This is a genomic window from Dactylosporangium sp. CA-233914 (assembly GCF_050942935.1).
In the GTDB taxonomy this organism is placed as follows: domain Bacteria; phylum Actinomycetota; class Actinomycetes; order Mycobacteriales; family Micromonosporaceae; genus Dactylosporangium.
The window spans coordinates 10,666,779-10,724,449 of the sequence record NZ_CP192030.1 but is presented as its reverse complement, the minus strand read 5'-3'; the positions used below and the strand labels follow the sequence as shown (position 1 = coordinate 10,724,449).

The 57,671-nt window shown below is 69.6% G+C and carries 55 protein-coding genes and 3 pseudogenes (2 of these 58 cut by a window edge); 36 read left to right on the top strand and 22 right to left on the bottom strand.

Annotation, left to right across the window (positions count from 1 at the left end):
- Positions 1–565, top strand: partial view of a hypothetical protein gene (locus tag ACQPY0_RS47655; protein WP_432995689.1) — the final stretch only. 722 nt of this gene lie to the left of the window's left edge; only the last 565 of its 1,287 coding nucleotides appear in the window; its start codon lies beyond the left edge, outside the window; its stop codon occupies positions 563–565.
- A complete protein-coding gene (locus ACQPY0_RS47650; protein WP_432976688.1) occupies positions 562–1,506 on the top strand; it encodes a phosphotransferase in 945 nt (314 codons plus the stop codon). The genes ACQPY0_RS47655 and ACQPY0_RS47650 overlap by 4 nt, the downstream gene beginning before the upstream one ends.
- A gap of 80 nt (positions 1,507–1,586) precedes the next feature.
- On the opposite strand, the gene ACQPY0_RS47645 is transcribed toward ACQPY0_RS47650, so the two are convergent.
- Positions 1,587–1,979, bottom strand: coding sequence for an NUDIX hydrolase (locus tag ACQPY0_RS47645; protein WP_432976685.1), 393 nt, complete (start codon positions 1,977–1,979; stop codon positions 1,587–1,589).
- A complete protein-coding gene (locus ACQPY0_RS47640; protein ID WP_432995687.1) occupies positions 1,900–2,175 on the bottom strand; it encodes a hypothetical protein in 276 nt (91 codons plus the stop codon). Before ACQPY0_RS47640 ends, ACQPY0_RS47645 begins: the two co-directional genes overlap by 80 nt.
- 907 nt (positions 2,176–3,082) lie before the next feature.
- Between ACQPY0_RS47640 and ACQPY0_RS47635 the strand changes: the two genes are divergently transcribed.
- From ACQPY0_RS47635 to ACQPY0_RS47590, 10 genes are all read left to right on the top strand, one after another.
- Positions 3,083–5,320, top strand: coding sequence for a nitrate- and nitrite sensing domain-containing protein (locus ACQPY0_RS47635; RefSeq protein ID WP_432976682.1), 2,238 nt, complete (start codon positions 3,083–3,085; stop codon positions 5,318–5,320).
- Complete coding sequence (locus tag ACQPY0_RS47630; protein WP_432995685.1) at positions 5,320–5,820, top strand: roadblock/LC7 domain-containing protein; 501 nt, start codon at positions 5,320–5,322, stop codon at positions 5,818–5,820. Before ACQPY0_RS47635 ends, ACQPY0_RS47630 begins: the two co-directional genes overlap by 1 nt.
- Before the next feature lie 46 nt (positions 5,821–5,866).
- Entirely contained in the window at positions 5,867–7,066 is a 1,200-nt protein-coding gene (locus ACQPY0_RS47625; RefSeq protein WP_432976679.1) for an ABC transporter substrate-binding protein, read from the top strand.
- Positions 7,067–7,164: 98 nt separating this feature from the next.
- Positions 7,165–7,980, top strand: coding sequence for a class I SAM-dependent methyltransferase (locus ACQPY0_RS47620; protein ID WP_432976676.1), 816 nt, complete (start codon positions 7,165–7,167; stop codon positions 7,978–7,980).
- 141 nt (positions 7,981–8,121) lie between these two features.
- Positions 8,122–9,012, top strand: a complete 891-nt coding sequence (locus ACQPY0_RS47615) for a branched-chain amino acid ABC transporter permease (RefSeq protein ID WP_432976673.1) — start codon at positions 8,122–8,124, stop codon at positions 9,010–9,012.
- Positions 9,009–10,136 carry a branched-chain amino acid ABC transporter permease gene (locus ACQPY0_RS47610; RefSeq protein ID WP_432976670.1) on the top strand — a complete coding sequence of 376 codons (1,128 nt, stop codon included), beginning with the start codon at positions 9,009–9,011 and terminating at the stop codon, positions 10,134–10,136. The genes ACQPY0_RS47615 and ACQPY0_RS47610 overlap by 4 nt, the downstream gene beginning before the upstream one ends.
- Positions 10,133–10,915, top strand: a complete 783-nt coding sequence (locus tag ACQPY0_RS47605) for an ABC transporter ATP-binding protein (protein ID WP_432976667.1) — start codon at positions 10,133–10,135, stop codon at positions 10,913–10,915. Before ACQPY0_RS47610 ends, ACQPY0_RS47605 begins: the two co-directional genes overlap by 4 nt.
- The gene (locus ACQPY0_RS47600) at positions 10,909–11,568 is read left to right on the top strand and encodes an ABC transporter ATP-binding protein (protein WP_432976664.1); all 660 of its coding nucleotides are present in this window, start codon (positions 10,909–10,911) and stop codon (positions 11,566–11,568) included. Before ACQPY0_RS47605 ends, ACQPY0_RS47600 begins: the two co-directional genes overlap by 7 nt.
- Positions 11,569–11,904: 336 nt before the next feature.
- Positions 11,905–12,153 carry a helix-turn-helix domain-containing protein gene (locus ACQPY0_RS47595; RefSeq protein ID WP_432976661.1) on the top strand — a complete coding sequence of 83 codons (249 nt, stop codon included), beginning with the start codon at positions 11,905–11,907 and terminating at the stop codon, positions 12,151–12,153.
- A complete protein-coding gene (locus ACQPY0_RS47590) occupies positions 12,146–12,988 on the top strand; it encodes a hypothetical protein (protein WP_432976658.1) in 843 nt (280 codons plus the stop codon). Before ACQPY0_RS47595 ends, ACQPY0_RS47590 begins: the two co-directional genes overlap by 8 nt.
- Positions 12,989–13,376: 388 nt before the next feature.
- On the opposite strand, the gene ACQPY0_RS47585 is transcribed toward ACQPY0_RS47590, so the two are convergent.
- The gene (locus ACQPY0_RS47585) at positions 13,377–13,544 is read right to left on the bottom strand and encodes a hypothetical protein (protein ID WP_432976655.1); all 168 of its coding nucleotides are present in this window, start codon (positions 13,542–13,544) and stop codon (positions 13,377–13,379) included.
- A 381-nt stretch (positions 13,545–13,925) separates the two neighbouring features.
- On the opposite strand from ACQPY0_RS47585, the gene ACQPY0_RS47580 reads away from it, so the two are divergent.
- From ACQPY0_RS47580 to ACQPY0_RS47550, 7 genes and pseudogenes are all read left to right on the top strand, one after another.
- Entirely contained in the window at positions 13,926–15,086 is a 1,161-nt protein-coding gene (locus ACQPY0_RS47580; RefSeq protein WP_432976652.1) for an SAM-dependent methyltransferase, read from the top strand.
- Positions 15,087–15,917, top strand: coding sequence for a hypothetical protein (locus ACQPY0_RS47575; protein ID WP_432976649.1), 831 nt, complete (start codon positions 15,087–15,089; stop codon positions 15,915–15,917). It begins immediately after the preceding gene.
- Positions 15,914–16,252, top strand: a pseudogene (locus ACQPY0_RS47570) (SAM-dependent methyltransferase); the annotation flags it as partial. The gene ACQPY0_RS47575 and the pseudogene ACQPY0_RS47570, both read left to right, overlap by 4 nt.
- 71 nt (positions 16,253–16,323) lie before the next feature.
- Complete coding sequence (locus ACQPY0_RS47565; protein ID WP_432995683.1) at positions 16,324–16,779, top strand: SAM-dependent methyltransferase; 456 nt, start codon at positions 16,324–16,326, stop codon at positions 16,777–16,779.
- Positions 16,780–17,027: 248 nt separating this feature from the next.
- On the top strand, positions 17,028–17,240 hold the full coding sequence (locus ACQPY0_RS47560) for a hypothetical protein (protein ID WP_432976647.1): 213 nt from the start codon (positions 17,028–17,030) through the stop codon (positions 17,238–17,240).
- Positions 17,241–17,426: 186 nt separating this feature from the next.
- Complete coding sequence (locus ACQPY0_RS47555) at positions 17,427–18,806, top strand: hypothetical protein (RefSeq protein ID WP_432976644.1); 1,380 nt, start codon at positions 17,427–17,429, stop codon at positions 18,804–18,806.
- A complete protein-coding gene (locus ACQPY0_RS47550) occupies positions 18,803–19,321 on the top strand; it encodes a 2'-5' RNA ligase family protein (protein ID WP_432976641.1) in 519 nt (172 codons plus the stop codon). The genes ACQPY0_RS47555 and ACQPY0_RS47550 overlap by 4 nt, the downstream gene beginning before the upstream one ends.
- A 105-nt stretch (positions 19,322–19,426) precedes the next feature.
- Here the strand turns inward: ACQPY0_RS47550 and ACQPY0_RS47545 are convergent, their stop codons facing one another.
- The 4 genes from ACQPY0_RS47545 to ACQPY0_RS47530 all read right to left on the bottom strand — a co-directional run bounded on the left by ACQPY0_RS47545 (position 19,427) and on the right by ACQPY0_RS47530 (position 22,353).
- Positions 19,427–20,824, bottom strand: a complete 1,398-nt coding sequence (locus tag ACQPY0_RS47545) for an IS1380 family transposase (RefSeq protein ID WP_432976613.1) — start codon at positions 20,822–20,824, stop codon at positions 19,427–19,429.
- A 97-nt stretch (positions 20,825–20,921) separates the two neighbouring features.
- Positions 20,922–21,245, bottom strand: a complete 324-nt coding sequence (locus tag ACQPY0_RS47540) for a hypothetical protein (RefSeq protein ID WP_432976639.1) — start codon at positions 21,243–21,245, stop codon at positions 20,922–20,924.
- Between the two features lie 183 nt (positions 21,246–21,428).
- Complete coding sequence (locus ACQPY0_RS47535) at positions 21,429–21,833, bottom strand: hypothetical protein (protein ID WP_432976637.1); 405 nt, start codon at positions 21,831–21,833, stop codon at positions 21,429–21,431.
- A complete protein-coding gene (locus ACQPY0_RS47530) occupies positions 21,823–22,353 on the bottom strand; it encodes a hypothetical protein (protein WP_432976634.1) in 531 nt (176 codons plus the stop codon). The genes ACQPY0_RS47535 and ACQPY0_RS47530 overlap by 11 nt, the downstream gene beginning before the upstream one ends.
- 143 nt (positions 22,354–22,496) lie before the next feature.
- On the opposite strand from ACQPY0_RS47530, the gene ACQPY0_RS47525 reads away from it, so the two are divergent.
- On the top strand, positions 22,497–23,957 hold the full coding sequence (locus tag ACQPY0_RS47525) for a hypothetical protein (protein WP_432976631.1): 1,461 nt from the start codon (positions 22,497–22,499) through the stop codon (positions 23,955–23,957).
- Between the two features lie 303 nt (positions 23,958–24,260).
- On the opposite strand, the gene ACQPY0_RS47520 is transcribed toward ACQPY0_RS47525, so the two are convergent.
- Positions 24,261–24,593, bottom strand: a complete 333-nt coding sequence (locus tag ACQPY0_RS47520) for a hypothetical protein (RefSeq protein WP_432976628.1) — start codon at positions 24,591–24,593, stop codon at positions 24,261–24,263.
- A 100-nt stretch (positions 24,594–24,693) separates the two neighbouring features.
- Here ACQPY0_RS47520 and ACQPY0_RS47515 point away from each other — a divergent pair, with 100 nt between their 5' ends.
- On the top strand, positions 24,694–25,377 hold the full coding sequence (locus ACQPY0_RS47515) for a hypothetical protein (protein ID WP_432976625.1): 684 nt from the start codon (positions 24,694–24,696) through the stop codon (positions 25,375–25,377).
- Positions 25,378–25,391: 14 nt separating this feature from the next.
- Here the strand turns inward: ACQPY0_RS47515 and ACQPY0_RS47510 are convergent, their stop codons facing one another.
- From ACQPY0_RS47510 to ACQPY0_RS47490, 5 genes and pseudogenes are all read right to left on the bottom strand, one after another.
- The gene (locus ACQPY0_RS47510; RefSeq protein ID WP_432976622.1) at positions 25,392–25,655 is read right to left on the bottom strand and encodes a hypothetical protein; all 264 of its coding nucleotides are present in this window, start codon (positions 25,653–25,655) and stop codon (positions 25,392–25,394) included.
- A gap of 818 nt (positions 25,656–26,473) precedes the next feature.
- On the bottom strand, positions 26,474–27,796 hold the full coding sequence (locus ACQPY0_RS47505; RefSeq protein WP_432976619.1) for a hypothetical protein: 1,323 nt from the start codon (positions 27,794–27,796) through the stop codon (positions 26,474–26,476).
- A 213-nt stretch (positions 27,797–28,009) separates the two neighbouring features.
- The gene (locus ACQPY0_RS47500; RefSeq protein ID WP_432976616.1) at positions 28,010–29,698 is read right to left on the bottom strand and encodes an IS1634 family transposase; all 1,689 of its coding nucleotides are present in this window, start codon (positions 29,696–29,698) and stop codon (positions 28,010–28,012) included.
- Between the two features lie 90 nt (positions 29,699–29,788).
- Positions 29,789–30,589 (bottom strand): annotated as a pseudogene (locus ACQPY0_RS47495) (IS110 family transposase); the annotation flags it as partial.
- Positions 30,590–31,028: 439 nt separating this feature from the next.
- Positions 31,029–31,766, bottom strand: a pseudogene (locus tag ACQPY0_RS47490) (site-specific integrase); the annotation flags it as partial.
- 138 nt (positions 31,767–31,904) lie between these two features.
- Here ACQPY0_RS47490 and ACQPY0_RS47485 point away from each other — a divergent pair.
- Positions 31,905–33,302: an IS1380 family transposase gene (locus ACQPY0_RS47485; RefSeq protein WP_432976613.1), complete on the top strand. Its 1,398-nt coding sequence runs from the start codon at positions 31,905–31,907 to the stop codon at positions 33,300–33,302.
- A 382-nt stretch (positions 33,303–33,684) separates the two neighbouring features.
- A complete protein-coding gene (locus ACQPY0_RS47480) occupies positions 33,685–34,380 on the top strand; it encodes a hypothetical protein (protein ID WP_432976610.1) in 696 nt (231 codons plus the stop codon).
- Between the two features lie 675 nt (positions 34,381–35,055).
- On the opposite strand, the gene ACQPY0_RS47475 is transcribed toward ACQPY0_RS47480, so the two are convergent.
- Positions 35,056–35,565: a hypothetical protein gene (locus tag ACQPY0_RS47475; RefSeq protein WP_432976607.1), complete on the bottom strand. Its 510-nt coding sequence runs from the start codon at positions 35,563–35,565 to the stop codon at positions 35,056–35,058.
- 554 nt (positions 35,566–36,119) lie between these two features.
- Here ACQPY0_RS47475 and ACQPY0_RS47470 point away from each other — a divergent pair.
- The 4 genes from ACQPY0_RS47470 to ACQPY0_RS47455 all read left to right on the top strand — a co-directional run bounded on the left by ACQPY0_RS47470 (position 36,120) and on the right by ACQPY0_RS47455 (position 38,970).
- A complete protein-coding gene (locus ACQPY0_RS47470; RefSeq protein WP_432976604.1) occupies positions 36,120–37,202 on the top strand; it encodes a polymorphic toxin-type HINT domain-containing protein in 1,083 nt (360 codons plus the stop codon).
- A gap of 3 nt (positions 37,203–37,205) precedes the next feature.
- Complete coding sequence (locus ACQPY0_RS47465; protein ID WP_432976601.1) at positions 37,206–37,445, top strand: hypothetical protein; 240 nt, start codon at positions 37,206–37,208, stop codon at positions 37,443–37,445.
- Between the two features lie 325 nt (positions 37,446–37,770).
- Complete coding sequence (locus ACQPY0_RS47460; protein ID WP_432976598.1) at positions 37,771–38,235, top strand: winged helix-turn-helix domain-containing protein; 465 nt, start codon at positions 37,771–37,773, stop codon at positions 38,233–38,235.
- A 549-nt stretch (positions 38,236–38,784) separates the two neighbouring features.
- A complete protein-coding gene (locus ACQPY0_RS47455) occupies positions 38,785–38,970 on the top strand; it encodes an ATP-binding protein (RefSeq protein ID WP_432995681.1) in 186 nt (61 codons plus the stop codon).
- Between the two features lie 491 nt (positions 38,971–39,461).
- Here the strand turns inward: ACQPY0_RS47455 and ACQPY0_RS47450 are convergent, their stop codons facing one another.
- Complete coding sequence (locus tag ACQPY0_RS47450) at positions 39,462–40,070, bottom strand: hypothetical protein (RefSeq protein WP_432976595.1); 609 nt, start codon at positions 40,068–40,070, stop codon at positions 39,462–39,464.
- 9 nt (positions 40,071–40,079) lie between these two features.
- Entirely contained in the window at positions 40,080–40,637 is a 558-nt protein-coding gene (locus tag ACQPY0_RS47445) for a TetR/AcrR family transcriptional regulator (protein ID WP_432976592.1), read from the bottom strand.
- Between the two features lie 237 nt (positions 40,638–40,874).
- Here ACQPY0_RS47445 and ACQPY0_RS47440 point away from each other — a divergent pair, with 237 nt between their 5' ends.
- From ACQPY0_RS47440 to ACQPY0_RS47420, 5 genes are all read left to right on the top strand, one after another.
- Complete coding sequence (locus ACQPY0_RS47440) at positions 40,875–41,006, top strand: hypothetical protein (protein WP_432976589.1); 132 nt, start codon at positions 40,875–40,877, stop codon at positions 41,004–41,006.
- 1,139 nt (positions 41,007–42,145) lie between these two features.
- The gene (locus ACQPY0_RS47435) at positions 42,146–42,571 is read left to right on the top strand and encodes a hypothetical protein (protein ID WP_432976586.1); all 426 of its coding nucleotides are present in this window, start codon (positions 42,146–42,148) and stop codon (positions 42,569–42,571) included.
- A gap of 50 nt (positions 42,572–42,621) precedes the next feature.
- Positions 42,622–43,227 (top strand): hypothetical protein, encoded by a 606-nt coding sequence (locus ACQPY0_RS47430; protein WP_432976583.1) that lies wholly within the window; start codon positions 42,622–42,624, stop codon positions 43,225–43,227.
- Positions 43,224–43,667, top strand: a complete 444-nt coding sequence (locus ACQPY0_RS47425; RefSeq protein WP_432976580.1) for a roadblock/LC7 domain-containing protein — start codon at positions 43,224–43,226, stop codon at positions 43,665–43,667. The genes ACQPY0_RS47430 and ACQPY0_RS47425 overlap by 4 nt, the downstream gene beginning before the upstream one ends.
- A 625-nt stretch (positions 43,668–44,292) precedes the next feature.
- The gene (locus ACQPY0_RS47420; protein WP_432976577.1) at positions 44,293–44,652 is read left to right on the top strand and encodes a cupin domain-containing protein; all 360 of its coding nucleotides are present in this window, start codon (positions 44,293–44,295) and stop codon (positions 44,650–44,652) included.
- Between the two features lie 506 nt (positions 44,653–45,158).
- Here the strand turns inward: ACQPY0_RS47420 and ACQPY0_RS47415 are convergent.
- Positions 45,159–46,619 carry a protein kinase domain-containing protein gene (locus tag ACQPY0_RS47415; protein WP_432995679.1) on the bottom strand — a complete coding sequence of 487 codons (1,461 nt, stop codon included), beginning with the start codon at positions 46,617–46,619 and terminating at the stop codon, positions 45,159–45,161.
- Between the two features lie 907 nt (positions 46,620–47,526).
- On the opposite strand from ACQPY0_RS47415, the gene ACQPY0_RS47410 reads away from it, so the two are divergent.
- Positions 47,527–48,234 (top strand): hypothetical protein, encoded by a 708-nt coding sequence (locus ACQPY0_RS47410; protein ID WP_432976574.1) that lies wholly within the window; start codon positions 47,527–47,529, stop codon positions 48,232–48,234.
- Positions 48,235–48,281: 47 nt separating this feature from the next.
- A complete protein-coding gene (locus tag ACQPY0_RS47405; RefSeq protein ID WP_432976571.1) occupies positions 48,282–48,575 on the top strand; it encodes a thiamine pyrophosphate-binding protein in 294 nt (97 codons plus the stop codon).
- Positions 48,576–48,832: 257 nt separating this feature from the next.
- Here ACQPY0_RS47405 and ACQPY0_RS47400 read toward each other — a convergent pair whose 3' ends face one another.
- A complete protein-coding gene (locus ACQPY0_RS47400) occupies positions 48,833–49,870 on the bottom strand; it encodes a hypothetical protein (protein ID WP_432976568.1) in 1,038 nt (345 codons plus the stop codon).
- Positions 49,867–50,202, bottom strand: a complete 336-nt coding sequence (locus ACQPY0_RS47395; protein WP_432976565.1) for a PadR family transcriptional regulator — start codon at positions 50,200–50,202, stop codon at positions 49,867–49,869. The genes ACQPY0_RS47400 and ACQPY0_RS47395 overlap by 4 nt, the downstream gene beginning before the upstream one ends.
- A 207-nt stretch (positions 50,203–50,409) precedes the next feature.
- Here ACQPY0_RS47395 and ACQPY0_RS47390 point away from each other — a divergent pair, with 207 nt between their 5' ends.
- Together ACQPY0_RS47390 and ACQPY0_RS47385 are read left to right on the top strand one after the other, a co-directional pair.
- Entirely contained in the window at positions 50,410–51,501 is a 1,092-nt protein-coding gene (locus tag ACQPY0_RS47390) for an IS630 family transposase (protein ID WP_432995677.1), read from the top strand.
- An 823-nt stretch (positions 51,502–52,324) separates the two neighbouring features.
- Entirely contained in the window at positions 52,325–53,176 is an 852-nt protein-coding gene (locus tag ACQPY0_RS47385) for a PxKF domain-containing protein (protein ID WP_432976562.1), read from the top strand.
- Between the two features lie 927 nt (positions 53,177–54,103).
- Here ACQPY0_RS47385 and ACQPY0_RS47380 read toward each other — a convergent pair.
- The 3 genes from ACQPY0_RS47380 to proS form a co-directional block, all read right to left on the bottom strand.
- The gene (locus tag ACQPY0_RS47380) at positions 54,104–54,781 is read right to left on the bottom strand and encodes a Clp protease N-terminal domain-containing protein (protein WP_432976559.1); all 678 of its coding nucleotides are present in this window, start codon (positions 54,779–54,781) and stop codon (positions 54,104–54,106) included.
- A gap of 1,092 nt (positions 54,782–55,873) precedes the next feature.
- Complete coding sequence (locus ACQPY0_RS47375; RefSeq protein ID WP_432976556.1) at positions 55,874–56,146, bottom strand: hypothetical protein; 273 nt, start codon at positions 56,144–56,146, stop codon at positions 55,874–55,876.
- 702 nt (positions 56,147–56,848) lie between these two features.
- On the bottom strand, positions 56,849–57,671 hold the 3' portion of the coding sequence (gene proS / locus ACQPY0_RS47370; RefSeq protein WP_432976553.1) for a proline--tRNA ligase. 587 nt of this gene lie beyond the right edge of the window; the window shows 823 of its 1,410 coding nt (coding positions 588–1,410); its start codon lies beyond the right edge, outside the window — the gene reads right to left on this strand; the stop codon is at positions 56,849–56,851.

Sequence of the window (57,671 nt, the reverse complement as noted above, 5' to 3'; positions counted from 1 at the left end):
CGCTCTAGACATCCTTCGACTCGCCCGCACGCAACTCGCCGAGCACACCACCCCAGCTCTCCTGGCCATGCTGCTAGGCGCCGAGGCCGCCTCCCTGGCCGCACTTGGCGACGATCCGACCGCAACGACCACCCTCCAACAGGCGGCGGCTGCATTTGAGCGCATCGAACCGGATCGGGAACCGGACTGGATGCGTTTCTACGATCGCGGTGAACTGCTTGCCCAGTACGGCCGGGCCTATCGTGACCTCGCGCGCCGGGCCCCCAACCACGCCGAGGCAGCCGTCACATGGACCCAGTCCGCCATCAACGCATTTGGCCGCCAGAACGTCCGCAGCACTGTGCTCAACGAGGTCGGCCTGTGCAGCTCGCTCGTTCTGGCGGGCGAACCCGACCACGCCATCACGGTTGGCACGAGCGTCATTCAACATGGCCGCGGCCTGACGTCGGCACGTATCCAGGACCGCATCCGCAACCTGACCCGCGACATCCCGGCCAACACCCGCCACAGCGGCCTGGCGGACTTCCGGCACACCGTCGCCCATCTCGAATTGGCAGCCGCATGACCAGCAACCGTGCCGACGCCGGCGAGCAGTCCGGGCGCTTCACTGAAGAGGCCATGCGCCGCACGGCAACCGAGATCGCCGCCCAGCTCGGCGCCAGCGGCGACCTCGTGCTGCTGCGCCTGACCAACAACGCGGTGTTCGCCATACCCGAGGCTGGCATCGTCATCCGAGTCAGCCGCTCCCACGGCCTACGGGCACGTGCCGCGAAAGTTGCCGCACTCGGCGGGTGGTTCGCTGAGATCGACGCACCGACCATCCGGTTGACTCCAGGCATCGAGCAGCCGCTCGAGGTCGACCACCTGCTGGCCACCGTCTGGACCTACGTTCCACCCCGTCCGCCAACCCCCGGCGTGACGGACCTTGGCCACGTCCTGGGCGCCTTCCACCGGCTCGGGACGCCACCGCTGCTGCTGCCGACCTGGAATCCGGTCGACGATGCCCGAACCCGCCTCGCAGATGCCGAAGCCCTCGCCGAATCCGACCGTCGCTTCCTGACGGACTGGTGCGACCGGCTGGAACCCCAGCTCGACGAACTCAGACAACAGCAGCCCCCCGGCCTCGTCCATGGCGACGCCCACGCCGGCAACCTCCTACGCCACAGCGACGACCAGGTGGTGCTGTGCGACTTCGACGCCACCTGCCTCGGCCCCTGGCAGGTCGACCTCGTGGCGGTCCCTGTCGGCGAAGCCCGCTTCGGCCGCACCGGCAACCATGCGCAGCTGGCCGCCGCCTACGGTTACGACATCACGACTGACCCCGCGTGGCCGCTGCTGCGCGAAGCCCGCGAACTAAAAATGGTTGTCGCAGCTGTCCCGTTGCTGGCCTCCGGGCCGGGCGTCGCCCACGAGTTCGCCACCCGACTGCGCTCCATCCAGCGGCACGAGCAGAGCACCCGATGGACACCCTTCGCGGACCTCACCGCAGCGCGGGCCGTGAGATGACGGCCGATAACCTTTGAGATCGTCGACGCGCTGCAGTCCGTGACGGTCGCCAGCCTGCTCAACGCGCCTGGGACGCAACGTCAGCGGAGCGCAGTGTCCAGGTACTCCTGTACCGGTCCGAAGATTGCGTACGGAACGTACTCAGTCAGGCTGGTGCGGTCGCACCATGCCACCTCATCCTCGTCGGCGACGTATGCAGTACCGCTGACGGGGTCGCAGGCAACGTATGCCATCGCGCGGCCGGTGATGGGGTGGATTCGGCTGCCGAGCGACTTTGCCGCGCGGACCGTAAGGCCGGTCTCCTCCTGCGCCTCCCGTACCGCCGCCTGTTCATCGGTCTCGCCGGGCTCGACCTTCCCAGCGGGAAACTGCCACGACAGCTGGCCCTCGCTTTCACGGCGGCGAACCATCAGCACGCGGCCGTCTTCGACGATGATGGCGGCGGCGACCGTGCGTCCGGTGGGCTCGTTCATGTCTCGTGCCTCCACTGCTTGGTTGGGCTCGAAAATGTCGGGATAGATCGACTGGTCGGGCTGTCGGCCACGACCTGCATCGCGGTTGCGCGGCCGTGACGGCGAACGCGTCGAGGATGCGGCTCATCTCTTGCTCGTTTGGGCGTATGTGGCAGTTCTCGATGCGACTGATCCGCTGGCGCGGCGCGCCAATCACGGAGGCGACGTTTTCGGCTGAGTAGCCACGCTCCTCGCCTAGCGCCAGCAACTCTAGGGCCAGCCGTAGTCGGCACACGTACGGACTGATCACTCTGCTGTCGACCACCCATGTCGCCTTGCGCGCATACGCGTTAGCCGGGGGCGAGCACCCACTCACACCCTTGGTAGCGCTGAGAGTAAACCCGTGTTGCAGAACGAGGACGGCCTACGCTCGCGGCATCCGTCAAATGGACTGCTCGAAGGCCGGCCTCCTCATAAGTCTCCGCACAAAGCGCCCCATAAATCAGCCTTCCCAGGTCGGCCGACCGTCCGTGATCGTTGGTTCACCGCAATCCGGGCGTCGATGTACTGACGCCGGAGCGGCCTGACCGCAAAATCCTGGACGAAATTGGAGCCTACCTATGTAGGTGCCTTTACCAGAGGCGATCGATGTGATCGACGCTCATGCGACCGTAGCCGCTCCGGCGCGCTCAGGAAACCATGCGCTTCGAACCTCTCCGAATAGGCGTCGCCGATAGGTAGGGCCGATCTGGCCGACGTCTTCGGCGGCGAGGTCTTCCGCCGGTTGTCGCTGTAAACAGCATCCAGCAACGGGTGGACTTCACCGGATCTGTGCAGGGGGCGTAGGGAACGCCCGACCGTCGCGTTGCGCCGGTGACGAGAGTTGAGGGGGTATTGGTGGACACGTCCACGGCCGTGCTGGGCGATCGGCTGCTGCTGGAAGCTGGTCGGGCGTTGCAGGCCCGGCACCGGCTGGATGGCGGCGGGCGGTGTGCGGCCGGCTGTGCCGGTCCGTTGCCGTGTCTGGGCAGTCGTCTTGGCGTGCAAGCCCTGCGGGCCGCGCATGGTGCGTGGCCAGCACGGTGCACGCCGCTGACGGATCTGGCGACGTGCGGGGTGCGGCGGTGACGGGGTCGGGTCCGCAGCACGCGGTGGTCCGGACGGGGCGGCGACGGCTGGCGGATGTCGGGATTTCGGCGAAGGTCGCGATCGCGGTGGTGCTGCCGCTGCTAGCGGTGCTGGGGCTGGGGGCGTGGGTTGGGGCGTCGTCAGCGAGGGAGACGGTGCGGGTGGGCCAGGCCCGCGATCTGGTGGCGCTGGCGGCGGAGGGCTCGTCGGTGGTGCGGGCGTTGCAGCAGGAGCGGGCCACGGCAGTGCTGCTGTTGCAGTCCGCGACACGAGGTGAGGCGTTTACGGCGGCGATGGCGGCGACGGATCAGGCGTTGGTCGTCTACCGGCAGCGTCGCGCCGCGGTGCATGCCTCGGGTGTGGTCGGTGATGCGGTGAGCCGGGTGGATCGCCAGTTGGCGGGGTTGGAGGGGCTGCGTCGGCGGGTGGTGGCGGTGCCGGGCCCGTCGGTGTCGGCGGCGGCGTTCTCGTACCGGATCGTGGTGGCCGGTCTGCTGGAGCTGGGCCAGGCGGCGGCGGCGGTTGCGGTGTCGCCGGTGGTGGCGAATCAGATCCGGGCGGCGGCGGCACTGTCGCAGGCGGCGGAGTCGTTGTCGCTGGAGCAGGTGGCGGTGCTGCGGGCCGTGTCGTTCGGGGCGTTGAGCCCGGCGGTGCAGCGGGATCTGGTGTCAGCGCGTGCCGGCTACACCGAGGCGTTCCGCGCGTTCGCGGCCGATCCGGCGTGGGCGGGCTGGTACGCCGCGACGGTCGCCGGTCCTGATGTCGTGGTTGCGGAGTCGGTCACCGGTCAGGTCGCCGGGACCACACCGGGAGCCCCGGTGCGGGTCGATCTGGGGTCGTGGCTGGATGCGACGAAGGCACGCACCGCGTTGATCGCGTCAGTGCAGGATCGAGTCGACACGGTGGTGCTGGCCGCGACGGAGGACCTGCGGCGGGCGTCGCGGGTGCGGTCGATGGTGATCGTCGGCGTGGTCCTGGCGGTGGTGGTGCTGGCGGCGGTGTTGACGCTGGCGGTGGGGCGGCATCTGTCGCGGCGGCTGCGCACCCTGCGCCGCGGCTCGTATCAGGTGTCCAGACTGCTGCCGGAGGCCGTCGGCGCGTTGCAGGATCCGCAACGGCGGGACCTGGCCGACGTGGTGGAGCGGTTCCGCGCGCAGGCGACGGCGTTGGTGGTCTGCGACGGCGAGGACGAGGTCGGCGCGGTGGCGAAGGCGTACCGCCAGGTTGTCGACGAGGCAGTGCGGCTGGCCGGTGAGCAGACACGACTGCAGGCGGAAAGCATCGCCCGCACGACAGGGGTGGCCCGGAGGATCCAGCAACAGGGCGAGCGGCTGACCAAGATCGCCGATCGGGTCGAGCGCGATGAGGTGGACCCTGACCGGCTCCAAAACTGGTTCCAGGTCGACCACGAGGTCACCCTGGCACTGCGGTTCGCTGACGGTTTGCTGGCGCTGTGCGGGGTGTCGCCCGCGCCGGTCACCACAGACCCGGCGCCGATTGGTCAGGTGTTGCAGGCCGGGCAGGGCCGGATCCGCGACTACAAGCAGATCGTGATCGTCGGGCAGCTGCCGGAGGTCGCGGTCCGTGCCGAGGTGGTGCATCACCTGGCGCACCTGCTGGCTGAGCTGATGGACAACGCAACCCTCTGCTCGCCGCCGGAGGCGACGGTCACGGTGGAAGCGTGGCTGCTGGGGGACCGGCTCGTGGTGCAGATCCGCGATCACGGCGTAGGGATGGACCCGGCGAAGCTGGCCACGTACAACGCGCTGCTCGCCCGCCCGCACCTGCCGGCAAACCAGCATCGGATCGGGCTGGCAGTGGTGGCAACCCTGGCCGCGCGGACCGGCATCCAGGTGCTGCTGCGGCCCGGCACGCCGAATGGCCTCATTGCTGAGGTGACGGTCCCCGCCGGGCAACTGGCGCCGGTGACGCACCAGCCGGGGTCGCGCGAGGTGCAGACCTGGCCGCCGCAGCAGGTTCCCACCGCCTCGGCGACAGGACGGGCGATGCTGCCGGCCGGGGGCACGGCGGCGGGCGGCGCGCCGGCCCAGCGGCGCCGGCCGGGCGCCGCCCTGCACGCAGGGCTGGCGGGAGCACCGCCGGCCCAGCCGCAACTCGATGCCGGGCACCTGGACGCGAGTGCCGTGGCCGCGACCCTGGCCGGCTCCGCGGCCGCCCTCGCCGATCTGCGCGCCGCGCACACCCAACCACACACGAATGGAGTACCGCGGTGATGCCCACCTGGAACCAGGCGCCGGACGTGCCGGCGGGGATCGCCCCGCATGTGCCGAGCCAGGAGCAGATGGCCATAGATGCCAACCGGCAGGACCAGCTCGGCTGGATCCTCGACAAGCTCGTCCAGGATCAGCCGCACGTGCGGCATGCCGTGGCGGTGTCCGCGGACGGCCTGCTGGTGGCCCGCTCGGCTGGGTTGGGCAGGGACGACGCGGAGCGGCTCGCGGCGAGCGTCGCGGGCATCATCAACCTTACCGGCGGATTGTGCCAGAGCTTCGAGGGTCAGTCGGTCATCCACACCATGGTCACCATGGTCGGCGGGATAGCGCTGATCATCGGGATTCCCGGACGTGCGGCCGGCGCGCTCGCGGTGGTGACCGGTGCCGAGCCAGACATCGGCAAGGTCGGCTTCGCCTGTACCACCCTCGTCCAGCAGCTGGGCAGTCCTCTTTCCGTCCCGCCGGCGTCTGCATTCTCCGGTCAGCGCGTCCCCCGCTGACGCCTACATCGACACATCACATCGACACGTTGGAGGCAGTGTTCCGATGAGGAATCAACCAGCCGGCCGCCACGGCGGCATCCGCCGTAGCACTGCGGTCGTCGTCGCGCTCGCCCTGATGGTCACCGGCTGTGCCCAGCACGCCGAGAGCGGCTCGAACAGCAGCCCGGTGAAGATCGGGATGGTGACCGCGCTGTCCGGGCCGCTGCAGTCCATCGGCGAAGAGCTCCGCGACGGGTTCCGCCTGTACCTGGACGTCCACGGCGGCAAGCTCGGCGGCCACCCGGCCGACCTGATCGTCGCCGACGAAGGCGACGGCCCGGCAACCGCCGGCCCGGCAGCGGAGAAGCTGGCCAAGAAGGACCAGGTTCTCGCCGTGACCGGGGTGGTCAACGCCGCCGCGCTGCAGTCGGTCGCCGCGCAGACGAGCGCGGCGCACATTCCTCTGGTCGGCTCGTGCGGGCGGCCGACAACGCTGCCGGACGTGTCGTGGGTGTGGCACACGTCGTGGATCAGCACACAGTTCGGCCAGGCGGTCGCCCCGTACGTGCGGTCCAAGGTGGACGGTCCGGTCTTCGCGATCGGCCCGGACTACCAGGGCGGCAAGGACCAGATCGAAGGGTTCACCAAGGCGTTCACCGCCCTGGGCGGGAAACTCACCGACAACAAGCCGACCTACACGCCGTACCCGGCCACGACGAATTTCGTGCCGTTCTTGTCGAAGGTCCGCCAGTCCGGCGCCAAGGCGGTGTATGCGTTCTACGCCGGCACGAACGCGATCGCGTTCGTCAAGCAGTACAAAGAGCTCGGGTTGACGGACATCCCGTTGTACGGGGCGGGGGCGCTGACCGAGGGGCAGACGCTGACCGCGCAGGGCCCGGCCGCGTTGGGGGTGCAGACCGTGGCCCCGTACGCCGCGGACCTGGACAACGCCGCGAACCGCGCGTTCGTCGACGCCTACCAGGCGAAGTTCGGCCACGCACCGTCGTACAACGCGATGATCTCCTGGGACGCCGCCGCGGTCCTCGACCGGGCGATCGCCGCGGCTGGCGCCAACCCGACCCCGGGCGCGGTGAACGCGGCGATCGGCAAGCTCGGGCAGATCGACTCCCCGCGCGGCGTCTGGCAGTTCGCGCCGAAATCGCATGTGCCGGCGCAGCAGTGGTACCTGCGCACGGTCCGCCAGGACGGCGCGAACGTCCTGGCCAACGTGACCGAGACCGACCTCACCGTGCTCAACGACTGACCGCCCGGCACACCAGTCGGGTGACGCCGACGGCATCACCCGCACCTGGCGGACGCACGTTCACCCCCTCACTGCGCAGCATTCGGGAGACCACACGCATGAGCACCACAACGCCCGGTACGACCTACGCCTTCGACAACGACAACCCGCACGCTGCTGACCAGCACGCCTATCTGCCGGCGATCCTGGACCCGGGCAGCCAGGACAGGATCGCCGGTCTGGCCTGGCTGGACCTGGACGGCGCCCGCTGCTGGGAGATCGGCGCCGGCGCCGGCACCATCGCGGGCTGGCTGGCCGGCCGCGTCGGACCCGCCGGTACGGTGCTGGCCACCGACATCAACCCCCGCCACATCCAGCCCCAGCCCAACCTCGTCGTGCAGCGGCGCGACATCGCCCACGACCCGCTGCCCGAGGGCCCGTTCGACCTCATCTTCTCCCGGCTGTGCTTCACCCACGTGCCGACCCGGCACACCCTGCTGCCCCAGGTCGCCGACCGCCTCGCCCCCGGCGGCGCGCTGGTGATCGACGAGTGGGAGACCGGCTACCGCCGCGGCGTGCTCACCGCCACCGACCCGCGCATCCCCGCCCTCTACGACCGGTACCAGGACGTGCTCATCGGCACCATCCTCGCCGGCAACGGCCACGACCCGAACTGGGCCAGCGACGTGCACGCCGCGATGGTCAGCGCCGGGCTGGTCGACGTCAACACCACCGTCACCGCCCGCTCGTGGAACGGCGGCACCCCGGGGGCGCTGCTCGTGACCTCGAACCTGCAACACCTCAAGCCGCAGTTCCTCGCCAACGGATTCACCGAGGACGACATCGCGGTCCTCACCGCGGGCCTGCAGGACCCGGCCACCCACATCCGCGGCAACCTCACCGTCTCCACTGTCGGCCGGCGGCCCGCCGCCTAGCCCTCCAGGCTGGTGCGCGGCCCACACCGCTGCGAGCCGGGGCCGCGCACCGCACCAAGCCCCACCACCCAGCCCCGGCCGTACGCCGAAACCAGCCGGGCCTGCCACTGACCAAGACAGCACCGCATGAAGGAGCAAACGGTGGTGACGACCTATGGGCTCAACATCGTCGACGGTGTCGCGTTCGGACTGCTGCTGTTCACCGCCGCCGCCGGGCTGACCCTCGCGTTCGGGGTCGCCGACGTGCTCAACCTGGCGCACGGCACCTTCTACGCGATCGGCGCCTACACCGCCGCCACGTTCAGCACCGCGGCGGGCGCCACACTCGGCGGGTTCACCGTGGCCCTGGCCGTGGCCGTGCTCACCGGGGCAGCCGCCGGCGCCGGGCTTGCGCTCGCGCACCTGCCGATCGCCGGGCGCGGACACCTGGCCCAGGTGATGCTCACCCTCGGCGTGGCCGGCATCGGCGGGGAACTGCTCGTCACGGTTTTCGGCGCCGATGACCTGCCCGCCGCCCCACCCTCGCCACTGGCCGGCTCCCTCCGTGTCGGCACGGCGAGCTATCCAACCTATCGGCTGGTCTTCATCGCAGTCGGTGCTGCCCTCGCGGCGGGGCTGCACCTGGTCATCTACCGCACGAGCATGGGCGCGGTCGTGCGGGCCTGCGTCGACGACCGGGGCATCCTCGCCACCATCGGCATCCGGCCCGCCGTCGTGCAGACCGGGGTCCTGGCCGCGGCCGGCGGGCTGGCCGCCGGGGGCGGGGTCCTCGGCGCGCCGATCATCGGCCCCGGAACCGGCACCGCGCCGACCATCATGCTGCTGTCCCTGGTCGTGGTGGTCCTCGGCGGGCTGGGCAACATCCGCGGCACGTTCCTGGCTGCCCTGGCCGTCGGGCAGGTCCAGACCCTCGGTGTCGCCGTCGCACCGCACGCCGCGCCGTTCATGCTGATGGCCGCGCTCGCGATCGTCATGGCTGTAGCCGCGCACCCGCGCCTGCGCGCCCGGCTCACCATGCGGAGGCCGGCATGACGCCGCCGACCTCATCAGCCACCCACCCAGAACCTGCCGTAGCCCCGACGCTCGCCGACGGCCAGCGGTCTGCGGCAGCACCGAGCGGCCTGTTCCGGCCGAATCAGCGGTCACACGCCGCAGGACGGCTCCTGGCCGCAGCCGGACTGGCCGGTACCGGCGTAAGCCTGCCGTACTGGGCCGACCCGTACACCACGGCGACCGCCGCCCGCATCCTGGCCCTGGCGCTGCTGGCGGTGTCGGTGTCGGTGCTGACCGGACACGCCGGCCTACCCACCCTCGGGCAGACCGCCCCGTTCGCCGTCGGCGCCTACACCACCGCGATCCTCGCCGGCCACCACCATCCCCTCGGCACCGTCGGTGTCGTCCAGGTCGCCGCGGCCGCCGCCGCGGCGGCTGGGTGCAGCGCGCTGACCGGGCTGCTGCTCGTACACACCCGCGGGACCGTCTACCTGATGGTGTCCGTCGCGATCGGCAACCTCGCCGTCACCGCCGCCGATCAGTGGACGAGTGTCACCGGCGGCACCAACGGCCTGAACTTCCTGCCGCCTGTCCGCCCGCTGCCCGGCCTGGGCGAGCTCGGCACCGACCGGGCCACCTACTGGTACTGCCTCGCCACTGCCGGGCTCTGCCTGACCGTGGTCTGGCTGGTGCTGCGCGGCCCGGCCGGGATGCTGCTGCGCGGCGTGCGGGACCACGAGCCGCGGATGCAAGCCTCCGGGCACCCCACCGCCCGCTACCTCTACACCGCGCACGTGGGCGCGGGGGCGCTGGCCGGGGTCGGGGGCGCGCTGCTCGTCACCGTCCAGCACGCGATCACCCCCGGCGACGCCGGGTTCGACACCGCCGCGATCGCGCTGCTCGCCGGGGCGGTCGGCGGGCGCAGCATCACCGGCACCCTCGCCGGCCTCGCCGCGATCATCGCGGCCCGCGACGTCGCTGGTGGGCCGTTCGCTGGTCACACCCCTGCCCTCGTCGGCGGCCTGTACCTGCTGTGCGTCTACCTGCTGCCCGACGGCGCCCTCACCGCCGCCTCCAGCATCCCCGGCCGGGTCCGTGCCCGTCTTGCCCGCCACCGGACCCGCCCAGATGCCGCTGCCGCCCGGACCGAGGCGAAGCCGTGACCGCCTCCGCGCCCTGGACCGACCCCGCCGCACCGGTGCTGGAGGTTGCCGGGCTGACCCATCGCTACGGGGCACTGACCACCGTCGACCATCTGGACCTACAGATCGCCGCCGGATGCCGGCACGGCCTGATCGGCGCCAACGGCGCCGGCAAGACCACCCTGCTCAACCTCATCGCCGGCACCCTGTACCCCGCCAGCGGACAGATCTACTACCAGGACGAAGTGATCACCGGCTGGCCGGTGCACCGCCGCGCCCGCGCCGGGATCGGCCGCACCCACCAAACCCCCGCCATCCTGGCCAGCCTCACCGCCGTCGACAACGTCGTCGCAGCGCTCTGGCCCCACCACCACAGGCCCGAGTGGCCTGGCCGGCGCCGCCGCCGGCTGCGGACCGCGGCGATGACCGCCCTCGCCACCGTCGGCCTCACCCCGCACGCCCACACCCCGGCCGGCGCGCTGTCCCACGGGCAGCGACGGCTCCTCGAACTCGCCGCGGTGCTCGCCACCCGACCACGGCTGGTGCTGCTCGACGAACCCGCCGCCGGTCTCGCCACAGCTGACCGCGACCTCATCACCAACCAGCTCCTGGCACTGCCGGCCGAGGTCACCGTGCTGCTCGTCGAACACCACCTCGACCTGATCGCCGCCGTGTGCGACACCGTCACCGCCCTGCACCACGGCCGGCACCTGCACACCGGCACCCCAGAAACGCTGTGGCAGCACCCGCAAGTCGCCGCCGCCTACCCGCGACCCGATCGGAACGTCCCCGGATGCTGACCATCGAGCAGTTGTCCGCCGGCTACGCCGGCGGCACCGTCCTGCACCACATCACCCTGACCGTCTGCCCCGGCCAGGTGTGCGTGGTCACCGGCGTCAACGGCGCAGGGAAGACCACCCTCGTACACACCATCGCCGGGCTGCTACGCCCCGCGGCCGGCAGGATCTGCCTCGACGGCCGGAACATCACCGGCCACTCCACCGCCCGCCGCGCCCGGGCCGGGATCGCCACCGTCCCGCAGGGCCGGCGCGTGTTCGCCACCCTCACCGTCGCCGAACACCTCCACATCGCCACCCGGCCCGGCCCACACACCCCCGACCGAATCCTGAAACTGTTCCCCGCCCTCGCGGGCCGACTCAGCCACCGGGGCGGGCAACTGTCCGGCGGCGAACAACAGATGCTGGCCATCGCCCGAGCCCTGCTGACCCAGCCGAAGGTGCTGCTACTCGACGAACCCACCGAAGGGCTCGCCGCCCCCCTCGCCGCCCACATCGACACGCTGATCCCCACCCTCGCCGACACCGGCACCGGCATCCTGCGCACCACCCCCGACGCGGCCAGCGCCCGCGCCACCACCAACCTCCACCTGCTGCACCACGGCGCGCTGACTCCCGTGACCGGACCGCCTGACCGGCAACCGGAGCAGACATGAGCCGCGCACACCTCCACACCCGTTGCCAGTCGCGATTTCGAACGGCGCCGCGCACGCCCGATCCCTCGCCGCATGAAAGCACCAACCGATGGCACCGTCCTCGACCGCCGCTTCCGGCGACGCAACGCCGAACCGATCGGCACTGCAGCTGCGGCCGGATTGCCCTCACCGGCCCCGCTGGGCGATCGGGGGACTCAGCGCGCCACGACCAGCTCGCGACGCTGCTCGCACGCTCCACGGAGACGCCGTGAACTGCCCGACCACTGGACTACACCACTACGCCGGATGGCGCCAACCTTTGCCAGCACGCCGTGACCGACCTGGAGGACCACATCGATGGCAGCACCTGCTGACGGAGAGAGGTGGGACGCGCCGCACCTCGCACAGGAAATGGCGCGGCTCTACCTTGACGAGCGCCTGTCCATCCGCAGGGTCGCCAAGCGGATGGGGTGCTCCTACGGCACCGCCCACCACGTGCTGCACGCCTCCGGCGTCACGATCCGACCACGACGCCGCCCCCGAGCAGCGGAAACCACAGCTACTGGTCCGGCGGCTGCCACCGCGAGACGAGCGAACGATGAATAACGGCCCGACCGCACGGCAGGAGCACGCCCCACAGGGGGTGCCCAGGGGCGCCCTGCAGTCGTTCACCATCCTGGCTCGGGCCGAGCTGGCGCGAGGTCACCGGCCTGCGGCTATCGCCATCATGCGGGCTGCGCTGCTGGAGGTCGACCCGGCCACAGCACCACCGCGCGATGACGTGATCGCCGCGGCCGCCCTGTACGCCGGCACCCTGCGCCCGCACGAGGTCGCGGACTGGCTGAGCCTGCGGTGGGCCCGGTACGCCTACCGCAGCGCCACCACCCGATACGGCGCTGGGGATGAGCGGACGATCGCCGCGGCCGTCCTGCTCGGCACTGTCTTGGCCGCCTACCGGCTCGACACAGCCGCCATCGACGTGTGGGAAACGGTGGCCAGCCAGCTCACTCATCAGCTGGATGCCGCCCACCTGCGGGTGCACGCGGCCCGAGTCGAGCTGGCCGTCGCCCGGCACGCCGCCGGCTACTGCACGACCGCGCTCAACGAGCTCGTCGAGACCCGGCAAAGCTGGACAGCCTGGTACGGCGCCGCGAACGTCACCAGCGTCGCCACGCTGCTGCAGCTCGCCGCCCTGCACGACGCCTGCGGCCAGCACCGCACCGCCGCACGACGTACCGCCAAGGCGATGCGTTCCTACCGGCCGCCAAACGCCAACGACCGTTCCGCAGTGCGGCTTCCCGTCGGGTGGATCATCCAGCCGGACGCCACGCACGCCAGCTTGTGCCAATTCGGCTATCCACACCGCCGCACACAGCGGATCCGAGCCGCGGCCGGTCACCCACGTAACCGCGGAGGCTTGTGGCGGGGGTTCCTGCAATGAGTCGCGACCGCCAGGCCCATGCATCGGCGGGCTCGCCGCTGCGGGCCCGCGCGTGGCGAGCCGAACACGGAGGCTCACGGTGACCGGGCGGGCCAGGATCGTTGCTGTGCCGCCGGGGCGGGGGTGGGCGAGGGCCGCAGCGGAAACCGTTACCGACGTTGTCGCGTTGCATCCCCTGGTCACCGGCTGGCTCGGCCCGGGCGGGGCGGTCTACCCGCTGATCGACGACCTGGCGCTGCTGATCGAGGGTGCCGTCGAGCATGGCGGCGGTGCCTGGCTGCTTGAGGACCGCACCGGCCTGCTCATCTGGACCGCCGCACCGACGCAACTGCCGCGTGTGGCGACGACCCGGCGGAAGGTCGTTGACGAGCAGTACGCCGAGCGGTGGTCACAGCTCGAACGCGTTCTGCACACCACAGCCGCTGCAGGCACGGGGACCGTGCACCTGCTGGTGCTGCTCGTCGCCGCAGGAGCCGGACCGATCGCGGCCCTGGGTGCGCGGAGGCTCCTCGCGGCGTTCCACCACAACCTCGACCAGGTAGGCGCCCGGGCGCACACCGCAGCCTTCGACGACGACCTGATCGCGCTGCTCGTCACGGCGGGCTGGACGGCAGCAGCGGCGGGATCATCCCGGGCGGCCGAGCGTGGCGGCGGGCGTACCGCCCAGCACGGCCCGCGCCGGATCGCGCCCGCGGCGGCAGCGCCAACGTGGCCAGCCCGGCCCGGAAGGACGTCCGATGACGCCGCACCTGCTGAGGGCGTTGTCGGCTCCCGTGTGTGTCGGTGCCACGGCGCGCACGGCGGGAGCGCGCGGGTTCGCCGCCCGAGCCCGTGCGCTCCCTGGTCAGACGCTCGGCCCGGTGAGGCCGTCGGTATCACCGGGACCGGACGAGCACCAAGTTCGCCCGCACCACCGATCGATCTCGCAGGAGTCGCCATGCTGCCCATCAACCGGGCCCGGCCCGTTCGAGAGACCAAATGGGCCGCGGATGTGGCCGAACGGCCGCGGCGCGAACGATCACCGTGGCCGTTTCACCAAGCCCCACACCCAGGGGCACCTGACGATCTGGGTAACCGGGCTCATACCCGCGGCTCCGGAGTGAACATGATCCACACCGTTCCGACTTTCGACCACTGGGCGTCGCCTTCCGACCGTCGCCGTGCGTCACACCATCCACCGCAGTCCCGGACGTGGGTCCGTGAAGACGGCACGGCGCCGCCGACGACGGCCGGGATCGCCAACCGAATCTATGGCGGGTTCTACAACCGGACCGTGGACCGGAAACTCGGCGCCGACATCGAGGCGGCGTGGCCACCGATGCGCGACCATCTGTTGGCCGGGCGGGCTGTCCAAGGCCGGATCGTGCGGCATCTCCTCGGCGCCGGCGTTCGGCAGTTCCTCGACATCGGCGCCGGAATCGCCCAGCACGGCGCTACCCACGAAGTCATCGCCGCCATCATGAGCCCCGACAGAGAAATGGACCTGCCACATCGGGAGCGGGCCGTCCGGGTCGTGTATGTCGACATCGACCCGATCACCACCTTCGTCAACGCTGCGCTCCTCGACGCGTTCCCATGGGCAGCCGCAGTCTGCGCCGATCTGCAGCACCCGGCAACGTTCCTCAACAACGACATCGTCAATGACCTACTCGACTTCGCGCAGCCCGTCGGGGTGCTGCTGCTCGGCGTGCTGCACCACCTGCCGCACCGTCCTGGAGCAGGCCCCGCCTTGCGCCGGCTCGCCGAGGCCCTGTCCTACGGCAGCTACCTCTCCATCTCCCACCTCACCACCGACCTCAAACCCGCCGGCGCCGCCGCGCAACGCCGCGCTGTGGGCCTGCTGGCCGCCACCCCCACCCCGCTCTACCTGCGCCACCCCGCCTATGTCGCCGCCCTGCTGCACGATCGGCACCTTCCAGCCCTGGATCTCCTCGAACCCGGCTTTGTCCCCGCCGACCAATGGCGACCCGACCCTGGTGACCAGCCGCCGTTCGTCGCCCCCCATCTGCTCACCGCCGTCGCCAAGCTCACGCCGCCAGCCAGCATCCGCTCTGTCGTGGCGACTCGTCCCGCAGCCAATGTTGAGGAGAACATCTGAATGGCCATGCACCTGCGCCGCGTCGGCGACAACGAGGTTCAAACCCCGATCCGGCGATACGCCCACCCCGGCAGCGGCCGCGAGATCGCGGTGATCGGCTCGCTCCACGCCGGTCAGGAGGCGTACTTCGCTCGGTTGCGCGAACGCATCGACGCCCTGAGCGGGGCACGGGCCGTGGTCCACGTCGAAGGCTCCGGGCGCGTGGACGGCGAGCACATTGGCGCCGCACCGCAGGAGCGGACTGTGTTGGCGATCATGGACCAGGCCGCTGCGCTCAACCGGCGCCGGATCGTGGAGCTCGGCTGGGCCTACCAGGTCGACGCGCTCGGCTACCCGTCCCACTGGGAGCTTCACGACTTGTCTGGCGTTGAGGTTCTGCGGCGCATCGGAGTGCCCGCCATGGGCCGGTTCGCCGCGCGGCAGCTCCGCGCCGTCGACTGGCCCGATACCGATACCAGCAGGATCGAGCGGTTTCGGGCACGCATGGCTATCGGGCTGCACCTCGCCGCCGCCAGCAAGAACAACAAGGTCCGCACGTCCAGCCGGTCCCTGGTCTACAGGGTGATGGTGCACGAGCGAACGGCTTATGCGCTGGAGTCCGCCCTCGCTGCTGACCAGGACGTCGTGCTCATCTGGGGTCCCATGCACCTGCCAGGCTTCGCCGCTGGCCTGGCCGCGCACGGCTTCGCGGAAGTAGGGGAACCCGAGTGGCATACCGCGCTGCAGCTGCCGTCGTTCAGCGCCAGCCTCTGGCGTCTGGCCGCCGGCCCGCTGAGGCGGTCCCGCACTCGCCGAGCGTCAGTCGCCACCGCATCGAAGGAGCCGCGATGACCCAGCTGCCGATCGGTCCCACGGCGCCGCTCGACCGGGTCGATACCACCGTTGCGCATCCCGCGCGGCGCTACAACTACTGGCTGGGCGGGAAGGACAACTTCGCCACCGATCGCAAGTCCGGCGACGAGATCGCTGCGGTGTTCCCGCGCGTGCGGACCGGCGCGATCGAAAACCGCCGGTTCCTGCACCGCGCTGTCCGATACCTGGCTAGTGAGGTCGGCATCCGGCAGTTCCTCGACATCGGGGTCGGGATCCCCCTGGAACCGAATACGCACGAGATCGCACAGGCCATCGCCCCGACCAGCCGGGTCGTCTACGTCGACAACGACCCGGTCGTGATGACGCACGCTCGGGCGCTGTTCACCAGCCACCCAGACGGTGCGACGGCCTACCCGAGGCCGATCTGCGTGATCCGTCCGCGATCCTGCGCGACCCCGGCCTGCACCGCACCATCGACCTGTCCCGTCCGGTCGGGCTGCTTCTGGTCGCCGTCCTGCACTTTCTTGCCGACAATGAGGCAACCCGGGCGGTTGCCGAGCTGCGCGCCGCGCTCGCGCCGGGCAGCTTCATTGTGCTTAGCCACGGCACCAACGACCATTTCAGCAGCGACACCGCAGCCCGGATACCGCAGCTGCAGCGCGGCAACGAGATCCGCTACCGGCCGCGGTCCCGCGAACAGATCGCCGGTCTCGTAGCTGGGCTGCACATCGTCGACCCAACCTCAGCACATGGCGCTGCCATGCCGCTCGATCCGTCGGGGTCGCAGTTGGTGTCGGTCGCGCGGTGGCGCCCCGACCCCGACGAGCGACAGCTGCCGCCCGATGCCGATGTCGCCTGCTACGGGCTCGTGGCCGGATGACGCTGGCGACATCACCGGTCACACCGAAGGAGTCTCGGCCGTGATCGGCGGCGAACGTCAGTCATCGACTGGGGATGCGGCGCGACGTTCGTCCCGGCGAGACGAAGCAGCAGTAACCCCACCCGAGTACCGAGCCGCCGCTCGTTCCGCGCGAGGTGCTATTTGGCAATCCAGCCCGGGTTAGCCCGGCGATCTCCCCGGACCGTCGGCTACTGGCCTCGGGCGCCCCCGACCACGGGGTGCTCAACGTGTGGGTCCGGGACCGACACGGCGCGGCCGGCAGCGAAGGTGCAGTCACCGTCGACCGCGACCGCGGGATCCGCACCTTTGCCCCCGAACTCGCCAACAACGTCTTCGGCTTCAGCACCATCTCGTACCTCCAGCGCGATGTCAGCCGTGATACCGCAATCGGCATCGCCGCAGCCGCCGTCGCGCAACTGCTGCAACAGCCCAGGTCATGACCACCAGCCGACGCCCGTCGAGGCCACCGACAACGCCCAGACGAAGCACGAACACGCACCCCTGAACGCAGTGATCGGATCGCCATTCCACCACCCGCCCGGCCCATCGAGCTACAGCAGGCGCACGCCGACTGGCATGCTTATCGGCAGAGCCACGCCGCAGTCGAAGCAGGGAGGCGAACCGTCATGCCACATGCCGACCCGCCGCTGCAGCCCAACCACCTGCTCACCGCCGCTCGGCGACGACTGACCTCTCCGGCCCGCCCAGGCAGGTCCATGTCGCGCAGCGAGCTGGCCGACGCGGTGAACCGAGACCTGTACGCTGCCGGCGTCCGTGACGTCGACGTGGACGCCAACTACATCGGCAAGCTCGAGCGCGGCCTACACCGCTGGCCGACCGCCGCACGGCGCAGCGCATTCCAACGCGTGCTCGGCGCCACAGCCGCACTCGACCTCGGCTTCTACAACCCCCGCCCGCCCCGCGACGACACGGCCGCCCGCAGCTGGCCTGCGCAGAACCACGCCGCCGCACCGCTGCCGGTCGCGGCACCGGCGGCGGACCTGACCCAAGACCAGACTTCTACCACGCCAGACACCAGCTCCGAGCAGGACGTTCTGGCCATCCTGCAGCGGATCCATCGACTCAACCGGACGATCGATCCGGAAATCATCCGGCAGCTGCGCAACCTGGTTACCGACATCGTCGCCCGCTACGAACAGTTCGATCACGCGGAGATCCGGCCCAAGCTCGTCAAGCAACGCGCATGGGTGGCGACCCTGCTGGAGGAATGCAACCATCCCGGGCAGCGCCAGCAACTATTCGAGATCGCCGTCGCAGCGTCGGGCCTCCTCGGATACCTTGCCGTCGGGCACGGCCAGCACCACCTGGCCCGAGCGTACTGCGCCGAGGCGTTCACGCTTGGTGAACTCGCGCAGACACCCAACCTGCAGGCATGGGCACGGGGCCTGCAGAGCTTCTGCGAGTACTACGCCCAGGACTACGACGCCGCGCTGCGGTTCGCCGAGGACGGCCTCGTGCACGCCAGCGCCGGCCCGCAAAGCGTGCGGCTCATGGTCAACGGCGTCGCCCGAGCACTGGGCAAGCTCGGCGACGCCGACGGTGTGCACCGAGCCGTCGACAGCGCATACAACCTTATGGCCCGCAACGACACCCCAGACGGATTCCCTTCCAGCGTCTCGTTCCACTGTTACAGCCCGGCCCAGACGGCAAGTAACGCCGCCACGGCGTACGTGTCGCTCGGCCTGGCCGACCACGTCGACCGCTACATCGGCCTGGCGCTGCCCGAGGTCACACGTTCCGGATCGCCGTGGAGCCGCTCGCTGGTCATGCTCGACCAGGCCTCCGCGCTCGTGGCGTCCAAGCACGGCGACCTCGAACGCGCGAGCCGCCTGGCTATCGACGCCGTCGGTCTCTCGGCCGGCCGCCCGATCATCGCGGTGCAGCAGCGGACGATGGACTTCGTCCGGCATGCCACCCGGCAATGGGGCGACGCGAAGCAGATCCGGGCCGTCCACGACGCCGTCGCCGACGAGGTGCCGTCGTGAACGACGCCGGCCTCGAACACGCATCGGCCGCCGCATCCGTTGCAGCGCAAGAACTCCAGCGCTTCCGGGAAATTCGTCAGCTGCGCAACCATTGGGCAGGCAGAGACACGCGGCGCTCGTACTACTGGTACCTGACCTTTGAACACTGCACCGAGCTGCAGTCCTTGGCGCAGCGCTGCCGCGACGGCATCCCGCTGCCGTACTACGACTTCACACCATTGACCGAGCTGCACATGACGCTCGACCGGGTCGCATATGACGGCGACATCGCACCGGAGCAACTCCACACGGTGGTGTCCGCCGCAGCACAAGCATGCAGCGACCTGCCGCCGTTCACCATCACCATCGCAGGGCTCGGGGGCACGCCTGGAGCGCTCGGATTCAGCGTCGTCCCGTACGAACCGCTCCTGCAGCTGCGCGACACTCTTCGCACCGCGACGCTATCGGCATATCCGCACGCCCCCGTCAGACCCGGATCCGTGGATAGCGGCGGCGTGATTGACGCATATCGCTGATGGGCGATGGGTGATGCGGTGTTTCTGCCGGTGGGTATGGTTGTGGCCCGGTGGCGCCGGGTTCGCTGGTCTCGGTGGGGTGTTCGGGCCGGTCGGGCCTGGTGGTCAGGTCCAGATCGGTAGTCGGCGCAGTCGGGGCAGAACTTCGGTGAGACCTTGTTGGTCTGGGGGTAGTCGCAGGGTGAGCTGCCCGGCGTGGCGGACCAGCCGGGCCGGGACCGTCAGCAGCCGATGCCGCAGGGTGCCCAGATGGGCCCGGCCGCGTCCGTCACCGCCGTCCAGACCGGCCAGTTCCTGCAGCCAGGCGGACAGGTTCACGGCCAGCAGCGCACCCCACATCCACACCGTGTTCGCTGCCCGGCTGGCTGAGGGCAGGTGCCGCAGCGCGGCGCCGTGCTTGGCGTCGCGGATGCGGTCTTCGATGTCGGTGCGCATCCGGTGCCACGCCTCGACCGCGACCGCCCTGGCTGGGGTGGACACGTCCAGGTTGGTGGCGATGAACGAGTACGCGTACACGTGGCCGACGAGGCCGTCCAGAGCCAGGGCGAGTTGGTCCTTGGGGATGGTGCGCCGGCGACGGGCCCGTGGATCGGTCGAGACGTCGGCGGCGCGGACCTTGACCCGCCGCACCACGCACGTGGTGCCCGGTGGCCACCCGGCCGGCGCGTAGTCGCAGACGGCAACCTGGGCACCCTTCATCCGCTTTGCCGTGTGCCACGCCGTGTCCGGGACCGCGGCGGCGGCCCGCCAGACCGCCGGGTTGCGGGTCACCCCCAGGGAGAAGTCGCAACCAGCCGCCACTGCGGCGGCCGCGATGTCCTTGGCGAAGTAGCCCACATCGCCGCGCACCTTCGGCCGCACGCTGACCCCGGCCACGCGCAGGGTGGCCACGCTGCGTTCGATCAGCGACCCCGCCCCCGGGCGCGGGTCCTCGTCCCCTGCGAGCAGGTCCGCCGCGGTGACCAGGCCGGCCTCCGCCCACGTGGCCACGTGCGGACGCCCGGCCCGGGCACCCTTGTAGCTGTAGGCGATCCCTTCCTTCTTGGCCCCGTAGCACTCCACATCGGTGCCGTCCAGGTCGATGGTGGCCCCACCCGTACGCAGCACCGCGCGCCGTCTGGCCGGCAGCAGTCCCACCACCCGGCCCACGATCTCCCCGATGCCTTCCTCTACCCCGGCCACCTGGGCCGGGCCGAACCGGTCAGCAAGCTGCACCGCGGTGGTCGAGGCCGGTGTGGCCACCGCCGACAGCGCCTCCCCGGCCGGATCGGCACGGCGGCGGTCCAGCCCGGTCCAGAACTGCGCACCGCACATCTGCGCCTGCGCCACCGCGACCAGGAATTGCCCCGCGGACAGGCCCCGGTCCCGCTGCTTGATCGCACCGACTGCGTCGTCCAACGCGGCGGTCACGCCCAACCGGCCGACCAACTCGGCCACCGCGACCACACCCGACACCGGCGTCAACGACGCGTCCGGTGCGCCGACACGCACCCGACCTGCCAAACCAGGTATCCTCTGCACCGAACGGGTGTCCTTCTCACAGCGACGGATTGGTCCCTAGACAAGTCCAATCATCCCTGCTGACAAGGCATCCGTTCATCTATGCCACGCCGTGTTGTATCCCTATCCACGGATCCGGGTCAGACCGTCGGGGTTCCACCCGCACGTGGCGATCGCGTACTGCAACGCTGACGTACCAGCAGCGCAAGCCATCGCCGCGGTCGAGCGGCTCAATACAGGCGACACCGTCACCGTCCGGGTCAGCCAGGTAGCACTCGTCTTGATCGAGCGCCGCAGCCGAGCCTATTCGTGGCATGCTGTCAATCACGTACCCCTGGCCGGCGGCGCGAGCTCCGCAAGCTTGATCACTTAAAGAACTTTTGATCTTGCTGATTCGCTGCCGGTCGATGTCGTTGGTAGGCACGACAATCATGGTCATGGCCGTGGCCCCGCCCGACGCCGACCACTTGGAGCGGTGCGATTGCCGCAACGTTGCTGGCCGTCGGCTGAACGGTCGTGCCCCACTTGGGATTCGTCCCCCGCAGCGAGGTTGTCGAGGTGTCGCGTGGGTGCACCGAGGAGGAGCGCGCCTATGGTAGACGGCTGTCTACCAGTGGCGACGCCGGTAGACCTGGACTTCGCGTACGGGCATCTCGGACCAGTGCAGTGGGCGGTCGACGACGGGGCGGGCGAGGTAGGGGGTGATCCGGTCGCGTTCGTGCTCCTCGGCGAACTGTTCGGCTTGCGCGGTTTCGCCGGCGAGGTCGAGCGCTTTGATGAGTTGCACGACGAGTAGGTCGAGGCGGTGGTTCTCCGCTTCAGCAGCCGTGAGGCGCTCGTGGGCGGCGACGGCTCGGTGGCCGCACCATTGCCGTAGAAGCTCGTGCTCAGGCCGGACGTACTTGCGGTACCACTGGTACTCCCATTCCGGACTGGACTCCTCACCCTTACGGAACGGGTGCGGGCCGCCGTGTTTGCACTTGTGTCGGGCCTCGGCCTCCTCACCGATCACGTGTTCGAGGATGGTGTGCGAGTGCGCGCGGCAGGCGACCTCCGCGATCAGGACCGTGCCGGCCGGCGAAACGACCGTGCCTTCGTCGGTGGCGAACCACTCGACCTTCGCCAGAATCTCCTCGACAGACCCCTGAAGGATGTCGGCCAGCGCCGCGATCCTTGATGATCATGGCGTTCTCGACCGGACGCCAGTCCAACTCTGCCACCTCCTCCGGAATGAGAGCGGAGTAGACGGTTCCCACTGCGCTCTGTTCGACGGAGTCGAGCTCGAAGTCGGCGATGCGCTGCCAGGCCGCCTGCTGGGTGTCGTAGGCTTCGACATCCACCCACCGGGTTTTCAGCCGAGATGACGGCACGGTCTGCACACGATGACCGTCGTCGGGGAACTCCACCTCGATACTCGCGGTGGTCTTCTTCGGTGTGACAGCCCTGATGCGGACGCGTTCCGAGGGTGCCGTGTCGCGAAGCCGGTACGCCCATTCGTCACCGACGACGAACTGCGATGCATCGAACCCCACCTGAACCGCCCTTTCAGATGCCAACCTGCTGCGAGGCAGCGAGACCCGGGTGTACCGGACCACTCTGACATCGACCGATGACTTACGCCTACCGGATGATGAGGGTCTATGCCGGGGAGGGAACTGGTCGGTATAACTGCCCGATGGTCGACATCACCGCGCCGCTGAAGCCGCACCAAGTCGAGGTGCTGCGCTGGGTAGAGGCCGGATGCCCCGACGCGGACATGCCCGGCGAAGGCGCAAAACACACCGCGCGGGCCCTGCAAGGCCGGCGCATGGTCACGGTGTCACGTCGGGACGGTCGGTGGTTCGCAGCCTTGACCGAGCGCGGCCGCTACTACCTCGACAACGGCCAGCACCCAACAGCGACCGACACGACGACCGGTGACCCTTCGGAGAACTCGCCCAGGCAGACGGCCCCAGGCGGAAAGGGCCAGCAGCCGACGGCGCAACCGGCCGCGATCCAAGAAGCGACCGTGCTGATCGAGCGGCTCCAAACCAGCGGCGGCACCGTAGTCGTCTCGGACCCGGACATCGACACCCGCGCGAGCTATCGACGCGCCATCCACGCTGCCAAACAGCACAAACTCGTGCCGGATGGCTACGAGCTCCGGCACACCGGTCGCAACACCGGTGACCTCATAATCCGCCTGTACTCAGCGGCGCAGCCCTATGACACTGACTGGAATCGGCTACGGCTCGGCCAGGCCGACGAACGTGCCATCGCGGCGGCCGACTACGGCGCCCTCGAACAGAACCCCACCAACCTGCGGGTAGCACCGGAATCGATCCCCCGCGTGCTCGCTCTGCTCCGGGCGATCAACGATGCCGGGATGGCCCGAAAGTGCCGCGTCGGCGTCAACCTCACCACGAAGAGCCCGAAACCGTACGCCAAGTTCGGCAGCGCGCGGCGTTCGCTCGAGTTCTTCGAGGAGTACGACCAGGTACCCCACGTGCTCACCGCCGACGAACGGCGGACCAAACGACTCCGCCCCTGGGCAGACATCCCGGAGTTCGACAGCGTAGCCACCGGCCGCCTCCGGCTCGAAGTCAGCAAGTTCCAGTCCGGCCAGCCCCTCACCTGGCGCGACACCCCGACCAGAAGCTTGGAACAGCAGACCGGTCGCATCGTCGCCGACATCATCAAGGCCATCGAGGAGCAAGAACAGATCTCCGCCGCCTTCCGGCAGCGCGAGCAGGAACGGCAGGCCACGGCGAGACTTGCCGAACAACAGGCAGCCGAGGAGCGCCGCCGCCGAGACCTCGAACGCAAGGTGAAGTGGGAGCAGGCCATCACAAAGGCCCGCCACCTCGCTATGGAGGAGTACCGCAGGACGACATTCCACACCGCGATGGAGCAGTGGCAGAACGCCGTCAACATGCGCGCGTTCTGCGACGCTCTCGAACACGCCGCCGCAGGTCGGGAGGCCAGCGACGGCGAGCTCACCGCATGGCTGGCCTGGGCACGCACTCGTGCCGACACGATCGACCCCACCGTCGGTACACCCACGCTCGCAACTGTCAACTTCACCATCGAACCGAGCCCGGAAGACCTACGCCCACACCTCAACGGATGGAATCCGCACCACCCGATGAAGCAATAGAGACCGGGTTACGGCCTACCGACTCTCACCGACTCACCGCCAGCAGTGCGTAGAGCCGTCACCAGGGGTATAGATGTGAAAGCATCCGATTCACGGCACAACGCGATCGCACGCCCGCCCACCGGGCAAAACCGCATGCCAAAAGAGATAGGCCGTCCAGGACGGCAACCGACCGTGATCAGGCGCGCACTCATCGCCACAATCCGCGCGTGCCAACAGGCAGCCAGCTTGACAGCTCAAGCCGCATCTACCAGCCGATCGCTGCAGGTGGCGCCGGCCGGGCGCGGCTGTCTCTTCCATGGGTCAGGCGGTGCAAAGTCGACCGGCGGCGACGACGAGCAGCTCCCGCTGCAGGGTGTCGTCGCCGGTGGGCGGGGCTGGCGCGGTGCGGACTCGGTTCGGGTCGAGGACCTCGACCGGCGGCGGGTTGAGGATCTGGATCGCGGCGACACCTGACTGGAGCTCACTCAGGTCGCGACAGGTTGGGCAGCCGTCGCAGCGTTCCCCGTGCTCCCGTGCGGCGCGAACAACGAGGGTCGACATCCAGCCCGACGCGTACGCGTGCACGGTATCGGCGCTGCGGCTGAACTTGCCCGTCAAGCTTTCGACCAGGTCAGGTTCTGGCTTGATCGCCATCGACCGATCCTCCCGGCCTCAGCCGGCTGGCGGGAACGGGTCCGCTGATCGTCGGCACGCCTCACCGCCGACGCCACCGAAGGGTGAGAAACTCTCCGCCATGAAGGGCACCCGCGGCACCGCCATGACGATGCACCGCCTGCCGAAACGCCCAGCTCCGCAGAAGCATCCGCTGCTGTGCCCCGTCTGCTTCTCCGTCAACGGCGAACCCTGCCGGGTTGTCATCAACCCGGGCGCGACCGGCACGATGCGGCGGGGGAAGGCCCTGGCCCGGGTACACCCGCAGCGTCTCATCCCCCTCGACCAACGCCATCACGCGATGGACGCCCAAGCGGCGCCCGACGCCGGCCGGCCGCCCAAGCCTGTGTCCCGGCGTGCGATGGGCGTCGCCAAAGGCAATCTGCGCCGCGGTGAACCCATCGCGTTGCCGCCCATCCCCCGGCAGGGCAGCGGTCAGCACCCGGACGAGCCGGGCCAACGGGCCCAGCGTCCGCCGCGCATCACGCCCAGCTCGAACCAGCCAGCGGCCGGCGCCGAGAAGACCAATCGGGCGGCGGTGATCCGCGCCAAGCAGCCTGGAAACTGCCCGTCATGCCGGGGCGGGTGGCGCATCGGCACCCTCATCACGATGCGCGCCGACGTCTGGATCCACAACCGCTGCGCTGACGGGGAACGGCCCGCACCAAAGTGGACCCGGGAGGACACACCAGAGGCCCGCGCCTACCGTGCCGCTGCCGCACGCGGCGACCGGTTCTTGTCACGCCGACGCGCGTCCTGGAGCTGACCCGCCCGCCCTGCTCAGCCCATCGGGTACGTCGGGCACAGCCGCTTGTGGACCACGTCGAGGATCCTCGCCGCCTCGACCAACTCGAACACCTCCGGGTGGTTCGGCGCCGTGAACCTCTTGTTCGTCAGGTCGACCAGCTTCGCCCCGTTGTTCGGGAACGACTTGATGCTGGAGCACTGGTCGCGGCCGCGACCGACGATCCTGCCCTCGTCCTTGCCGCCGACGATCGCCGGGTCGATCGCTTTCAGGTCCGCGATGTATGCGGCCTGCGTCACCGCGTCCGGCTTCGGCGGTATCCCGTTGGCAGTTTCCGCGCTGGAGAGGCTCCGAGGGCTGGCGAGGTCGTCGGCGCGCTCGAGGCCGCCGGCGGCGCGGCGCCCGTGGCGTTCGGGGCCGCCTTCGGGTCCGCTTTGGGAGTGCTACCGCAGGCGACGGCGAGGCTCGCGGCGACGGTGAGGGCGACAACGGCACGAAGCATCAGGCGACTCCAAAAGGCTGGGGACGGACAGAGCGCTTCAGCTACAGCTTGAGACGCAGCCCGGTCAAACCGCCCTCGTTGAATCGCTGTACGCCACGGTTTGACACCTCGATGCCGTATGGGCCGACGCCGGCGGGGACCTCGATCCTGAACGGCAGCGTGCACGTCGAGGCGCAACGCTTGGTGCGTGCCGGACGTCCCGAGTTGACGATCGAGTACGCGATAACTGACCCATACTGGCGGCCGCTATTCGGTCCTCAGCATCGCGAAGCTGCGCAGTGGCGACTCGACCAGGCGAACGTCGTACGCCGGTAGATCGGACCGTCCTATCGCCACTCGATGCGAGCCTCTTGGCGCGTGATCACGTGCGCGGCCATGCCGCGATCCGGCCGCTAGGATCACGGCGCCCATGGTGCGGCCCTGTCCCCCAGCCGCGCGAACATGTCGTCAGTCACCACGCGGAACCACCAACCATGCCGACGGCAGGTCAGGGCGTTGGGTAATAGTGCGTGTCGGACCTCGGCCCAACACCCCTCCACGAGGTTAGGCCGACCTAAACTGCGAGCTTGGTCGGCACTCCCGTCATGTCCACGCTAGTCGAACTTGGCGATGCTGCTAGCGCTCCATGTTGACGGGTGCGGGGCCGAGGTCATACACAAGGCTGTGCTCGGCACTTCGGACGCCGCTAAGCGTTACCGCGCCGGAGCTGACCACGGGGAGCTGGCGTACTGGGTCCACGATGATGCGGACCTTGGGCCGGGCGTCGGCGCCCTCGATGTTGGACACAACGACCAGGAAGAAGTCGGGCGTGCTCAGCGCCCGGCGGACCTGCGACTCCTCCAGGCGGATGACGTCGGGTTCGTTACCGGCGTGGACCTTCAGCTCGAAGAAGCGCTCGAGCGAGTCGACCGCATCGGCGCCGACCCCGCGTTGGGCGCGGAGGTCGGCGATCTCCCGCTCGTCACCGGCCAGCACCTTGCGCGCCAGCGCCAGGCCCACCGACTCCCGGTCCAGCGCGGTAAAGACCGGCAGGCCGGTTCGGTTCGCTGGCGACGGCAACGCCCGATTGGGGCGGGGCAGGGTCCCCGCGGGGCGGCGCGGTGCGCCCATCGTCGGGGTTTCGCCCGGTCTGCTGCCAGCACGACCGTCCGGGTTGAGGACGACGAGCGTGGACGGATCGACGAGGACCCGCGGTGGGGACGGGGGTGGGCCAGCGGGACCGGCCGGCTGCGGGCCCACGGGCGGTGCTCCGGGCGCCGCTGGGCGGTTCGCGGGGTGCCGCGACCGCTCCTGGAGCCGACCAGCGATGTCCCGTCCCAGGTCGGCGGCGCGCTCTGCCATCGCCTGCTCCTGCCGGGCGCGTTCCTCGGCTGCCTCGATCGCGGCGAGGCGGATGGGTAGCGCGGCGGGGCCGTCGTCGGCGGCGACGCAGGCGGCCAGCCACGCCTGCGCGAGGTGCCGCCGGTCCGCGCCGGCAAAAAGGCCGGCCACCGCCCGGCCACCGCCGTCGACCTGGCGCAGCACCCGGTCGTCGCGCAGATACAGCACGCACGCCCCGACATCTACCTTGGCCGCCACCTCGATCTCGACGGGCCCTCGGCTCTTCAACCCGTCGACGCGGACCCGCAGGCCTGCGTCGATGTGCACCGCGAAGCCCCCGAGCAGGTCCCAGCCCACGGTGAGCATCCCCGCCGTCGGGGCGTCGTTGCGCGCGAGGTCCTCCTGCAGCCGCGCTACCACCGCGGCGAAAAGCGCGGTCGTAGCCTCATCGCGGACGGCCCGCGCTGGGTCGACTACGGTCGTCGCGTCGGTCCTCAGCCGTGTCATCCGCAGCGGCTCCAGCAGGGCCTCGAACTGGCCGACCTCGCCGCCGGGCAGCCATACCGGCACCTCGGCGCCGAGTCCCTCGACGAGGGCGGGGTCCTCGACGGCGTACACGGGGCGCTTCGACCTCCACCCTTGTGTCGTCCACAGGGAAAGCGTCCCGAGCTGCCGGGACCGGTCCGTGGATGATGTGAGCCGGGCGCGGAGGTGGCGCAGAGTCTCTAGCGGGAGTTTCCCCCTTTTCATGATCGACTCTTGTGTTTGTGCTGGTAGAAGTCTGTTTGGTGAGGGCTCGGATGTATTACCCAAGCCGGGTGTCGGTGCTGGTCAGCGGGTTGGGGCGTAGCGCTGGAGTCCGAACAGGTCGAACAGGCGATGTTGGGTGTCGTTCATGTCGGTGAGCAGGCGCTGGGCGCGGGGTCGGCCTTTGCCGCCGTCGTGGTGCAGCAGCACGGTCTCGCCGATGCCTTCGAGGTGTTCCAGCAGCTCGCGAACGGACAGGTGCAGGCCGGCATGGGCGGCGGTGCGGCGCATGAGGTGCGCCACGGCCAGGGCGAAGACGCAGGTGAACATGTGCACGCGGATCTTCTGGTCGGTCCAGTGGTGCATGGGGCTGAACGACACGACCTGCGGGTCCTTCAACTGCCGGAACCCGAATTCGGCGTCGGACTGGGAGCGGTAGGCAGCGATCACGTCGGCGACGGGCCAGGTGTCGCGGTTGGTGAATAGGATGCGCTTGCCGAACAGGCGGTCTTCCAGCTTGGCGCGGGCGCGGGTGTTGGTGCGCCAGGACAGCCGGAAGGTGGCCGGTTCCTCGCCGGTGAGGGTGACGTTGATGATCTGGTCGACCCAGCGGGGCTTGAGGATCGCGGCGATGTCGGCCTCGACCTTGCTGCGGGGGCGGCGGGTGTTGCCGCGGTGCAGCCGGGCCTGCAACTCGGCCAGCTTCGTGCGGGCTTTGGCCAGGGTCTGGTCCAGGCCGCGGGACTGACCGGCGTGCAGCGCCGGCGAGTGGGTGAGCACGGCGCGGCGGGTCACGCCGAGCGCGGTGACCGTGGTGTCGACCGCGGTCAGGTCGGCGAACCGGTCGGCATCGACGGCCTCGTAGCGGCTGCGTGGGATGTCCAGCAGGTCGGGGTGGTCACTGGGCGGCAGCGACCCGACGAATCCGATCCCGGCAGCCTCGACCTGCGCATGGTTGTGGTGGGAGTTCTGCCCGGCGTCGTAGACCACGGTCAGCGACTCCACGCCCTGGACCAGCATCCGGTAGCGGGCGACCAGCTCGTCCAGCACGGTGGAGAACTGGGTGACGTCGGGCCGGTCGCCGGGGTAGGCGTGCGAGACGATCGGGATGCCGCCGTCGCGGGTGACGACCAACGCGAGGCCGACCAGCCGCAGATCGGTGCGTTTCTGTTTGGCCTTGCCACGCTGCGCGATCGGCGCCCGATCGTTCGTGGAATCGATGTAGGTGGCGAAGTTGGTCATGTCCAGGGCGACGCTGGCCAGGTCGAGCCCGGACCGGTCGATCATGCCACCGTAGATTGACGTCTCGATGGTGCGCAGGTCATCCGCGCCGAGCAGGTCCATCGCGTCCCAGAACCGGCGGTGGTCCAGCGCCTGGGCGTCCAGCTTCACCCACCGCGGCGCGGCGGTGGTGGCCCACCAGTCGGCGAAGGCCCGCTTCGAACACGGGTCGACCACCCGGTTGAGGGTGGCCAGGGCCAGGTAGGTGCCCACCGACGCGCCCGCGTGGGCATGGCGTGGCACGACATCATCCACGAGCCCAACCACGTCCAGATCGTCCAGGATGGACCACACCGCCGCCACATCACCGAACCGTTTATGCTGGCTGCGCACCGGCTCCACGCCCGAACCCCCGGCCAGCTTGGCCGTCACTTCCTCGGCGCTACCCAGGTACTGCTGCGAGACGATCCGGGGCTTGCCGTCCACGCGGGCGGACTCGACCAGGTAGTAGTAGGTCTGGTTCCCGCGGCGCTTCCCCACGATCGACGGCATTTATGGGTAATACAAGATCCTGGATCGAAAGTCCAGCCCAACCCCGCACTCACAGCCTGTCGATCATGAAAAGGGGGAAACTCCCGCTAGGTGCGCATCGAGCATCCCCTCGACCTGTTCGGCGACCTGTTCGCGTTGGCGCAGCAGGTCCCGCAGGCTGTCGGCGAGTCGGGGCAGGACGGTCTCGGCCGCCGCGGTGCCGGGCACGACGACGGTCTGCGCGTCGAGCGCGGCGTGGACCTGCTCGACCAGGCGGGCGCCCATTCGTGGGGCGCGCTTCGTGACGATCTCGGCGAGTTTCGCCCGGCTGGCCTGGCGGATCCCGGCCGGGCCGCCGCACCGCGACAGCAGCTCGAGGACAGCGGGGTGCTGCAGTTTCGGGCCCAGGACCCGTTCCAGGGGTGGGTGGATCTGGGTGAGCAGGCCGCGGATCCGGTTGCTGATGCGGGTGACCTCGCTGGCGAGGTCGTCGTCGTAGCCGACCAGGACCTCCAGTTCGGCCAGGGTCTCGTCGCCGGTGTCGACCCGGCGCAGGGTGTGCGGCAGGGTGCGGGCGGCGTCGGCGATCACGTAGGCGTCGCGGGCGTCGGTCTTCGCCGTGCCCGGGTGCAGGTCGGCGAGCCGACGCATGACCAGGCCGGGCAGGTAGCCGACCTGGTGCCCACATGCGCGGGCGACGGCAACGGGCAGGGCGCCGATCGAGGCGGGCTGGTCGACCACGGCCAGGATCCGGCCGTGCCGGCCCAGTTTGTCGAACAGTTTCCGCAGGCCAGCCTCGGTGTTGGGCAGCGCTGCGTCGTGCAGCCGCTTACCGTCACGGTTCAGGCCGACCGCGTGGTGTCCTTCCTTGCCGACGTCCAGTCCCAGGAACACGCCGAACTCGTCGTGCACGTCTCGCCCTTCCCACTGCTACCGTGGCTCGGCCGCTGGTCAGAGCGTCGGACTGCCGGCAGCCACGTTACGAGGAGACCTACCCCGCGCGCGGGGTGGCCGGGTCCCTATCAGCGGTCCGCCGACGCCACCCGGCCCGGCGACAACACCCCCCGGATCATGCGAACGACAGGGGCACATAGTCATACCGGACCGAGCGACCGAGCAGTCCCCGGCTGGGGACGATCAAAAAGGTAACGGGCACGGGTGCGAACAGCCACGTAGACCGGCGAACGCTCGCCGACCTAGAACCCTTGCGTCACAACGGATTTCGGCACGTGAGGCGCGGCCATCACGGCGTTGACAGGGAAGAGGTCACTGGTTCAAACCCAGTATCGCCCACCACAGCTCAAGGGCCGTTTCCGGCCATCGGCAACGGCCCTTGAGTCGTTCAGGGGGTCTACGGCGCAGAAGTCGGCCCACCGGGCAAGCTGAACATCCGGTTCATGACTTCGGCGCCGCTCAGCAACACCGGCCGTAGCTGGTGCCAGTAGACCGCCTCAGTGACCCGCGTGCCAGTCTGACCGACAAGATCGGCGATCTGCTCCAGGGGCAGCCCGAGGGCCGAGGTCGAGACGAAGCTGTGCCGCAGCTCTCGGGGTGTCCACTGGTTCGGGTCGAGCCCGGCCGCCCTCGCCACCCGGCGCAACCATCGCGCACGTTGGCGGCATCGAGCGCTGTTCCGAGCATCGACGTGAACACCAGCCCGAGGTCTTTCCCCTTGTAGCCCGCGCGCTGTCGGGCCTCGTCCTGCCACACCTTGTGCTGCTTGAGCACGTAGACGCACAGCGCGGGCAGGGCGAGCGTGCGCCGCGACTTCTTGGTCTTAGTGTCGCCGTGCTCGCGCACCGACCGCCACACCGACGCGGACGGAGGTGCCGCCGGGTCAGCGTCCGGCGTCAAGGTCCACGTGATCCCAGCGCAGCGCCCGCACCTCCTCAGTGCGCAGCCCAGTGAGCAGCGACAGCACCAGGTATGCGTAGAACGGTGTCCTCGGCCGCCTTGAGCAGCGCCGCAGCCTCCTCGATCGTGAGGGACTTCGCGGTCGACCCGGCCGCCCGGTCGGAAGCTCGCACAGGTCTACGACGTTGCACGCGACCACGTTGCGCGTCATCGCCCGGCGGACCGTCCGGTTCAGACCCGGATCCGTGGATAGGGATACAACACGGCGTGGCATAGATGAACGGATGCCTTGTCAGCAGGGATGATTGGACTTGTCTAGGGACCAATCCGTCGCTGTGAGAAGGACACCCGTTCGGTGCAGAGGATACCTGGTTTGGCAGGTCGGGTGCGTGTCGGCGCACCGGACGCGTCGTTGACGCCGGTGTCGGGTGTGGTCGCGGTGGCCGAGTTGGTCGGCCGGTTGGGCGTGACCGCCGCGTTGGACGACGCAGTCGGTGCGATCAAGCAGCGGGACCGGGGCCTGTCCGCGGGGCAATTCCTGGTCGCGGTGGCGCAGGCGCAGATGTGCGGTGCGCAGTTCTGGACCGGGCTGGACCGCCGCCGTGCCGATCCGGCCGGGGAGGCGCTGTCGGCGGTGGCCACACCGGCCTCGACCACCGCGGTGCAGCTTGCTGACCGGTTCGGCCCGGCCCAGGTGGCCGGGGTAGAGGAAGGCATCGGGGAGATCGTGGGCCGGGTGGTGGGACTGCTGCCGGCCAGACGGCGCGCGGTGCTGCGTACGGGTGGGGCCACCATCGACCTGGACGGCACCGATGTGGAGTGCTACGGGGCCAAGAAGGAAGGGATCGCCTACAGCTACAAGGGTGCCCGGGCCGGGCGTCCGCACGTGGCCACGTGGGCGGAGGCCGGCCTGGTCACCGCGGCGGACCTGCTCGCAGGGGACGAGGACCCGCGCCCGGGGGCGGGGTCGCTGATCGAACGCAGCGTGGCCACCCTGCGCGTGGCCGGGGTCAGCGTGCGGCCGAAGGTGCGCGGCGATGTGGGCTACTTCGCCAAGGACATCGCGGCCGCCGCAGTGGCGGCTGGTTGCGACTTCTCCCTGGGGGTGACCCGCAACCCGGCGGTCTGGCGGGCCGCCGCCGCGGTCCCGGACACGGCGTGGCACACGGCAAAGCGGATGAAGGGTGCCCAGGTTGCCGTCTGCGACTACGCGCCGGCCGGGTGGCCACCGGGCACCACGTGCGTGGTGCGGCGGGTCAAGGTCCGCGCCGCCGACGTCTCGACCGATCCACGGGCCCGTCGCCGGCGCACCATCCCCAAGGACCAACTCGCCCTGGCTCTGGACGGCCTCGTCGGCCACGTGTACGCGTACTCGTTCATCGCCACCAACCTGGACGTGTCCACCCCAGCCAGGGCGGTCGCGGTCGAGGCGTGGCACCGGATGCGCACCGACATCGAAGACCGCATCCGCGACGCCAAGCACGGCGCCGCGCTGCGGCACCTGCCCTCAGCCAGCCGGGCAGCGAACACGGTGTGGATGTGGGGTGCGCTGCTGGCCGTGAACCTGTCCGCCTGGCTGCAGGAACTGGCCGGTCTGGACGGCGGTGACGGACGCGGCCGGGCCCATCTGGGCACCCTGCGGCATCGGCTGCTGACGGTCCCGGCCCGGCTGGTCCGCCACGCCGGGCAGCTCACCCTGCGACTACCCCCAGACCAACAAGGTCTCACCGAAGTTCTGCCCCGACTGCGCCGACTACCGATCTGGACCTGACCACCAGGCCCGACCGGCCCGAACACCCCACCGAGACCAGCGAACCCGGCGCCACCGGGCCACAACCATACCCACCGGCAGAAACACCGCATCACCCATCGCCCATCAGCGATATGCGTCAATCACGCCGCCGCTATCCACGGATCCGGGTCAGACACGAGTACACCTGCCCGAGCGACGCGGAACTCAGCACCGTGGCTCGATTGGCCAACCACCTCACCAGTAGGTGGGGATGCCGTGCCGCTCGCTGGTGGGGTCGTGGTACTGCGCGCGGATGCGGCTCATGGGCCGGCGCTCACGGCTCCGCCTGACCCCGGCGGCTTGCTGGCCCGCCCTATCCTCAGGGCACGCGTCCAGGCTTGCGTACCGGGAGAGATACGCCATGGAGTCTGACCAGCACGTGTCAGCACCGCCCGACGACGAGGAATTTGACGGCGAGGAATTTGCTGCACCGCCTACCGCTGCCGGTCCGCCGCCGTTGGCCATGGTCGGCGTAATCAGCGCCGTCCTGGCGCCGATCGCCGCCGCGCTGACGCTGCTGATCTTCTTCCGGTTCGGCCGGGTCGCCGAGCCCACCACCGCGGATGTGCAAAGTGCCAACCGCCTGTTCGCAGCGGCTCGAATCGTCGTGCCGATGCTCGCGCTGTTCGGCGCCGTGTACGTGTTCGTGGCCTTGCGCCGGGCGCGGCGGTCCGTGCTCCGCGGGCTGGGCGCGGCCCTGCTGTCGCTCAACCTGTTGGCGGCTGCCGGCTTCGGCCTGTTCGTGCGCCTCCGCACGGACATCTTCGACCACTCCGAGCACCGGACATGCGGGTTGCGCAAATCCATGTCAGTCGTCTTGCAGCTGCAATGCACGCTCACGGCGACCAATGCGCCGACATCCACGGTCACCCTGCACTGGAAGGGCATCAGCGATCCTCCGGGCGCCGTGTTCGAACCCGGCTCCGGAACGCTGGCGCCAGGCGAAACCACGCCGAGGATCTCGATCGACGCCGGTACTCAGTGCCCCATCGTGTTCATCCTCCGCGACCAGCAGCAGGGGAAGGAGATCCGCAGCCCCTTCGACGGCTGCAGCTGAGGCGCGTACCGGTTGTTTACAGGCCTGGGCCGCGGGTAGCCGCTCGGCCCATGAACCTGGTCCTTGTCGCCACCGCCGACGGGGTGCCCGCGCGCGGGCTGGTCCACCACGACAGCGACCGCGCCGGCCTTACGCCGCGCGGTGCGTCACGTTGAACTGGCGCGTGTACCAGCGCAGCGTCTCGGCGACGACCGCAGTACGCGCCCGGTGCAGTCGGTGTGCCGTCACGGCGTCGACCGGGGCCGTGCCTGTAGAGCATGCTGCTCTGCACGTCGAGCAGAGCAGCAGGCATCGCGGCAGGCCGTAACCGCTGGCTCGCTGGCCACGACGGCCGGCGGAATGCGTCCCCACTGTCCCTCAACGGCTTCTGAGCTGTACTTTGGCAAGGTCAAGTCAGGGACACCTTGATCGCAAGTGCCCCGAACCGGCCGGGCCGGGACATGAAGGGATGGCGCGGAACAGAAGGGGATCGCTGCCCCTCCGTGCCCTTGGGGGTAATTCAGGGGGTCACGGCGGTGAACAACCACGCACGCCGATGAACGCCAGCGCGACTGAAACCCTTATGCGGCAACGGATTCCGGCACGTCAGGCCCGACGCCATGGCATTGACACGGAAGAGGTCACTGGTTCAAACCCAGTATCGCCCTGCTCCGCAGATTCCGGCTGCTGCGCTGATCAGTTGGCCGGTGCGAACGAACAGCCGGACGGGCCGGTGTCGCCTTCGGGGTCGACGCCGTGGGACAACCCCATCCTGGTGGGACGGAACTGCCACGCCATGTCCGCTAGGGCGAACTCCAGGCGGAACGACGAAGGCGACGTGAAGTTCATGCCCAGGTCGTACCCGTTCACGTCGCCATCCATACGGGACATGATCTGCCATCGACCGGCGCCGCTCATTACGTCGACCAGGCGTTGCGGGGGGAAATCCGAGGCATTCAATTCGGTTCGGGCCGGGTCGTCGATCGCGGTGTAGACCTTGCCGACGCAGGCGTCGAAGGCCGTGACGGTGAAGCTGCCGTCCGCATTTAGGTCGACCGTTGTGCCATTGCCGTTGCTCTGCCAGTGGCCGATCAGGCGGCTCCGGGTCGGCGCGACCGTGACCCCGAGCACGGCGACGTAGCCCACCCCGACGATAGCCAGGACAGTGACGACCACAACTATCGACAGCGCGATTCTCGTCCGCACGGAACGGGATGTTACCAACCGGTGGGTGACCACGGCTGCCCCGCGCCACCCGCTCTAGATCGCCCCGGAACCGCCTGCGCGACGCACCGCCCGCGATGACAACCATCGCTGAAAGCGACAACTACGGCTCGCCGTCACAGCAACCGTGCGCGTCAAACCGCGCGTCAATCGGTGCGAACGCATCCGGACGCGTACGGACGCCTAGGGACCATCCGCCGCAGGTCAACGGGCATGCGAGTGGAGGTCAAGAGATCGTGATCGTTACTTGACACGGACGGCTCGATCGGCGTCGACCTGAAGCCCGCGGCGTTGAAGGTGTTCATCGAGGCGAATTGGATCGCCCTCGTCGACGCCTCGGCACAAATGCAAGCGCAGGGGTAGCCAGCGACAATATGCTCTGCCGTGCCGTAGCTGCCGACATCGCCACCATCGCGCCTGTGTGCTCGTCTGATCTGCGAGAAGCGCGTGGCGGGCCGCCGCAATGGCAAGCCTGAGCCAGCTTGCCCGAAACGATCCGTTGTCAGGTTCGACCCTGGAAGTGAGACTGACCACCGATGCTGGACCGCGCGGTCATCGACGCTCTGTTCCCCGCTGATCTGCCCGAGCCCGGGCACTGGGAACAGCAGTACCCGCCGCGCCAGCTGCCCGAGGCCGCCCAGGTCACCAGGTTTGCGCCGTCGCCCACCGGGTTCGTGCACATCGGCGGCATCTACGTGGCCACGATCGACCGCGACATCGCCACCAGCTCCGGCGGGGTCTACTTCGTGAGGGTCGAGGACACCGACCAGTCCCGCGAGGTCGAAGGCGCGCTGAGCCAGTTCGCCGGCGCGTTCGACTACTTCCACCTGGCCGCTGACGAAGACGACGAGCGCGGCGCGTACGGTCCGTACCGCCCCGTCAAGATGGCCGACGGCAGCCAGGAGCCCATCAAGGACGTGAAGGTCGGCGACACCGTTCAGGCCACCGATCCAAGAACGGGCAAGACGTCGCCACGCACGGTGCTCGCGGTCAAAGTGAACCGTGACAACGCCCTGACCGACTTGACGGTCAAAGCCCCGAACGGCACCGTCGCCGCGATCCGGACGTCGCAGAACCACCCGTTCTGGGACAGCGAACAGCAGGCGTGGGTCAGCGCCGGTGACCTGCGGCCGGGAGCGGCTCAGTACGGGAGCGCGGGAGCATCGTCCGAGATCGTCGGGGTTCGCAACTACCTCGGCGCACGGGACATGTACGACCTCACCGTCGCCGACATCTACACATACTATGTGATCGCCGGCAACGTACCGGTGCTCGTACACAATTGCGGGCCGTCACTTGACGACCTTGCAGCAGCAGGCAAGGCGCCTGACAAGAATGGCCTCACTCGTGCAGGATCCGAGCAGCAGAAGCATAGGAATCGGGAGACGAATACCGGCCAGTGGGATGTTCCTACCGGAAAGCGAAATCCGACCGGTTGGAAGAGTGTCGGACAAGACACTCTAGAGGACATTCTTACGCATCCGAAGACGGCAACTCAAAGCTACGTCAACAGGGCCGGCGACAACGTGATGGAATTTCTTATACCCGACAAGGGTGTGCAGTTCCGGCAACGCGGTGGTGTCGGTGACTGGGTGCTCCACTCCTTCAGGGAGAGTTAGATCATGACGGTTCACCAGTACGGCGATGCCCTTATTGAGATCACTGTGCTAAGCGACAGGGAATCTGATGGGTGGATGGCTGAGGTGTGGGATTTGACGCCTCAGACCGGAGGGGAGCTGATGCATTATCACAAGCCTCCAACCGGCGAGTTGTCGATCGACTTGCTGGGGAATCGGGTTCCGGTGGATCTCGTGATGTGGTCCATAGCGGTAGTGAGGGATGAATTGGCGGATTATCGATAGCGCTTGGCTGTCCCATTACTGAGGGCTGTGTCGACGTCAGCGATGTTGGTGCAGCTCCCTCCCTGGATGGCGTAGGGAATCGGGTGCGGCGTACGGCGGTGCAGGCAGAGTTCGGCTCTGCGACCGAGATGCGCTTGACGACTTCGGAAAGTGATGGGTGCCCGCACAGGTGAGTGGTCGTCAGCCGGGCCTGCCGTCACGGTCGCCGTCAGGATAGAAGTCGCATCCAAGGCGACCAACGGCGCTCGGCCGGTGCACCTCGGGGTGCACGAGGTAGCTCGACGGGCTCGACGTGTGCCGGATCCTGCGGGAGGACGCTTCCCCCGTGCCAGTGCTCATGCTGACCGCCCGGACCGGCGAGGACGACCTGCCGCTCGGCCTCGAACGCGGCGCCGACGACTACCTGACCAAGCCGTACAGCCCGGGGGAGCTGCTGGCCCGGGTGCGGACTCTGCTGCGGCGGATGGACCGGGTGGGGCAGGCGGCGGCCGCGGGCATCCGGGTCGGGGCGGTCACCGTCGACCCCGAGCGGCACACGGTCGCCGTCGCGGGCGAGCCGGTCGACTGCACGCCGGCCGAGTTCGCCATCCTGGCCGCCCTGGCCCGCCACCCCGGCCGGGTCTTCACCCGCGCGCAGCTGCTGCAGCAGATCGGCGACCGCGACTCGACGGAGCGGGCCGTGGACACGCATGTGATGAACCTGCGCCGCAAGATCGAGCCGAACCCGCGCCGCCCGGTCCGGCTGCTCAACGTGTACGGGATGGGGTACAAGCTGGTCGAGGGGCGATGACACTCAGCTCTCGCGTGACGCCGCGCCGCAGCCTGCTCACCCGGCTGCTCGCCACGTCGGTGCTGATCGCGGTCTGCGCCATCGCGGCCACGGCCTGGCTGACGGTCCAGCTCACCACACGCGCCGTCGCCCAGGAGCAGAGCCGGCCGCTCGGCGCCGACACCGACGTGTACGACGCGCTCATCGGCTACGCGGCGACGCACCCGAGCTGGGACGGCGTCGGTGCCACTGTCCGGCGGCTGGCCGACCTCACCGGACGCCGGATCACGCTGACCACGCCGGACCGCACGCCGATCAGCGGCTCGACCCCCGAGGCGCCGACCGGGTCCGCCGTGCCGAGCACGACCGTCGACCCGCTGTACCTCGACTCGGGCATCAACCGGACCGCCGGCGGGCGGATCGACCCGCGCGCGGTCGGCCCGTACCGGCTCACCGACCCCGAGCGGCAGCGGCTGCGACAGAGCGCCGAGACCCAGCTCCAGTGCCTGCGTCAGGAGCAGATCCAGGCGGAGATCGTCGACACCCCGAGCGGGCGGCCGATCGTCCGGTCTGGGACTGGCGATCGCCCGGCAGATCGCCCGGGCGCCCGGCGGCGACCTCACGGTATCGAGCGAGCCCGGGCACGGCGCGACGTTCACCGCCGACATCCCGCGTGATGCCGGCTTGGGAATGTCTGAGCGACGTAATAGTGTGCCGTCGCCGTGCGGGCACACCTCCAGACCGTCGTCATGGTGAACCACGCTACCGAGGCGCGAGTGCGTGGGTGAGGGGCGAACAACCCTCATTTCCCGCGTCGGACAGCCGGCTGCCCAGGCGGCGGACGGAGCGCCGCTCTCCCGGGCTCGGCGACGCGGAGCTGTCAGCCGGACGGCCGGCGATATCGCTGGGCCGGGAACTGCCTTGATGATCGGCTGCGCGGGCAGGGCCGCCCACCCGGTTGCCGGGCCCTTGGGGCCGATGTTGGTCGACGCGGGAATTCGGGATGTCCCCAGGGCGCTGGCCAACGTGCGATGGCAGGGGGCGAGAGATCGTTTCGTCAGTCTGGTGGGGCTGCTGCCGGTTCTGCCAACCGGGCAGCGGGCGTCTGGCTGCTCGACCGCACCCGCCACCGCGCCGACCGCAAGCGGCCGGTCCCCTTGGGATCGCTACTTCGGGACGGTTGCCGTCCGGGCGTTCGGGGTCGTGGCGCTGACCTCTGCGCAACGCGATGGGAATCGTGCGAGCGATCAAGCGGAGCGGGAGGGAGTCCGCCACATCGACACGGCGAGCCACGCACATCCGGCCGCCATGAGTACGCCGTGCGCGATCCGGCCCGCCTCGCCGACGAAGAACTGTGGGATGAACAGCGCGAAGCCGGCGCCGAAGAGCGTCCCGCTGAACCGAGGTAGTGCGCCGGACCGCCAGATCGCAATGGCGGCTGTGACGGCGCCGATGCCCAGCAGGATCAGCCCGATGAGGAATGTGGTGATCGCCGCCGGGTGGTAACGGATACTCTCGGCGAGGTTGAGCAGGTCCAACCGCTGCCCGTCCGCCACCTTCGTGGCAATCGTGTTCAGCGCGAAGTCCTCCGCGCCGTAGTAGGGCAGGGTCAGTCCCGCGCCGATCCACATGATGACGCCGGCGGTCCGGTGCACCGACAGCAGCGCCAGCGGGACGAGGATGAACCCGATCATCGCGAAGAGGTGGGTCGCCACCCACCACGGCGAGGACATCGAGTGCAAGGCGCCGTCCGCTGTGGACTCGTCTGCCCATGGGCGCAGCGCCGGGTAGAGCAAGAACAGGACACCGGCCACGGCCAGAGCGGCGGCGGCGAGTCGGGTGCGAGTGAGGGGCACGGCAGACTCCTACAGCGGGGGAAGGGTAGCAAGGAACATCCGGATCAGGCGTTCGTAGGTGTCGTCGAGGTCCTGTGGCAGGCCGAAGCCACCCGCCCCCTCCAGCGACGCGAAGCCGTGGACGATCACCCTGGCGGTCCGGATCGTGTGGATCAGTTCGGATTCGCCGAGCTGCCAGGGGCGCAGTACGGCCTGCATGATCTCCAGCATGCGACGCCCGGAGGCGGCATATTCGGGCTGGTGCAGCGGGTCGGCCGGCATCGCCGCGTAGCGGGTGGGGTGCGCGGTGACGTAGGCGCGATAGGCGCGCATGAGCGTCGCCACGGCGTCCGCGCCGCTGCGGCCCAGGACCGCGGTCGCGAAACGGTCCGTCATCTCCTCCATCACGCGTATGCCGACCAGAGCGCGCAGATCAGCGACGTTGCTCACGTGCTTGTAGAGGGACGGGGCCGCGACGCCGCAGCGCTCGGCGACCGCGGCAAGGGTCAGCGCTGCGAGTCCGCGCTCGTCGACGAGCGCAACGGCGGCGTCGACGACTCGGCTTTGGGTGAGCCCGGCTCTAGGCATGGCCGCTGTCCCCACGCCTCAAGCTACGCTTCATAACTTTAAAGCTATGCGTCATAGCTAGCGCGTGTCAAACCCCCGTTCCGCGCCGGTCCGATCGGTACGCAGTCGCCGGCGACAGCGTGGAGTACGTCACAGGCTCGACACTTCCGCCCGGGCTTCTCAGCCAACTCAGCGACTCGTCGCTCACGAGGCCGCCTACGAACGGGCTGGGCCAGACCGATCAGTCGCCGTTTGGCCATGACGTCAACGCTGGCTGCGCTACCGGGCGCAACGGTGCCCGGCCCGGTGGGCGGCGGCACCCCGATACGCGTCTCGGTCAGCATCGCGAGCGGGCTGCTGGGCTGCCAGCCGGGCGTGACGGCGGTGTGACGGTTGACTGGGGCAGTAGGCGGCGGGCGGCCGGCACACGGTGAGCTGCCCGCCGCCGGCCGGGCTGAGCCGCAGCGTCGCCCGGTCCGAGCATGCCGCGCACGTGTACGGGTTCGGGTGCGCGAGCCGCTCCTCAGTCAGAACGGCGGGCTGGGCAGACTCAGGGTGACTGCTCGTCACGCTTGACACTCCAGAAACTCGGGGCCGGCGCCGGCCACACGGCGATCGGCGCGGCCAGGCATGCCTTCGCGGAATCCGCGGAAGAAGCCATCTACCCGCATCAAGACTGCCGTCGCCGAGCGCCGTGGCAACGCATTGAGCAGGCTCCGGCGGATTGACGCCCACCCAACACCCCCACGTCCACACACCGATGACGTAGAGGACGCTGTAACCGCCGCTCTCGCCCCGACAATCAGGACGCCGCCGGTCCCGAGGTGGGCCAAATCCGTCTCGTCGTCAGCGTCGCGTCCTTCGTCGCGGACGGACTACCCGTTGAAGATGGACAAGGCATTTACGGGCGCCTCGCCAAGCGGACGCCGGCCGTACTGCGTCGGATCAAGAACATCACCGGCATCAGTGCAGATCTGCAGTTCCTCCACGGCGGAACTGCTGCAGCGTCAGCATCGCGGCCGGTACATGGCTCGGCGTCGGCTTCCGACCCATCAGCCTCGCGGAGCACGGCGATCGCCCACCGCATGGTCATGAGGCTGACCGCGTGCAGCGTGACGAGCACGCGCTCGGAGGGCAGCGCCTGGCCCTTTGAGAAGTTCGCGACTTCCTCGATCTGGCGGCTAACTTTCCAAACATGCTGGAGTCGGACGGTGGCGCAGGGTAGTGTGAGATCCCACCGTCGGCGGCGATATGCCGGACCGCGTAGCTGATGCCTTCCGGTGATGATCCGTCCCATATGTGCATCGGCCGGGTTGCCGCAGAGTCTGGCCTTCGGATCACTCGTCGTCCGACGATCGGACAGTATCGCCATTGCCGTGTGGGCGTTCGGCGAGCAGCGTGCAACGCTCCAGCCCATGATCGGTGCGGCGTCGGGCCGATCGGCGCGCTTTCGGCCGGCATCGGGGGGCCGGGCCGCGCGCCTGTTGATGATCGAAGTTGGACGATCGGGTCCGGTGTGAGGGAGCGCTATGTCCGAAAGAAGCATGAGCCACGTGGTCACGGACGCGGTCAAGGACTTCCGGGGCTCGGTTCCCGAATGCCTGGCCGCGGGGATCGTTGACATGTCGACCGGGATGCTGCTCGCCGTCGACACCGTCGACACCCACCCGACCGAGGTCCTGGACCTGCTGGCGGCGGCGACGTTCGACATCTTCCAGGGACGCAACGTGGTCATGATCGAGGACGTCTTCAACCGGCGCCGCGGTATCACCTCGACCAGCCACTACTTCCAGGAGATCCTGGTGAACAGCCAGAATCTCGTGCACCTGTTCATGCGCAGCGCGACCAACTCGGAGATCGTGGCCGTCGTGGTCTGCCGCCGCACGGTGAACATCGGCATGCTGTTCGCCCAGGCGCGACTGGTCATGAAGAGGCTCGACGTCGGGGTGGCCTGAGCGGGCGACGGCCAGGCGCGCGAACGGCTGAGCCCGGAGGAATGCGGAGCGTGTCAGACGAACATGCCGCGCTACGTTCGGTGATGCGGATCCAGGGAGCGCGGTCCGTCACCGTCGTGTCGCTGGCGACCGAGGCGGTGGTGTGGTCGGAGACGGCCGCCCAGCCGATCGGCGCCGACGTCGCCGGCGCCATCAGCCAACTGGTCGGCGTGGCGGCGCGGATGGTCCGGCTGAACGACGGCGCGGAGGTGCTGGACGACCTGGTGATCACCAGCCCGGCCTGGTTCCACGTGCTGCGCATCGCCGCGGCGCAGGGCGATACCCAGGTCGTGCACCTCCTGCTGGACCGGCGCAGCGCCAACCTGGCGCTGGCCCGCTGGGAGCTCCGGACGCTGCTGGACACCGCGACCCTGCCGGCCCTGCCCGAGCCGCTGCCGGCCCTGCCCGAGCCGCCGGGCCTGCCGCACCGCACCTCGAACAAGGCGGCCGGCGCCCAGCCTCCGCCGCAGCGACCCGCGGACCGCCGGGACGCCCCGGCCTCAGCCCCGGGCGAGACGGCGGTTCCCGCGTGGCTGGCCCAGTTCGCCGGCGAGACCTTTGAGATGGACATCCAGACCCTCGACCGGGTCCTGGCCGGGTTGCGGAGGTTGGCGTGACGGAGGATGCCGCCGCGGTCGTGCAGGACAACGGGGTCGCCGAGATGCTGCAGGAACTGACGGCCCTGCGTGAACAGGTGACCGGCGCCGTGGGCTGCGTCGTCGCGGCCGTGGACGGCCTGCTGCTCCTGTTCGACCCGATGGTCGGCCCGGAGCCTTACAAGCTGGCCGCGCTGGCCGCCGCCACGGTCGGCGTGGGCCGCCAGACCAGCGTGACCCTGCACCAGGGCCTCTACCGCGAGTCGACCATCCACAGCGACGGCGGTTATTTCACGGTGTACGCCGTGGGAGAATCGGCCTTACTGGCGGTAGTCGGCGACGCGGGCATGAACGTGGCCCGCCTGCACCTGGAGGCCCGCGCCATCGCCCCGCGACTGGCCCGACTCCTCCAGGCCAACCCGGTCCCCCGGCCCGAACCGGCCGGGCGCCACCGCAGCTGAACTCGATGCACGCCTTCCTCGAGCACTGCGGATACGAATCGCCCGACAGGCCGTGCAGCTCGACGCTGTCGTGGCGACGCCGCGGCAGCCGGTCGGCGCACTGCGTCGTCGCCGTCGGCGGCCCGCTGCGCACCGGCGACCGGACGGCTCTCGGCCCACCCGTCACGGGTCGGGTGATCCGGCCGCTCCCGGCCGCCGTCCAAAACCGGCCGAACTGAGTGAGGTCCAGGTCGGTGAAGAACTGTTCGGTGTCCTGGCCGGACAGGCCCTTGCCGGTGACCACGGCGGTGCCCGGGGCGGGCTGGTTGGCGGTCTGGCGGGTGAGGACCTGACGGGTCTGCTCGCGGGTGACCCGAATGGAGATCAAATCAGGGCAGCTTCCCCTTGATCGGCGGCACCGGCGGCGACGTTGACGCGGCCCGGGCGCTCTGCCCCTCCCCAGAAGGCGGCCCTGACCTGCGCCCTGGCGGGGTCGCCCCAGAGACGCGCAGCCCGGTTGAGCGGCCTGTCCCCGGCCCGCGCGGACACGATCCGCAGTGGGTCGGTGACGAAGACTTGACACCACTGCGTGACTAGGCGTTACGGTCCGAAAGAGGGACTCGATGGTAACCAGGGGGTGGTTGTCGTGAGAGTCGAGGTAAAGACCTTCGACAAGCCGGACGAGACGCGGCCCTTCGAGGGCAAGGGGTACGCCGACATGGTGACCGTGGCCGGCAAGACGGTGGAGTGTGGGCACTTCGAACCGGGCTGGCGCTGGTCGGACAACGTCAAACCCATCGCGGGCACGGAGTCCTGTGAGTTTTCGCATCTGATGTACGTGCTCCAGGGGCGCCTGCGCATCCACATGGACGACGGCAGCGAGCAGGAGCTCACGCCGGGCGAGGTGGCGGCGATCCTGCCCGGCCACGACGCCGAGGTGGTCGGCGACGAGGAGTGCGTGGCCCTGGACTTCGGCGAGATCGCCGAGTACGCGCGGCGCAAGTAGGGATTGTCGCGCAGGTCGCCCCGGTATGCGGGGTCGGTCAGTTCCACCTTTGCCGCCCGGCCAGCGGCGACAGTGACATCGACCAGATCGCCGGCGGGGGGGTAGGTGCAGTTGGGCGTAGGCCGTCGAGGACTTCGGCGGGGACCGGTTGGTCGGAACGGCGGGCGGCCATGACCCGGAACAGCCGCCCGGCGTTCGCGGCTGGGATGGCCTCGCCGGTGAGCCGGCTGGTGGCGAGGACGTCGGACGCGGTCAGGTAGGTGACCTCGATGTCGGACCCCCAGGGTGGTGCAGCGCGATGCCGCAGCTGAGGGTCTACTCTCGCCCGACCCGATGCCTCGTGGTCCGAGGTCTCGGCCGCGGGACCTTTCGACCCGGTGCGCGCGCCACCCGGTCGGGTCGGCGATCCGCACCGCGCCTTCGCGGAGCTCCGGATCGAATCGACGTCTCGTCTCAGCAATGATCCCGCAAACACCAGCCCGAGCGCGGGCTGCGTGGTGGCGATGTCAGGCGTCTTGTGTGCGCGGCAGCGAGCTGGCGAACCGGTCCAGCGCCGCTGACACCTCCTGGTAACCGCCGCTGGTGAGCTTGCCGTTGCGTACCAGCCCGGCCAGACTCTGACGCACCCTGTTCACGCGACCTGTTACGTCGGTCTGCCCCTTGCCCAGCCGGCGGGCCACCTCCTCCAGGCTGTCACGCAGTTCGGCCCCGGCTTTCGGGTCGAGCTGGCCGGCGTCGACCTGCTGCGCAATCACCGCTTGGAGGTTGTTGTACTGGTCGGCGAGCGTGGCCGGGCGCCCAGGCGTGGCCGTGGGGGCCGGGGTGGTGGGTGGCGCGCTCGCGTCCGGCGACGGCGAGTCGGCCGACGGCGACGCGGCGGTCGCCGATGGATCGTCCGCGGCGCCCGCGTCGGCCGCGGTGCTGCTGTCGGCCTGGACCGACGGTGTGGCCGGCGAGCCGCCCAACGTCGGCAGCACGGCCAGGATCCCACCCAGCAGCACCAGCAACGCGAAGGCTACTAGTGCCCAGCGCAGGCCCGGCCAGGTCGGGACGGCTCGGTGAGCAGCGGGGATCCGGGTGGTCGTCTCGACTGCCGTTGCCGGCGCCTCGATGGCGGGGACGTTGCCCAGGTCGATGGCGGGCATGGTGGCTGGCGCCTGCGGAACCAGCGCGGTGAGGCGGTTGCGCACCGCTTCGGCGCTCGGGGGCCGGCGGGTCGGGTCCTTGGCGAGGAGATCGAGCACCAGCCGGTCCAGTTCGGGTGGCACGTCGGCGCGCAGTTCGGCCAGCGGCACGGGCACCTCGTGCAAGTGTTGCCGCAGCACCGCGACCGGCGTGCGGCCGGTGAACGGCGGGCCACCGCTCAGCATCGCGTACAGAACGCAGCCCAGCGCATACAGATCTGCGCGGGCGTCGCCAGCGTCGCCGACGGCCCGTTCCGGCGCGACGTACTCGCTCGTTCCGGAGTTCGCGGTGGGGTCGTTCACCGTTGACGCGTCCGACCGGGCGATGCCGAAGTCGCAGACCTTCGCGACGCCGTCGGGCGCAACGATGATGTTGGCCGGCTTGATGTCCCGGTGCTGGATCCCTGCGGCGTGGGCGGCGGTCAGTGCATCGCACACCTGGATCGCGATGCCGACTGCCTGCTCCACGACGGGCAGGGCGCCCTGCCGTAGCAGGGTTGCCAGGCTCGGGCCCTCGACCAGTTCCAGCACCAGGTAGGCGGTGTCCGACTCGACGTCGAAGTCGTGCACGGCGACGATGTTGGGGTGCGTCAGCCGCGCCAGGATCCGCGCCTCTCGCCCCAGGCGCTCCCGCATGCCGGGCACGGCGAGCACGGCCGCGCTGAGCACCTTGACCGCGACCGGGCGTTGCAGGTGCAGATCGTCGGCCCGCCACACGGTGGCCATGCCGCCACGCCCCAGTACCTCGTGCAGCCGGTATCGACCATTCGCCAGCAACTGCACCAAGACGACTCCCCATCCTCTCGTTCTCTACCGAAACAGCGCTCGGCGCGAGCACCGCGTTACGCAGCCGACGTCACTCAACACGCAGCCGAATCGGGATGCCGTGGGATACCGCGCGTCGGGAACTCCGGCTCGGCCTGCGGTCGGCGAGCGGCAGCACGATGCCACTACTGCGGGCCGCCGTCGAAAACGTTCGGGCGCGTCTCAGGTGCTTGGCGAGGCATAGCTCAGCCGCGCCGGCGAACGCTGCTGCGTTTCTGGGGTTCGGATCGCGTCACTGTGATGCCGATCCGAACGGCCGCGGGGACGGGGGAGCGGCATCGGGCTCGACCACGACGCCGCGCATCCCACCTCGGCGGGCCGATGGCGCTGCGCCGCGTCCCGCCGCACGCCTGGACCGTCACCGCCTGGCGGGACGTCCTCACCGCCGAGCACGCGCCGCCCTCGCCGAGGCCGTCCGCTACCACCACACCCCGACCGTCACCGAAGCCAACGCCCTCCTCGGTGCGCTGGTCGATGATGACGGCATCCGCCTGCGACCTGGCTCCTTCGTCGACGCGTCAAGATCCCCTGGGATAGCGTCGCCGCGGTACGGCAGCGGCATCAATCCCTCTCGGGCAGCGGCACGGTGCAGGTCGACGCGCGACCATGTCGATCGTCGTGTCCGGCCAGACGAACATGGAGATCGAGCTCCACGAGCGGGCCGTCCTCGAAGGCTCCAAAGGCCAGTCGACGGGGTCAGCTTCTACGCCGACGATCCTCGAGAATGCTGGGCGCCCGTGCGATCTGACCGGGCCCGGTCGCGTGTTGAAGTCCGACCACACGGCCGGTATACGCGGCGGATGCGGCCACAGACGAAGGACGGTTCAGCCGATAGTCGACGGGTGCGCCTACCGTAGCCTTCTCGGTGGGGTCGTTCGAGGAAGTGGAGCCTGCCGTGAGCAGCGTCGGTAAGCGTGGAACGGCGGCCGTTCTGTTGGCGGCCGTGGCGCTCATGTCGGCTTGCGGATCCGGTGCCGCGCCGTCGTCGACAGCGCCGGCCACCACGTCGGCATCGGCAGGCTCATCGGCATCACGTGTGGCGATCTGCACGGATACGGCGGCCGGAGCCGACAATGCGTCTGCGGTCCAGGCCGCGTGGGATGCCTTGCCGCCCGGTCTGCGGACGGGCATGACCGCGAAGGGCTTCAAGACCGATGGGGGTGCCTACGGCGGCCAGGCGCCGGCGGCGGTGATCAGCGGCCTGGCGGGACAGTACGTCACCGCAGAACTGGCAGCGAGCGACCTCGGCAGCGAGGCAGCGAAGTACGGTCCGCTGATCATCGCGGACCTCTACGTCGCGCTTGTCAACAAGAACCCGGCATTCGCGGCGGGCACCAAGCCCGCCGACCTGGTGGCCGCGGTCCGGGCACGGCAGGGTGGTCAGGACTTCGGAAAGTTCGGCGTCAATGTGAGCTTTCTGTCGGCGAGCATCGTTTCTGACCTGAACACGCTGTACGGAACGGCTCCGGCCGACGCGCAGATCGGCGCAGGCGAACCCTACGTCCGCGAGCTCATTCCGGGTAGCACGATCCTCTCGTTCTTCCCGGTCAGGTCCACCAACGGCACCTGCTGACTGGCCAGCCGTGGTGTGGAGCTGCGGTTGACTGGTAGTCCCGGCGGGTGGTCGAGGTCGTCGAGGCGCAAGGTGTCCCGTACGTCTTCGGGGTGCCCGGCGCGAAGATCGACGGGCTGCGGCTCGTGGTCTGCCGACACGAGCAGAACGCGGCGTTCATGGCGGCGGCGGTCGGGCGGCTGACCGGGACGCCCGGCGTGGTGCTGGTGGCCTCCGGCCCGGGCACCGCGCTGCTCACCGCCACTACCGAACAGGACCAGGTTGTCGCGCTGTGCGGTGCGCTCAGGCGCGCCCACCAGTCGATGGACGCTACCGCGCTGCTCAGCGCCGTCACGAGATGATCCCGCGGGGTCAGCGACCCAGCCGACGTGCAGGAGGCGGCCGCCGAGGCGTTCCGGATCGCCTCGACCGAGCCGCGGGGCGCCGCGCCGGTCGTGCTGCCGGCGTACGTGCTCGCCGCGCCGGCTGCCGCCACGATTACCCATTCCATGCCGGTCGGACCGCTGGGCCCAAGCCCGAGGACGCCGTCCGGGACGCGTCCGACGACCAAGAAGCGGCTGGCACAGAGCGGGATCGGCGCACCTCTGTTCCAGCCTGCTTACGCCGCAACGCGTTTCCGCCCGGCGACGGCCGTCGCCGCCAGCGCCGCCACCAGTCCGATGACGGTTGGCACCGGATCCCACGCGTAGGCGCCCCAGGACGGGTTGAACGTCTCGCTGAGGAAGAGTTGCCGGTACAGCAGGAAGTATGTGTGAAAGGTCGGTCCGCTCAGCGCGCCCAGGCTCACGGTCGACAGCAGGCCGACGAGGATCAGGTGCACCGGCGGGCTCCAGCGGACCGCGACGGGGCCGCTGCCGTCGCCGAACGCGACTGCCAGCCTGCGCCCGGCCGGCGCGAGTCGCGCGCGGTACCACACCCAGCCGACCAGCTGCCAGCCACCGACCGCCCCGGCGACCCAGCCCGCGACGGTGGCGAACGGCACCGCCGGCGGCTCGATCACTTCTAGCCAGACGAGGATGCTCGTCCGGCTGACAGTCGTCGAGCCGGGCACGTGGATGTCGATTGGTGTGCCGGAAGCGTTGACGCGGATCCCGTCGCGCTCGGCTGTGAAGCGGTAGCCGTCGTCGGTGAGGTTTCGCCAGCCCAGCCGCGCCAGCCGCTCCTTCGCCGCATCCTGCGACCACTGCTCGGCGAACGTGGGTGTATCCATGATTGTGTTCGGCCGGCGGGCCAGCGGCGACACGTCCCGCGTGAGCTGGGCAGTGTATCGCTGGTCGAGGACGACAGACGCGATGTCGCGCGCGGCGGCGTCGGACGGCAGCGGGGCCGCGGTCCGCCACGCGAGCCAGCCGCCGATGCCACTGCCGATACCGCCGCCGATGAGCGCGACGAACACGGCGACGACCAGGGGCGCCCACCCGATTGGCAGCCGGAACCGTTGCCGCAGGCCACCTTTGAGGAGGTCGGACACTTCGCGCCAAGTCGGCGTGCGCCGGTCCGGCGGTGCCGCGTCGAGCAGGGTGGTCAGCAGCTCCTCGCCCTGCCGGCGGCGGTATGCGGCCGGGTAGGCGAGCAGCCACCGTCGATATCGCCGCTCGAGGTCCCCGCTCACGCCGGCGTTGCGCTTGGCGGTCATGCCGTGCGGGGGGTGGTCGCGCGGTAGCGCAGGCGGGCCGCGGCGGCGGAGGCGTTGCGACGCAGCCGGTCCACCTCGGCGGCCAGCCGCCCGGCGCCGTCGTCGGTCAGCCGGTAATACCGCCGGAGCCGTCCGTCGACCGCCTCTTCCCGATCCACCTCGATGAGGCCCTGCTCGGCGAGCCGGTCGAGGGCGCCGTAGAGCGTGCCGGCGCCGAGGACCACCTGACCATCGGAGAGCGCCGCGACCTCCTGCAGCACGCCATAGCCGTGCAGCGATCGCTTGGCGAGGGCGGTGAGGATGAGAAACGTTGGCTCCTGGAGCGCTGGCACGGCACTAACCTACATCCGCCGATATAGCTCGTCAACCGTACTATTGATCGTGCCTCAGGTGGCATGCGCGGCACTGCTGAACCACGAGAGCTCCGAACGGCTGCCCACCCTGGGGCGTGTCAACGGCCCGCCTGCGAGTGGTGTTTTCGCAGCTAGTGTCGCGTGATGCTGGTTGTGTTATGTCGGTCAATCGTAGATCCTGATGTGATGCTGACCGAGGCCCAGACCGCGGAGTTGCGGGCGGTGATCAACAGTCGGGACGTGCCGGCGGTGGTGGCGACCAGGGCGCGGATCGTGTTGTGGATGGCGGAGGGCAAGCGCCGGAAGGATGTTGCGGCGTTGGCCGGGGTGTCACTGCCCACTGTGGACCGTTGGGTCGACAGGTATGCGGGCAACGGACTGGCCGGGCTGGAGGATGGATCGCACGCAGCGCCTCGTGAGCAGGTGCCGGCTGCGGTCCGGGCCCGAATCCTGGCGTTGACTCGGGCCACGCCGCCGGTGGAAACCGGGTTGTCGCACTGGTCGAGCCGGCAGCTGGCCGCATACCTCAAACGGACCGAGGGTGTGTCTGTGTCCTGGCACTACGTGGCGAAACTGTGGCGGGACAACGATCTCAAGCCACACCGGCAGGGCACCTTCAAGCTGTCCAAAGACCCGCGCTTCGCCGAGAAGGTCGCCGACATCGTCGGCTTGTACCTCGACCCGCCCGGCGGCGCGGTCGTGCTCTCGATCGACGAAAAGACGCAGATCCAAGCATTGGACCGCACGCAGCCGTTGCTGCCCATGGACTTCGGGGTCACCGAGCAACGCACCCACGACTACAAACGCCACGGCATCACCAACCTCTTTGCCGCCCTGGACGTTGCCACCGGCCAGGTCGTCGCCGACTGCCAGCCGGTCCGCGACGGCGCCCGGTTCCTGGCGTTCCTGCGCAAAGCCGTGAAACCCCACGCCGGCAAAGAGATCCACGTGGTCCTGGACAACCTGTCCACCCACAACACCCCCGACATCCAGGCCTGGCTGGCCGCGAACCCGAACGTCACGTTCCACTTCACCCCGACCGGCAGCAGCTGGTTGAACATGATCGAAATCTGGTTCGGGCTCATCACCCGCCAGTCCATCCGCCGCGGCACGTTCACCTCCGTCAACGCCCTCATCGTCCGCATCCGCGACTACGTGCAGCACTGGAACAACGACGCCCAACCCTTCACCTGGACCGCCACCGCCGAGGAGATCCTCGCCAAGGTCCGCTGGGTCCAGACCAGCGTCAAGCAACTCGTCAACAACAATGGAAAGTAACAAGACCAGGATCACGAAACACTAGATGTGAGTCGAATCCCCCTGCTCCAGCCTTCCCCATGGGGTCAATGAGGGGGCGCGGATGCGAGCAGCCACGTACGGTGGCGAACGCTTGCGGACCTGGAACCCTTATGCCGCAACGGGTTTCGGCATGTCAGACGCGACGGTCATGGCGTTGACACGGAAGAGTTCACCGGTTCAAACCCAGTATTGCCCACCAAATAACGCCAGGTCAGATCATTTGACTGTTATGGGGTGATTGCTTTCGCGGGACGGGCGAGCCTCATTGCGCCGCGAACGTTCTGGCTGAACTGCGCTCACATTGGAGGGCATGAATTACGCAAAGAATTCCTGCTACCCCATTTGTTGGCTGGTGTTGCGGGTGTCGACGTGGCATAGCGTGATTTCGGCCCAGCGGTTGGTGCGCCGCCCACAGGTCGGCTGTGGCGTCTGGCCGTAACTGTTGATATGAATGGCATTCGTATCGGCCATTGTGGGGAATCCGTTCGGACTAACCAATTCTGACCACGCGGCCAATCGGTGGGTGAGTGACGTGTAACCGTGGGTCGTCGCCGGAGTGGGACGTTCGATCCTTTTGATCATGGCCGAGGCCGTGACAGGCTCGTAGCAACACACGGTACACATCAGTTCTCTCACGGTGACTAAGCCGTGATGGGCTGCCACACGCGCCGCCCGGCTGGAACCCGTACCTCCACGCAGGCCGCCACGTACAGGTGTGGCGGCCTGATCTATGCCCATGCCCGCCGATTCCGACCCGAACCACGGGCCAGGCGGGCCATGCGCTGTCAGAAAGGGCACCCGCATGTCATCCATCCGCACCGCTGGTCGACGCCGCCGGTTGGCTACCGCCGTCGCCGCGCTGGCTGTGGCGCTCGGCGGCTTGGCCGCCGTATCCACCCCGGCCTACGCCGCCGGCCCGGACGGCGAGACCGTCGCGATGACCGGCCCGGCCGGCCCGCTGGCGGTCGGCACCAGCTTCACCTATGAGGTCACGGGTACCGCCCCGACCAACTGTGACCTCTTTGATGACTGCAATGTGCCTGTGTCGCTGTTGCTGAACCTGCAGAACACGGGCTCGCCGGCCACCATCACCGCCGCCACTGCCAGCATGGGTAGCTGCCGCATCCCCAGCAGCGACTTGGCGATTTGCGACCTGGGTTGGGCCCCGCACGGCACCACGGTGTCGGCAACCTTCACCCTCTTGGCTAACGCGGCCGGCACCGTCACCGCGGCCGGCGAGACCTGCAATGGCTACACATACTTCTGCGCGACGGTTACCGGCACCACCACCATCACCGCGGCTAGCTTCCCGTTCGGCGGCTTCCTCCAACCGGTGCGCAACCAGCCCACCATCAATCTGATGAACGCCGGCCGCGGCGTACCCATCAAATTCAGCCTCGGCGGCGACCAGGGCCTTGCCATCTTCCCGGCCGGCTACCCCGCCTCCCAGCAGGTCACCTGCGACACCGGTGCGCCCGTCGACGTCGTCGAGCAGACCGTGACCGCCGGTGGCTCCAGCCTGTCCTACAGCCCGGACACCGACACCTACAACTACGTGTGGAAGACCGACAAGGCTTGGGCCGGCACCTGCCGCACCTTCGACCTTCGGCTGACCGACGGCACCGACCACTACGCCACCTTCAGGTTCAACTGACCATCCGGCCCATCAGCACGGTGACGCCGACCAGCGGCTAAGTACAGCCCTCCTGACGGAGGAGGCGTCCGGGTGGCGGGGCGCCGATGGGCGCTTGCGCGACGGGCCGGGTGCGGTTCGATGACTGTCGCGTGTGGACGGTGAGCGTGACGTGGGTACGGCGCTGCGGTTTGCCCACACGCCCCAGGCTGCCGCTCATCGGCGATGAGGCTTCTAAGGCGGCGGGCTTATTCAAGGGTCGACGTGCCCTTGACAAGCCCGCCGCTGTGTCCGGCGGCGGCTTTGGCGCGGCAGTTGCATGGTCTGTTCATAGGTATCAACCGCTACGAGTTCAGATCACTGCGCCAGCTGGTGTCGACCGCGAGACGCGAAGGCGCTGCACGCAGTCTTCTGCGACAACCTCGGCGACACCAGCAGCACGCTGCTGGTGGACCGGGACGCCACCCGTGACGCTGTCGTGGCGGGCCTCGTCGAGCTCTGGACCCGCAGTACGCCCGAGGATGTCGTGGTTATCTCGTTCTCGGGGCAATGTGTCCGGTCCAAGTCCATCAGCCCCTGAAGGAAGCTGGTGTTCCGGTCGTCCCTGTAACTCGCCCCGTTGTAGTTCTTCACGCGCAGCGAGACCCCGAAGGTGAGCCGCTCCTCGACGCCGGCCTCGGCGAGGTTCTTCCCATCGGAGAAGAACTGCAGGCCCTCGAGTGCCTGACCGCCGAGCGGGAACTCGCCGCGGCCTCAGTAGGCGGCAGGTGACCCCACAGCCCCAGCTTGCGCAGCGTGCGCGCGAGCCGCGGTCCACAACATTGCGACATGCTAACCGTGACGACGCCGGGCCCGCGTCCTTCAGCGCGGGCCGTCCGGCCGCGCGCCGCCGATCCCGCCCGGCAGGAGTACACGGGTGGGCTGGCGCCGCCGTTCATGCCGATCGGCTCAGCGCGGCGGCGAGTACAGCCGCATGAGTCCGGCGATGTGTTCGTGCAGGCTGCCCGGCGCGATGCGGATCGGTTTTCCGTCCAGGAGCGTGCTGAGGCTCGTAGGAAGCTGTTCGGCCCGTGGCATCGACACGTTGCCGAGCAGTGCCGGCACCGTCGCCTTGCCCAGCCGCAGCGCGGCTTCCAGCGCGGTGCGTACCGGATCGGACGCTTGCGCGATGCGCCGCTGGCCGTCACTCGTGACCGCGCTCAGCCAATGCGGGCCGATGAGCGCGAGGACGACGTCGCATTCCGAGATCGCAGCGGTCGGCGGGCTGTCCGGCTGAGCCGAGTCGAGGTCGGCGGAGTCTGAGGACAGGACCAATACTGTACCGCAGAAGGCGGCGTCCAGATCATCCGACACACTCGGCGCCAGGTCGTCGCGGCGGTAGACCATGAACATCCGGCCCAGGCCGGGATGCCGGCCGTCGGCGGCAACCGTCGCGGCGGTCGCCGGAGGCGCTTCGCGATGCCGGGAAGGCATCCGTTCGACCTGGACCCTCGCGGAGCCGAGATCGACGCCGGCCAGGTTCAGGATCCGTGTCGATGCGCCGCGACCCTGCCGGATGAGACCGAGGAGCAGGTGCTCGGTGCCGATGTGGTCGTGCCGGAGTTGCAGGGCCTCGCGCAGCGACAACGTCAGTACCTCTTTCGCCGCGACCGTGAACGGGATGTTGGGTGACCGGAGGCTGGGCGGCCGGGGCAGCCGGATGCAGGGGGACTCCCCACGCGTCGCCCGGCACCGCCGGTCGCACGGGTATGGGCATTGGCATTGGCGGGATCCGGCTTGTGGGAACGCCGGGACCGGGCCGCTCCTGCGCTCCGGCTGACTGCTTCTGGCAACGGCCGCCGTCGAGGCATGACTCGTCGGCTGTTGAGGAACCAGCAAATCGGGACGTGAGTTCACCTCCGCCGCGGCGCGTGCGGCTTCGGCTTGGCGGGCAGCCTCCCGGCCGCTCCGCTTCGGCCAGGTCGGCCAGGCGGCCGGCGAGCTCGCGTTGGGCTGTGCCGAGTCGGTGCGCGGCTTCGTCGTGTGCCGCCCGGGCCGCGTGTGCCTGGTCGTTGAGGATCTCGAGCTCGTCGGTGAGATCCGCCACCAGTGTCGCTTCGTGCGCCGAGGTCAGCCGTGCGTGCCGGATCAACTCGTCCAGGTCCGCCTGGTCGGCCCGCATCTCGTCGGCGCGGATTGCCCGGTCGCTGGTCCGGGTTTCCAGGTCGGCGATCCGGCGCAGGCGCTCCGCCGCCTGGCGTTGTGTCTCGGCGAGGCGGGCCGACAGGTCGGCCGCAGCGGCTCGCAGCTCGTCGAGCTGGGCCGGCGTCCGGGTGGGATCGCGCGTGGCGGCCAGCACGCGGGCCTGGGCGTGCGGCAGTTGCTCGGTCAACTCGACGATGCGGGCGGCATCGCTGTCGCGCGAGGGCAGCGACCGGGTCAGCTCGGCGCGGTCGAGGCGGAGCGTTGCCTCGGTGGCGTCGAGCATCCGGTCGACCCCTGCCCGGTCCGCCTCGAGGTCGGCCAGGCCGCGATCGGCGGTGGTCGAACGGCGGCGGAGTTCGTCGAGTTCTTCGGCCCGGTGGCGGTGGCGCAGGTCGGCCGCGGTGGCGGCCACCTCCTGTTCGGCGGTGGCGCATTCGTGCCGGGCGGCCGCGAGTGCCCGCCGGACAGCATCGGGCGTCGGCGGTTACACCGGATCGTCCATGCGTTCCAGTATCGCGCTACGGGCCGACGCGCTCATCCGCCGGAGCCCGGCGGGCGGTCCGCCATCGACGCCGCGAGCGAGTGGAGCAGTGGTGAGTTCTGCGGGAACCGGCGTCCGGTCTGGTACCACCACTTGATCCACTGCAGCTTGATCTCCCCGGTCAGCTCGCGCTCGACGGACCGGACCTGTTGCCGCAGGCTGGATCGGGCGGCGGTGCCCCCGGCCAGCGCGGCCGCAGTCGCCCGGACCATGGCGGCGTCGACATCGGTGCGCCCGGCGGCGAGCGCCGTCGCCAACGTGTTCAACAGGGCTACGTCGTCCGGCGTCAGTTGGTCGAGTTCCTGAACAGCTGGGCGCGGCGGCCGCCCCGATCCGGGTTTTCTTGGTAGTCCGTGGCGAAGGCGGTCTGTGCCGCTGTCGGCTGCGGGGCGTGCCCGTCTGGGCGTCCTGCGGACGCTGCCGCTTGCGGATCTCGGCGCGCAACTGCTGCTCGAAGGTCCGCTGGTGAGCCCACGACGTCCGGTAGATGCGGCCCAGGTCCTCGTCCGTGATCTTGAAGCGGTCGACCAGGTCGCGCAGGGTGGGTAGGGGTCGTTCCTCGGGTTTGACCGTGGCCGGTCGATCTCGGCCAGGTCCGACGAAAGCGTCGAGTTCGGCGGCTCGCCGCCGCCGAGGGCGAGGACCGTCGCGCCGAGCGCGCAGACCAGCACGCCGCAGCCGGCGGCCACCAGCGACCGGCCCCGGCGGGCGGGTGCGATGTGCCGGGGCCGGGAACGGGCCGGCCGGCGCGGGTGAAGCGGAGACCGGCAGGGGGAGGTCTTCCTCCGGCCAGACCGGCGCGTCGGCGGTGCCTGGGGAGGACGAGAGCAGCGCGCTCCATTTCTCGAGCCGGCCGACGTAGGGGCGGACCGGCAGCGGTTCGGCGTAGAGCTCATCCTCGGCCGAGTCGGGGTCGGAATTCGGCGTGGGCGGCGTCCACCGACCGTAGCGTGTGTGACTTGCGAAGGTCAGTAGGCCCGGGCGACGATGGCGACGATGCCCGGCTCGTCCTCGGAGCCGGGCACGGTGCCGTCCGGCCGGACCAGGCAGCGGACGGTCACGCCTTCGGCGTTGGCCTTCGCCTCGCCCTCGGGGCCCAGCGCGGACCACGGCACGCGCGCCCACCGGCCCTCGATCGCGGCGGCGACCGCGTCGTCGGCCGTGCGCACCTCGACCGTGTTGGCCTCCCGGCGGGCGAGCGCCTCGTCGTAGAGCGCTTGCTGGTCCCGGGCGAGCGTCTGCACCACCGTCTCGGCGACGGTGTTGAGCGGCACGGGTGTCTTCGCGCCGTCGAAGCGCCGTACCAGCACCACGTTGCCCGCGGCGAGGTCGCGCGGGCCGACCTCGACCCGCACGGGGAAGCCCTTGAGCTCCGCGTCGACCGCCCGCCGCCCGAACGGCGTGTCCACCCGGTCGTCGAGCGCCGCCCGGACGCCCGCGGCCGTGAGCTCGTCGCGGAGCCGGGCGGCTGCCTGGGGTACACCCTCGGCAACCTTGACGACCGCGACCAGCGCCTGCGTCGCCGCGGCCCGGGGCGGGACGCGCAGTCCGGCGTCGTCGCCGTGACACATGATCAGACCGCCGAGCATGCGGGTCGTGCTGCCCCAGGAGGTCGTCCATGCGTGCTCCTGCCGGCCGTCCTGGCCGGTGAAGACGATGTCGAACGCCTTCGCGAAGTTCTGCCCGAGCTCGTGGCTGGTGCCCATCTGCAGCGCCTTGCCATCGCCCATCATGCCTTCGAGGGTGTACGTGCTCGTCGCTCCGGCGAACCGCTCCCGGTCGGTCTTGCGC

Coding starts and splice junctions, on each gene's coding strand:
- ACQPY0_RS47650 (WP_432976688.1), top strand. CDS start 562: ATGACCAGCAACCGTGCCGACGCCGGCGAGCAGTCCGGGCGCTTCACT.
- ACQPY0_RS47645 (WP_432976685.1), bottom strand. CDS start 1,979: ATGAACGAGCCCACCGGACGCACGGTCGCCGCCGCCATCATCGTCGAA.
- ACQPY0_RS47630 (WP_432995685.1), top strand. CDS start 5,320: ATGCCCACCTGGAACCAGGCGCCGGACGTGCCGGCGGGGATCGCCCCG.
- ACQPY0_RS47625 (WP_432976679.1), top strand. CDS start 5,867: ATGAGGAATCAACCAGCCGGCCGCCACGGCGGCATCCGCCGTAGCACT.
- ACQPY0_RS47620 (WP_432976676.1), top strand. CDS start 7,165: ATGAGCACCACAACGCCCGGTACGACCTACGCCTTCGACAACGACAAC.
- ACQPY0_RS47610 (WP_432976670.1), top strand. CDS start 9,009: ATGACGCCGCCGACCTCATCAGCCACCCACCCAGAACCTGCCGTAGCC.
- ACQPY0_RS47600 (WP_432976664.1), top strand. CDS start 10,909: ATGCTGACCATCGAGCAGTTGTCCGCCGGCTACGCCGGCGGCACCGTC.
- ACQPY0_RS47595 (WP_432976661.1), top strand. CDS start 11,905: ATGGCAGCACCTGCTGACGGAGAGAGGTGGGACGCGCCGCACCTCGCA.
- ACQPY0_RS47590 (WP_432976658.1), top strand. CDS start 12,146: ATGAATAACGGCCCGACCGCACGGCAGGAGCACGCCCCACAGGGGGTG.
- ACQPY0_RS47580 (WP_432976652.1), top strand. CDS start 13,926: ATGCTGCCCATCAACCGGGCCCGGCCCGTTCGAGAGACCAAATGGGCC.
- ACQPY0_RS47575 (WP_432976649.1), top strand. CDS start 15,087: ATGGCCATGCACCTGCGCCGCGTCGGCGACAACGAGGTTCAAACCCCG.
- ACQPY0_RS47555 (WP_432976644.1), top strand. CDS start 17,427: ATGCCACATGCCGACCCGCCGCTGCAGCCCAACCACCTGCTCACCGCC.
- ACQPY0_RS47525 (WP_432976631.1), top strand. CDS start 22,497: ATGGTCGACATCACCGCGCCGCTGAAGCCGCACCAAGTCGAGGTGCTG.
- ACQPY0_RS47520 (WP_432976628.1), bottom strand. CDS start 24,593: ATGGCGATCAAGCCAGAACCTGACCTGGTCGAAAGCTTGACGGGCAAG.
- ACQPY0_RS47515 (WP_432976625.1), top strand. CDS start 24,694: ATGAAGGGCACCCGCGGCACCGCCATGACGATGCACCGCCTGCCGAAA.
- ACQPY0_RS47500 (WP_432976616.1), bottom strand. CDS start 29,698: ATGCCGTCGATCGTGGGGAAGCGCCGCGGGAACCAGACCTACTACTAC.
- ACQPY0_RS47480 (WP_432976610.1), top strand. CDS start 33,685: ATGGAGTCTGACCAGCACGTGTCAGCACCGCCCGACGACGAGGAATTT.
- ACQPY0_RS47470 (WP_432976604.1), top strand. CDS start 36,120: ATGCTGGACCGCGCGGTCATCGACGCTCTGTTCCCCGCTGATCTGCCC.
- ACQPY0_RS47465 (WP_432976601.1), top strand. CDS start 37,206: ATGACGGTTCACCAGTACGGCGATGCCCTTATTGAGATCACTGTGCTA.
- ACQPY0_RS47445 (WP_432976592.1), bottom strand. CDS start 40,637: ATGCCTAGAGCCGGGCTCACCCAAAGCCGAGTCGTCGACGCCGCCGTT.
- ACQPY0_RS47440 (WP_432976589.1), top strand. CDS start 40,875: ATGACGTCAACGCTGGCTGCGCTACCGGGCGCAACGGTGCCCGGCCCG.
- ACQPY0_RS47435 (WP_432976586.1), top strand. CDS start 42,146: ATGTCCGAAAGAAGCATGAGCCACGTGGTCACGGACGCGGTCAAGGAC.
- ACQPY0_RS47400 (WP_432976568.1), bottom strand. CDS start 49,870: ATGACCGCCAAGCGCAACGCCGGCGTGAGCGGGGACCTCGAGCGGCGA.
- ACQPY0_RS47390 (WP_432995677.1), top strand. CDS start 50,410: ATGCTGACCGAGGCCCAGACCGCGGAGTTGCGGGCGGTGATCAACAGT.
- ACQPY0_RS47385 (WP_432976562.1), top strand. CDS start 52,325: ATGTCATCCATCCGCACCGCTGGTCGACGCCGCCGGTTGGCTACCGCC.